The 54939-nt window shown below is 68.9% G+C and carries 66 protein-coding genes and 3 pseudogenes (2 of these 69 only partly in view); 55 read left to right on the top strand and 14 right to left on the bottom strand.

Annotated elements, in window-relative coordinates; all coding sequences use genetic code 11:
- From ACP4J3_RS17055 to ACP4J3_RS17045, 3 genes are all read left to right on the top strand, one after another.
- Positions 1 to 746: the 3' portion of an aconitate hydratase gene (locus ACP4J3_RS17055; protein ID WP_426535125.1), read on the top strand. It extends 1234 nt beyond the left edge of the window; 746 of the gene's 1980 nt are visible here — the last part of the coding sequence; its start codon lies beyond the left edge, outside the window; its stop codon occupies positions 744 to 746.
- A gap of 69 nt (positions 747 to 815) precedes the next feature.
- A complete protein-coding gene (locus tag ACP4J3_RS17050; RefSeq protein WP_426535123.1) occupies positions 816 to 1109 on the top strand; it encodes a DUF6343 family protein in 294 nt (97 codons plus the stop codon).
- A gap of 47 nt (positions 1110 to 1156) precedes the next feature.
- Positions 1157 to 1495 carry a hypothetical protein gene (locus ACP4J3_RS17045; protein ID WP_426535122.1) on the top strand — a complete coding sequence of 113 codons (339 nt, stop codon included), beginning with the start codon at positions 1157 to 1159 and terminating at the stop codon, positions 1493 to 1495.
- Here ACP4J3_RS17045 and ACP4J3_RS17040 read toward each other — a convergent pair.
- The 7 genes from ACP4J3_RS17040 to ACP4J3_RS17010 form a co-directional block, all read right to left on the bottom strand.
- Positions 1479 to 2804 (bottom strand): erythromycin esterase family protein, encoded by a 1326-nt coding sequence (locus tag ACP4J3_RS17040; protein ID WP_426535120.1) that lies wholly within the window; start codon positions 2802 to 2804, stop codon positions 1479 to 1481. The genes ACP4J3_RS17045 and ACP4J3_RS17040 overlap by 17 nt on opposite strands.
- Positions 2805 to 2820: 16 nt before the next feature.
- On the bottom strand, positions 2821 to 3273 hold the full coding sequence (locus ACP4J3_RS17035) for a hypothetical protein (protein ID WP_426535118.1): 453 nt from the start codon (positions 3271 to 3273) through the stop codon (positions 2821 to 2823).
- A gap of 112 nt (positions 3274 to 3385) precedes the next feature.
- A complete protein-coding gene (locus ACP4J3_RS17030) occupies positions 3386 to 3982 on the bottom strand; it encodes an ROK family protein (protein ID WP_426535116.1) in 597 nt (198 codons plus the stop codon).
- A gap of 164 nt (positions 3983 to 4146) precedes the next feature.
- Positions 4147 to 5370 carry an ROK family protein gene (locus ACP4J3_RS17025; RefSeq protein WP_426535114.1) on the bottom strand — a complete coding sequence of 408 codons (1224 nt, stop codon included), beginning with the start codon at positions 5368 to 5370 and terminating at the stop codon, positions 4147 to 4149.
- Positions 5371 to 5383: 13 nt separating this feature from the next.
- The gene (locus tag ACP4J3_RS17020) at positions 5384 to 6664 is read right to left on the bottom strand and encodes a sugar ABC transporter permease (protein WP_426535112.1); all 1281 of its coding nucleotides are present in this window, start codon (positions 6662 to 6664) and stop codon (positions 5384 to 5386) included.
- Positions 6661 to 7437: an ATP-binding cassette domain-containing protein gene (locus ACP4J3_RS17015; protein ID WP_426535110.1), complete on the bottom strand. Its 777-nt coding sequence runs from the start codon at positions 7435 to 7437 to the stop codon at positions 6661 to 6663. Before ACP4J3_RS17015 ends, ACP4J3_RS17020 begins: the two co-directional genes overlap by 4 nt.
- Positions 7438 to 7561: 124 nt before the next feature.
- The gene (locus tag ACP4J3_RS17010) at positions 7562 to 8650 is read right to left on the bottom strand and encodes a sugar ABC transporter substrate-binding protein (protein ID WP_426535108.1); all 1089 of its coding nucleotides are present in this window, start codon (positions 8648 to 8650) and stop codon (positions 7562 to 7564) included.
- Positions 8651 to 8868: 218 nt separating this feature from the next.
- Here ACP4J3_RS17010 and ACP4J3_RS17005 point away from each other — a divergent pair.
- Positions 8869 to 9225: pseudogene (locus ACP4J3_RS17005) on the top strand (ATP-binding cassette domain-containing protein); the annotation flags it as partial.
- A 241-nt stretch (positions 9226 to 9466) separates the two neighbouring features.
- Here ACP4J3_RS17005 and ACP4J3_RS17000 read toward each other — a convergent pair.
- The gene (locus tag ACP4J3_RS17000) at positions 9467 to 9727 is read right to left on the bottom strand and encodes a hypothetical protein (protein WP_426535223.1); all 261 of its coding nucleotides are present in this window, start codon (positions 9725 to 9727) and stop codon (positions 9467 to 9469) included.
- 653 nt (positions 9728 to 10380) lie between these two features.
- Here ACP4J3_RS17000 and ACP4J3_RS16995 point away from each other — a divergent pair.
- The 7 genes from ACP4J3_RS16995 to ACP4J3_RS16965 all read left to right on the top strand — a co-directional run bounded on the left by ACP4J3_RS16995 (position 10381) and on the right by ACP4J3_RS16965 (position 16338).
- Positions 10381 to 10785: a DUF6416 domain-containing protein gene (locus ACP4J3_RS16995; RefSeq protein ID WP_426535106.1), complete on the top strand. Its 405-nt coding sequence runs from the start codon at positions 10381 to 10383 to the stop codon at positions 10783 to 10785.
- A gap of 908 nt (positions 10786 to 11693) precedes the next feature.
- Complete coding sequence (locus ACP4J3_RS16990) at positions 11694 to 11900, top strand: hypothetical protein (RefSeq protein ID WP_426535104.1); 207 nt, start codon at positions 11694 to 11696, stop codon at positions 11898 to 11900.
- Between the two features lie 145 nt (positions 11901 to 12045).
- Positions 12046 to 12504 (top strand): hypothetical protein, encoded by a 459-nt coding sequence (locus ACP4J3_RS16985; RefSeq protein WP_426535102.1) that lies wholly within the window; start codon positions 12046 to 12048, stop codon positions 12502 to 12504.
- A complete protein-coding gene (locus tag ACP4J3_RS16980; protein ID WP_426535100.1) occupies positions 12501 to 13328 on the top strand; it encodes a non-ribosomal peptide synthetase in 828 nt (275 codons plus the stop codon). Before ACP4J3_RS16985 ends, ACP4J3_RS16980 begins: the two co-directional genes overlap by 4 nt.
- Before the next feature lie 68 nt (positions 13329 to 13396).
- A complete protein-coding gene (locus ACP4J3_RS16975; RefSeq protein WP_426535098.1) occupies positions 13397 to 14278 on the top strand; it encodes an asparagine synthetase B family protein in 882 nt (293 codons plus the stop codon).
- A 38-nt stretch (positions 14279 to 14316) separates the two neighbouring features.
- Entirely contained in the window at positions 14317 to 14958 is a 642-nt protein-coding gene (locus tag ACP4J3_RS16970) for a LysE family translocator (protein ID WP_426535096.1), read from the top strand.
- A gap of 378 nt (positions 14959 to 15336) precedes the next feature.
- Positions 15337 to 16338, top strand: a complete 1002-nt coding sequence (locus ACP4J3_RS16965) for an MFS transporter (RefSeq protein ID WP_426535094.1) — start codon at positions 15337 to 15339, stop codon at positions 16336 to 16338.
- A gap of 63 nt (positions 16339 to 16401) precedes the next feature.
- Here ACP4J3_RS16965 and ACP4J3_RS16960 read toward each other — a convergent pair whose 3' ends face one another.
- Together ACP4J3_RS16960 and ACP4J3_RS16955 are read right to left on the bottom strand one after the other, a co-directional pair.
- Positions 16402 to 17229: a thioesterase II family protein gene (locus tag ACP4J3_RS16960; RefSeq protein WP_426535092.1), complete on the bottom strand. Its 828-nt coding sequence runs from the start codon at positions 17227 to 17229 to the stop codon at positions 16402 to 16404.
- The gene (locus tag ACP4J3_RS16955) at positions 17226 to 17915 is read right to left on the bottom strand and encodes a FadR/GntR family transcriptional regulator (RefSeq protein ID WP_426535090.1); all 690 of its coding nucleotides are present in this window, start codon (positions 17913 to 17915) and stop codon (positions 17226 to 17228) included. The genes ACP4J3_RS16960 and ACP4J3_RS16955 overlap by 4 nt, the downstream gene beginning before the upstream one ends.
- 188 nt (positions 17916 to 18103) lie before the next feature.
- Between ACP4J3_RS16955 and leuA the strand changes: the two genes are divergently transcribed.
- Together leuA and ACP4J3_RS16945 are read left to right on the top strand one after the other, a co-directional pair.
- Positions 18104 to 19903 (top strand): 2-isopropylmalate synthase, encoded by a 1800-nt coding sequence (gene leuA, locus ACP4J3_RS16950; protein WP_426535088.1) that lies wholly within the window; start codon positions 18104 to 18106, stop codon positions 19901 to 19903.
- Positions 19904 to 19923: 20 nt separating this feature from the next.
- Positions 19924 to 20709, top strand: a complete 786-nt coding sequence (locus ACP4J3_RS16945) for an ABC transporter ATP-binding protein (RefSeq protein WP_426535086.1) — start codon at positions 19924 to 19926, stop codon at positions 20707 to 20709.
- Between the two features lie 54 nt (positions 20710 to 20763).
- Here the strand turns inward: ACP4J3_RS16945 and ACP4J3_RS16940 are convergent, their stop codons facing one another.
- Complete coding sequence (locus ACP4J3_RS16940; RefSeq protein WP_426535084.1) at positions 20764 to 21168, bottom strand: hypothetical protein; 405 nt, start codon at positions 21166 to 21168, stop codon at positions 20764 to 20766.
- Here ACP4J3_RS16940 and ACP4J3_RS16935 point away from each other — a divergent pair.
- On the top strand, positions 21112 to 22053 hold the full coding sequence (locus ACP4J3_RS16935; RefSeq protein WP_426535082.1) for an NAD(P)/FAD-dependent oxidoreductase: 942 nt from the start codon (positions 21112 to 21114) through the stop codon (positions 22051 to 22053). The genes ACP4J3_RS16940 and ACP4J3_RS16935 overlap by 57 nt on opposite strands.
- A gap of 1 nt (position 22054) precedes the next feature.
- Positions 22055 to 22981 (top strand): annotated as a pseudogene (locus ACP4J3_RS16930) (2-hydroxy-3-oxopropionate reductase); the annotation flags it as partial.
- A gap of 1344 nt (positions 22982 to 24325) precedes the next feature.
- Here the strand turns inward: ACP4J3_RS16930 and ACP4J3_RS16925 are convergent.
- Positions 24326 to 25903 (bottom strand): site-specific integrase, encoded by a 1578-nt coding sequence (locus ACP4J3_RS16925; RefSeq protein ID WP_426535080.1) that lies wholly within the window; start codon positions 25901 to 25903, stop codon positions 24326 to 24328.
- A gap of 39 nt (positions 25904 to 25942) precedes the next feature.
- Positions 25943 to 26965, bottom strand: a complete 1023-nt coding sequence (locus ACP4J3_RS16920) for a helix-turn-helix domain-containing protein (RefSeq protein WP_426535078.1) — start codon at positions 26963 to 26965, stop codon at positions 25943 to 25945.
- A gap of 196 nt (positions 26966 to 27161) precedes the next feature.
- On the opposite strand from ACP4J3_RS16920, the pseudogene ACP4J3_RS16915 reads away from it, so the two are divergent.
- From ACP4J3_RS16915 to ACP4J3_RS16825, 19 genes and pseudogenes are all read left to right on the top strand, one after another.
- Positions 27162 to 27386, top strand: a pseudogene (locus tag ACP4J3_RS16915) (hypothetical protein); the annotation flags it as partial.
- 134 nt (positions 27387 to 27520) lie between these two features.
- A complete protein-coding gene (locus tag ACP4J3_RS16910) occupies positions 27521 to 28039 on the top strand; it encodes a hypothetical protein (RefSeq protein WP_426535076.1) in 519 nt (172 codons plus the stop codon).
- The gene (locus tag ACP4J3_RS16905) at positions 28036 to 28428 is read left to right on the top strand and encodes a hypothetical protein (protein WP_426535074.1); all 393 of its coding nucleotides are present in this window, start codon (positions 28036 to 28038) and stop codon (positions 28426 to 28428) included. The genes ACP4J3_RS16910 and ACP4J3_RS16905 overlap by 4 nt, the downstream gene beginning before the upstream one ends.
- Positions 28425 to 28661 (top strand): hypothetical protein, encoded by a 237-nt coding sequence (locus ACP4J3_RS16900; protein ID WP_426535072.1) that lies wholly within the window; start codon positions 28425 to 28427, stop codon positions 28659 to 28661. The genes ACP4J3_RS16905 and ACP4J3_RS16900 overlap by 4 nt, the downstream gene beginning before the upstream one ends.
- Complete coding sequence (locus tag ACP4J3_RS16895) at positions 28658 to 31315, top strand: bifunctional DNA primase/polymerase (RefSeq protein WP_426535070.1); 2658 nt, start codon at positions 28658 to 28660, stop codon at positions 31313 to 31315. The genes ACP4J3_RS16900 and ACP4J3_RS16895 overlap by 4 nt, the downstream gene beginning before the upstream one ends.
- A 367-nt stretch (positions 31316 to 31682) precedes the next feature.
- Positions 31683 to 33299, top strand: a complete 1617-nt coding sequence (locus ACP4J3_RS16890; protein WP_426535068.1) for a DEAD/DEAH box helicase — start codon at positions 31683 to 31685, stop codon at positions 33297 to 33299.
- Between the two features lie 63 nt (positions 33300 to 33362).
- Positions 33363 to 33878 carry a single-stranded DNA-binding protein gene (locus ACP4J3_RS16885; protein ID WP_426535066.1) on the top strand — a complete coding sequence of 172 codons (516 nt, stop codon included), beginning with the start codon at positions 33363 to 33365 and terminating at the stop codon, positions 33876 to 33878.
- A gap of 15 nt (positions 33879 to 33893) precedes the next feature.
- Positions 33894 to 34199 (top strand): hypothetical protein, encoded by a 306-nt coding sequence (locus ACP4J3_RS16880; protein WP_426535064.1) that lies wholly within the window; start codon positions 33894 to 33896, stop codon positions 34197 to 34199.
- On the top strand, positions 34196 to 34819 hold the full coding sequence (locus tag ACP4J3_RS16875) for a hypothetical protein (protein ID WP_426535062.1): 624 nt from the start codon (positions 34196 to 34198) through the stop codon (positions 34817 to 34819). The genes ACP4J3_RS16880 and ACP4J3_RS16875 overlap by 4 nt, the downstream gene beginning before the upstream one ends.
- 71 nt (positions 34820 to 34890) lie before the next feature.
- Positions 34891 to 35100, top strand: a complete 210-nt coding sequence (locus ACP4J3_RS16870; RefSeq protein ID WP_426535060.1) for a hypothetical protein — start codon at positions 34891 to 34893, stop codon at positions 35098 to 35100.
- Between the two features lie 95 nt (positions 35101 to 35195).
- Positions 35196 to 35678 (top strand): hypothetical protein, encoded by a 483-nt coding sequence (locus ACP4J3_RS16865; RefSeq protein ID WP_426535058.1) that lies wholly within the window; start codon positions 35196 to 35198, stop codon positions 35676 to 35678.
- Positions 35675 to 36040: a DUF6907 domain-containing protein gene (locus ACP4J3_RS16860; RefSeq protein ID WP_426535056.1), complete on the top strand. Its 366-nt coding sequence runs from the start codon at positions 35675 to 35677 to the stop codon at positions 36038 to 36040. Before ACP4J3_RS16865 ends, ACP4J3_RS16860 begins: the two co-directional genes overlap by 4 nt.
- Entirely contained in the window at positions 36037 to 36876 is an 840-nt protein-coding gene (locus ACP4J3_RS16855) for a helix-turn-helix domain-containing protein (protein ID WP_426535054.1), read from the top strand. Before ACP4J3_RS16860 ends, ACP4J3_RS16855 begins: the two co-directional genes overlap by 4 nt.
- Positions 36873 to 37037 carry a hypothetical protein gene (locus ACP4J3_RS16850; RefSeq protein WP_426535052.1) on the top strand — a complete coding sequence of 55 codons (165 nt, stop codon included), beginning with the start codon at positions 36873 to 36875 and terminating at the stop codon, positions 37035 to 37037. Before ACP4J3_RS16855 ends, ACP4J3_RS16850 begins: the two co-directional genes overlap by 4 nt.
- Positions 37034 to 37348: a hypothetical protein gene (locus ACP4J3_RS16845; RefSeq protein ID WP_426535050.1), complete on the top strand. Its 315-nt coding sequence runs from the start codon at positions 37034 to 37036 to the stop codon at positions 37346 to 37348. The genes ACP4J3_RS16850 and ACP4J3_RS16845 overlap by 4 nt, the downstream gene beginning before the upstream one ends.
- A 3-nt stretch (positions 37349 to 37351) precedes the next feature.
- The gene (locus ACP4J3_RS16840; protein ID WP_426535048.1) at positions 37352 to 37513 is read left to right on the top strand and encodes a DUF6257 family protein; all 162 of its coding nucleotides are present in this window, start codon (positions 37352 to 37354) and stop codon (positions 37511 to 37513) included.
- Between the two features lie 87 nt (positions 37514 to 37600).
- Positions 37601 to 39673, top strand: coding sequence for an ATP-binding protein (locus tag ACP4J3_RS16835; RefSeq protein ID WP_426535046.1), 2073 nt, complete (start codon positions 37601 to 37603; stop codon positions 39671 to 39673).
- 267 nt (positions 39674 to 39940) lie between these two features.
- Positions 39941 to 40105 (top strand): hypothetical protein, encoded by a 165-nt coding sequence (locus ACP4J3_RS16830; RefSeq protein ID WP_426535044.1) that lies wholly within the window; start codon positions 39941 to 39943, stop codon positions 40103 to 40105.
- A gap of 34 nt (positions 40106 to 40139) precedes the next feature.
- Complete coding sequence (locus ACP4J3_RS16825; RefSeq protein WP_426535042.1) at positions 40140 to 40340, top strand: hypothetical protein; 201 nt, start codon at positions 40140 to 40142, stop codon at positions 40338 to 40340.
- A 124-nt stretch (positions 40341 to 40464) separates the two neighbouring features.
- Here ACP4J3_RS16825 and ACP4J3_RS16820 read toward each other — a convergent pair whose 3' ends face one another.
- Complete coding sequence (locus tag ACP4J3_RS16820) at positions 40465 to 41007, bottom strand: PH domain-containing protein (RefSeq protein WP_426535040.1); 543 nt, start codon at positions 41005 to 41007, stop codon at positions 40465 to 40467.
- 65 nt (positions 41008 to 41072) lie between these two features.
- On the opposite strand from ACP4J3_RS16820, the gene ACP4J3_RS16815 reads away from it, so the two are divergent.
- From ACP4J3_RS16815 to ACP4J3_RS16715, 21 genes are all read left to right on the top strand, one after another.
- The gene (locus ACP4J3_RS16815; protein WP_426535038.1) at positions 41073 to 41366 is read left to right on the top strand and encodes an HNH endonuclease; all 294 of its coding nucleotides are present in this window, start codon (positions 41073 to 41075) and stop codon (positions 41364 to 41366) included.
- 10 nt (positions 41367 to 41376) lie between these two features.
- Positions 41377 to 41961 carry a hypothetical protein gene (locus ACP4J3_RS16810; protein ID WP_426535036.1) on the top strand — a complete coding sequence of 195 codons (585 nt, stop codon included), beginning with the start codon at positions 41377 to 41379 and terminating at the stop codon, positions 41959 to 41961.
- A gap of 27 nt (positions 41962 to 41988) precedes the next feature.
- Positions 41989 to 42318 (top strand): hypothetical protein, encoded by a 330-nt coding sequence (locus ACP4J3_RS16805; RefSeq protein WP_426535034.1) that lies wholly within the window; start codon positions 41989 to 41991, stop codon positions 42316 to 42318.
- Positions 42311 to 42604, top strand: a complete 294-nt coding sequence (locus ACP4J3_RS16800; RefSeq protein WP_426535032.1) for a hypothetical protein — start codon at positions 42311 to 42313, stop codon at positions 42602 to 42604. Before ACP4J3_RS16805 ends, ACP4J3_RS16800 begins: the two co-directional genes overlap by 8 nt.
- A 122-nt stretch (positions 42605 to 42726) precedes the next feature.
- Entirely contained in the window at positions 42727 to 43002 is a 276-nt protein-coding gene (locus ACP4J3_RS16795) for a hypothetical protein (protein WP_426535030.1), read from the top strand.
- Positions 42965 to 44527 carry a terminase large subunit domain-containing protein gene (locus tag ACP4J3_RS16790; RefSeq protein WP_426535028.1) on the top strand — a complete coding sequence of 521 codons (1563 nt, stop codon included), beginning with the start codon at positions 42965 to 42967 and terminating at the stop codon, positions 44525 to 44527. Before ACP4J3_RS16795 ends, ACP4J3_RS16790 begins: the two co-directional genes overlap by 38 nt.
- 13 nt (positions 44528 to 44540) lie before the next feature.
- Positions 44541 to 44714 carry a hypothetical protein gene (locus ACP4J3_RS16785; protein ID WP_426535026.1) on the top strand — a complete coding sequence of 58 codons (174 nt, stop codon included), beginning with the start codon at positions 44541 to 44543 and terminating at the stop codon, positions 44712 to 44714.
- Positions 44711 to 45886 (top strand): phage portal protein, encoded by a 1176-nt coding sequence (locus tag ACP4J3_RS16780; RefSeq protein WP_426535024.1) that lies wholly within the window; start codon positions 44711 to 44713, stop codon positions 45884 to 45886. Before ACP4J3_RS16785 ends, ACP4J3_RS16780 begins: the two co-directional genes overlap by 4 nt.
- On the top strand, positions 45883 to 46689 hold the full coding sequence (locus tag ACP4J3_RS16775) for an HK97 family phage prohead protease (protein ID WP_426535022.1): 807 nt from the start codon (positions 45883 to 45885) through the stop codon (positions 46687 to 46689). Before ACP4J3_RS16780 ends, ACP4J3_RS16775 begins: the two co-directional genes overlap by 4 nt.
- Positions 46690 to 46824: 135 nt before the next feature.
- Positions 46825 to 48246, top strand: coding sequence for a hypothetical protein (locus ACP4J3_RS16770; RefSeq protein ID WP_426535020.1), 1422 nt, complete (start codon positions 46825 to 46827; stop codon positions 48244 to 48246).
- 61 nt (positions 48247 to 48307) lie between these two features.
- On the top strand, positions 48308 to 48655 hold the full coding sequence (locus ACP4J3_RS16765; protein WP_426535018.1) for a hypothetical protein: 348 nt from the start codon (positions 48308 to 48310) through the stop codon (positions 48653 to 48655).
- An 8-nt stretch (positions 48656 to 48663) separates the two neighbouring features.
- Entirely contained in the window at positions 48664 to 49050 is a 387-nt protein-coding gene (locus tag ACP4J3_RS16760; RefSeq protein WP_426535016.1) for a hypothetical protein, read from the top strand.
- Positions 49051 to 49065: 15 nt separating this feature from the next.
- Positions 49066 to 49365 (top strand): hypothetical protein, encoded by a 300-nt coding sequence (locus ACP4J3_RS16755; RefSeq protein ID WP_426535014.1) that lies wholly within the window; start codon positions 49066 to 49068, stop codon positions 49363 to 49365.
- Positions 49366 to 49371: 6 nt separating this feature from the next.
- Positions 49372 to 49980, top strand: coding sequence for a phage head-tail connector protein (locus ACP4J3_RS16750; RefSeq protein ID WP_426535012.1), 609 nt, complete (start codon positions 49372 to 49374; stop codon positions 49978 to 49980).
- A gap of 10 nt (positions 49981 to 49990) precedes the next feature.
- A complete protein-coding gene (locus tag ACP4J3_RS16745) occupies positions 49991 to 50440 on the top strand; it encodes a hypothetical protein (RefSeq protein ID WP_426535010.1) in 450 nt (149 codons plus the stop codon).
- Positions 50440 to 50640 (top strand): hypothetical protein, encoded by a 201-nt coding sequence (locus ACP4J3_RS16740; RefSeq protein ID WP_426535008.1) that lies wholly within the window; start codon positions 50440 to 50442, stop codon positions 50638 to 50640. Before ACP4J3_RS16745 ends, ACP4J3_RS16740 begins: the two co-directional genes overlap by 1 nt.
- Positions 50633 to 51370, top strand: coding sequence for a hypothetical protein (locus tag ACP4J3_RS16735; RefSeq protein ID WP_426535006.1), 738 nt, complete (start codon positions 50633 to 50635; stop codon positions 51368 to 51370). Before ACP4J3_RS16740 ends, ACP4J3_RS16735 begins: the two co-directional genes overlap by 8 nt.
- A gap of 62 nt (positions 51371 to 51432) precedes the next feature.
- Positions 51433 to 51843 (top strand): hypothetical protein, encoded by a 411-nt coding sequence (locus ACP4J3_RS16730; RefSeq protein WP_426535004.1) that lies wholly within the window; start codon positions 51433 to 51435, stop codon positions 51841 to 51843.
- Positions 51844 to 51890: 47 nt separating this feature from the next.
- Entirely contained in the window at positions 51891 to 52355 is a 465-nt protein-coding gene (locus tag ACP4J3_RS16725) for a hypothetical protein (protein WP_426535002.1), read from the top strand.
- 12 nt (positions 52356 to 52367) lie between these two features.
- A complete protein-coding gene (locus tag ACP4J3_RS16720) occupies positions 52368 to 52778 on the top strand; it encodes a hypothetical protein (RefSeq protein WP_426535000.1) in 411 nt (136 codons plus the stop codon).
- Positions 52779 to 52956: 178 nt separating this feature from the next.
- Positions 52957 to 54939 carry the 5' portion of a phage tail tape measure protein gene (locus ACP4J3_RS16715; protein WP_426534998.1) on the top strand. Its footprint extends 216 nt past the window's final position, so only the first 1983 of its 2199 coding nucleotides appear in the window; the start codon lies at positions 52957 to 52959; the stop codon falls past the right edge of the window.

Here is a 54939-nt window from a genome sequence, read left to right as displayed (position 1 = left end):
TCACCGACCCGCGCGCGTGGGCCGCCGAGGAGAACGTGCCCTACCCTCAGCCGCGGCCGCCCGAGCACGCCTCGGTCAACCGCGCCATGTTCGAGCAGCCGCTGCCGCCCGAGGAGGCGGCCGGGGCCGAGCTGGAACGCGGCCCCAACATCTCCGCGCTGCCCGACCTCGACCCGCTGCCCGACGTGCTGGCGGGCCCGGTGCTGCTCAAGTGCGGCGACAACGTCTCCACGGACGAGATCTCCCCGGCCGGCGCGAAGGCGCTGCCGTACCGCTCGAACATCCCCAGGCTCGCCGAGTTCACCTTCACCCGGCTCGACCCCGACTACCCCCGGCGCGCCGCCGACCTGGCCACCGACGGCCGACCGGGCCGTCACTTCGTCGTCGGCGGGGAGAACTACGGCCAGGGCTCCTCCCGCGAGCACGCCGCCATCACCCCGCGCCACCTGGGGCTGCGCGCCGTCGTCGCCAAGTCCTACGCCCGCATCCACTGGCAGAACCTGACCAACTTCGGCGTCCTGCCGCTGGAGTTCGACGACCCGGCCGACTACGACCGCGTCGAGCCCGGCGACCGGCTGCGGCTCGAGAACCTGCACACCGCGCTGGCCCCCGGCGCCGAGCCCCGCCTGCGGCTGCGCAACACCACCAGGAACGAGACGTACACGGTCCGCCACCACCTCTCCGACGGCCGCCGGCGCACCGTACTCGCCGGAGGCACGATCGCGGCCCTCGCCCGCGACGGCTGACCGCGGATTGCCGCGGGCCAATGGTGGAACTCGGCAGTCATGCCACTCCCGCACCGAAACCGGTCCCCGGTGCCGCGCTCACGCTCCGGCTTCATCGGCCGGCGCTGGGAGCGCACGGGCACCGAGCCCATCACCGCCCGTAGCGCTCTGGGGCTGCGGCTGTTGCTGGCCGTGTGCTTCACGCCGCTCTTCGTGGCCGCGACGGTGCTGTTCGCCCTGTGGTCGGCGCGCGCAGGGCCGGACAGCAGCCCGACGGCCTCACAACTGGCGGTCGTCACCGGACTGTGCGCGGTCTTCGCCGTCTTCTCGGCGGTGGACCTGGCCGTGGTCCTGCGCCGCCGACGCAGGGAACGCCCTCGCTAGGCCCTGTACGCAGGCGGGATGGGCGCCGTGGATCTACGGTGGTCGAAGTGGCGCCGAGCAGCCGAACCGCCGTAGCGGAGGAGACCACGATGGAGGAGCGCTTCGTCTGGGTGACGACCCGTCGCATCAAGCCGGGCACGCTGGAGGACGTCGAGAGGGCCTGGCGGCCGGTCACCCATCCGCAGGGTATGCGCCGTGCCTTCGCGTACTGGTCCGAGGACGGACAGGAGATCACCGGGGTGTCGTTCTGGGACTCCAAGGAGGCCTGCGACTCCTGGCGGACGTCCGACCTGGAGGCACAGCGGCGCACCGGCCTGGCCCCGTACGTCGTGGAGGAACGGGAAGGCTTCTACCACGGCCGCGAGCTGGTCATCCCTTCGCGGTGACCGTGGCTGAGCGGCCCACGTGGGCCAGGGGGTTCAGCGGGGTGACGGCGTGGGTCCGGTCGAGGTGGCAGAAGGCGTCGTACCGCTGGGCCAGGACCGTCGGCACGTAGTTGGTCACATGCTCGTACGACGGCCGGTACACCACGCCGATCGCACGGTGGCCGTGCTCCTGGTGGAACCAGGCCGGGCTGACGGTGGCGGGCCGCTGGAGCTGCACGTGCGGGAAGACGAACGACGCCCGCGCACCGGGCAGCGCGCGGTGCAGCAGATCCTCCAGGCTGCCGGTGCGGGCGGGCGGGACCTCCATGGTCCGGGGTGCGTCGCCCCACGCGTCGGCGGCGAGCACCGTACCCGTGAAGGAGCCGAAGCCGACCAGCACCACGCCCTGCCCCATGTGGCGCTCCCGGACGAGCTGGCCGAGGTTCACCATGCCGGTGTCGGCCATGTCGGTGGCGCGGGCGTCGCCGATGTGGGTGTTGTGCGCCCACACCACGGTCTTGGCCCCGGGTCCGTGGTGTGCCATGAGCCGGTCCAGGGTGTCGGCCATGTGGTGGTCGCGAATGTTCCAGGACTCGGGTCCGCTGTCGAGCATCGTCCGGTAGTAGGCCTCGGCTCCGGCCAGGATCTCCGCGTTCTGCCGGGCGGCGAACTCCGTGAGGGATCCGGCGGAGGCGTCCGTCCGGGCCGCCCGCCGCCGCAGTTCGGTGAGCAGGGACAGTACCTGCGACTCGCAGCCCTCGGGGACGATCCGGGTGGCGAGGGCGTAGGAGTGCGGGTCCCCGGCGTACGGTTCGAGGCAGCGGTAGGCCTCCAGGGCGGGCCCGACCTGATCGGGGTCGTGCTCGCGGAGGTGGCCGAGGACGGCGTGCAGCGACTCCCAGAGGCTGTAGACGTCCAGGCCGAAGAAGCCGACGCGCAGGTCGGGCGGCCGGTGTTCGTTGTGCCGGCGCAGTCGGCGGGCGAACTCGGCGACATCGGTGTTCCCCCACATCCATGCGGGCCACCGCCGGAGGCCGGCCAGGACCTGGCCGGGGTCCTCGGGTGCGCCCGGCGCGGCGACGAGCGAGCGGTGCACCGCCTGGCAGTCGGGCCAGTCGCCCTCCACGGCCACGAACGAGAAGCCCTTCTCCTCGATCAGGCGGCGGGTGAGCAGATCCCGGACCTGGTAGTAGTCGGCCGTGCCGTGCGAGGCCTCGCCCAGCAGCACATAGTGGGCGTCACCGATGCGGTCGAGGAGCGGGTCCAGCGCGTCGGGGCCGGTCAGGGGCACGGCTTCGTCCCGGATGCGGGACTCGTGGGTGTCGGGCACGGCGCCCTCCCGGTTGTCAGAGTGTTGCGTTCACGGCCAGCTCTTTCCAGGTCGTCTCCGTCTCCTCGGCGACGGGAAGGGGCTGCCGGCAGGGCGTGGACTCGTCGATGTCCGGTGCGCGGCGGCGCAGCCGGTCGGCCGTGGCCTGCGCGTCGTCCCGCCTCGAGACGGCCAGGAGCCGGAAGGGAGCCGTGGGCCGCAGCTCGACGCACACCACGGGCCTGCCGGGGTGTATCGCCACGAAGTCCTGTCCGCCGGGGTGGCTCCGCGTGCCGACGCACAGCACGTCGGGGGTCCAGACCCCGTGCGAGGGCTCTCCGCGCAGGGCACGCCACCAGGCGGGCTCCACGGTCACCCGGCACACGGCCGACAGCGGCACGCGCACGCGTCCGCGATGGCGCCCGGCAGCCCGCTCACGCCAGGACAGCCGCACCACGAGGTCGTCGTCCCGCACGAGAATCCGCGCCACGCCGGCTCCCTCCCTCCTGCTCCGCCCTCACTCCGCTCCGGTTCGCCGGGTTCCCCGTTGGGGCGGTCTCATGTGCCGCCGCCGGCCCGCAGCCCGGCATCGGCCTGGCGCGTCACCCGATCAGCCGAGCCACCTCGGCCGCCGGCTGTGACCGGGTCCGGGCGGGGCTGGACAGGCCGAGGCGGGTGAGGAACCGCTCCAGGGTGAAGGCCGCCATGCCCAGGGACACGGCGTTGCCGGGGATCCGGGACAGCTCGACGGTGAGGCCGGGCAAGGAGCCCGGGAGCACATGGCGGGGGAGCTCGTCCCGCATGGCGGGGACGAGCCACCGGGCCAGTGCCTTGGGCACCCAGCCGGTGAGGGTCACCTTCGGGACGTTGAGCAGATTGACGAGGTCGCCGAGAGCCGCGGCGAGACAGCGGCCGGTGCGCCGGACGAATTCCCACAGCACCGGGTCCCCCGCGGCCAGGCCGAAGGCCAGGGTCTCGGCGAAGTCCCGCTGCCCGGGCTGTCCCAGCGCCGGATGGGACGGGTCGACCTCGGCCAGGGTCGCCCGCAGGCCGGGCGCCCCGACGTACGCCTCCACACAGCCGCGCCGGCCGCAGCGGCACAGGCGGCCGTCCAGCACCAGCAGGGTGTGTCCCCATTCGCCGGCGTTGTTGGTGTTGCCCCGGACCTCATGCTGTTCCGTCGGTCTGCGCCGGCTCATGAGGCCCTGAGTCGCGACGGCCACTCCCAGGAGCACGGCGCGAGCGTGGACTCGGCGTTCACATCGGCCGCGTACGGCACGGTGTACGGCCGCAGGTTCCAGGCCTGGACCGTGTCGCCAAGACTTGCCTCGCCTCCGGCGCGGCCTCGATCCGCCAGGGCCCCTCACTGTGTCGTGTCGGCGGAACCGGTACGGGCCAACGTGTCCAGCGGGCCCGCGAGGAAGGTCGAGAAGGCGAGTTCGGCGGCGCCGATGAGCACGGCGTCCTCGCCGAGTTCGCCGACCCGGAGCCGCAGGCCCTCGCGGGAGGCGGGAAGGGCATGGCTGTTGATGCGGCTGCGGATCTGGGCGGCCGATCCGAGGAACACCTCGCGGAGCGTTCCGCCGAAGACGACGGTGCGCGGATTGAGGATGTTGACCAGGTTGGCGACGCCGATGCCGAGCCAGTCGCCGACGTCGTGCAGAGCCGCGCGGGCGCTGATGTCGCCCCGGTCGGCCGCTTCGACCACGGCGCGTACGGCCTCCCGGCCGGTGGCCGACGGGTCGCGCCGTGCGGCCTCCAGCAGGGCGCGCTCGCCGGCCTCGGCCTCGAGGCAGCCTCGCGCACCGCACCCACAGGGTCTGCCGCCACGGGGGTTTACGAGCATGTGCCCGATCTCCCCGCTGTATCCGCAGTCACCGCCGAGCAGTTGGCCGCCGGAGACGACGCCGCCGCCTATGCCGATGTCGCCGTGCAGGTACACGAGGTCCTGGCAGCCGGACCCGGCACCACGCAGGTGCTCGGCGAGGGCGGCGAGGCTGGCTTCATTGCCGACCGCCGCAGGAAGGCCGAGCCCCAGCCGACGCGTGAGGTCCTCGCCGAACTCCTCGTCCTTCCAGTCGATGTAGTGGGCGGCGCGGACGACGCCGTCGGGTTGACGGACCATTCCGCGGACCGCGGCGCCCACGCCGACGCAGGAGGTTCCGCGCCGTGCGGTGCCCGTCATCTGCCGGGCGAAGTCGGCGAGGACTTCGGCCACCTCGCCGGCGCCGCGCCGGCCGGGGGGCATGGGGGTCTCCTCCCTCCGGTCGAGGAAGACCCCGCCCAGGCCGATGCGCGCGGCGGCCAGCCGGTCCACACCGACGTCGAAGGCCAGGACGTACACCTGGTCGGACTCCGGCCGTACGACCAGGGAGGGCCGGCCCGCCCTGCCGGTGTCGCCGGGCAGTTCCTCGCGGACCAGGCCGGCCGAGGCCAGCTCGCTGACCAGGCCCAGGATGGTGCTGCGGTTGAGGCCCATGCGGTCGGCCAGGACGGCCCGCGACATGGAGCCGTCGATGTGCACATGACGGAGCAGGGTGCCGAGATTGTGCCGGCGAATCTCCTCCTGCGAGGGACCGGCTTTCATGGCGCCCCAGACCTCATCGTTGTGCGGCCCGGCGACGAGACAGCGCATCGACGCCCGCGGCCACCAGCAGAACCGAACCCGTGACAGCGTACTTGACCCCCGAGCTGTAACCCATCAGGCCCATTCCGTTCTGGATGACGGCGACGACCATGCCGCCCAGCACGGCGTCGACGACCCTGCCGCGACCGCCGAACAGACTGGTTCCGCCGATCACCGCGGCGCCGACCGCCAGCAACAGCACGTTGCTGCCACCGGTGTTGGGGTCGACCGAGTTGCCCCGGGACGCGGCGATGATGCCGCCGACCGCGGCCAGGGACGAGCAGATGACGAACGCGGAGATACGGATGGTGGCCACGTTGATGCCGGCCCGCCGGGCCGCCTCGGCGTTGCCGCCCACCGCGTAGATGTGCAGGCCGAACGACGTGCGCTGGAGTACGAACGTCCCGGCGACGAGCAGGACGGCGATGACCGGCACCACGATCGGCACGCCCTTGAGCGAGTCGACGATGACGTTGCGGCTGCGCTCCTGGTTGAGCAGGTGGACGGCGACCGCGCCGAGCACCGCCAGGCCGCCGATCCTGACCGCGAGCAGGGCGGGCGGAGCGGTGGCGAGTCCGCGCCGGCCGCGGTTGCGGTTCTGCCGGAACTGTATGGCCGCGTAGGCCGCGACGCTGACGGCGAGCAGCACCCAACCGAGCGCGGGAGAGAGGTTGTCGTTCGCGACGGCCAGGATCGTCTCGTCCCGGATCGAGATGTTGGTGCCCTCCTTGAGGAGCATCAGCACGATGCCCTGGAAGCCGAGGAAGGCGGCCAGGGTGACCACGAAGGAGGGGATGCCGACCTTCGCCACCAGGACGCCGAGCAGCAGGCCGATGACCGTGCCGGTGAGGATGGCCGCGCCGACGGCGCCGTACCAGGGCCACCCGTGGTCGGTGAGCAGGATGGCCAGAACGGCGGCGCAGACCCCGCTGGCGTACCCGGCCGACAGGTCGATCTCGCCGAGGAGGAGGACGAAGACCAGGCCCATGGCGATGGCGATGCTGCCGGCGCCCTGGGTGAGCAGGTTGGCGAAGTTCAGCTCGGACAGGAAGACCGGGCGCAGCACGGCGAAGAAGACGCAGAGGACGATCAGGCCGAGAACGGCGGGGAGGGCGCCCAACTCGCCGCCGCGTACCCGCTCGACGTAGCTGCGGGCGACCGAGCGCAGACTCGCGGTACCGGTCGCCGCGTTCTTGCTCGGCGTGCCGGAGTCGTCCGGCATCTCTGGCTTCTCGGGGGCGACGGCGGCGGTCATGCGGTGGCTCCGTTGGTGGTGGCGAGGCCGAGGTCTCCGCTGCGGCCCGAGGTGATGAGTTCGACGACCTGCGCGTGCGTCACGTCCGACGCCTTGACCTGGGCGGCCATCCGTCCCAGGTAGAGGGCGGCGATCCGGTCGGACACCGCGAAGACGTCGTTCATGTTGTGCGAGATGAGGACCACGGCGAGGCCGTTGTCGGCCAGCCTCCGGACGAGTTCCAGGACCTGCGCCGTCTGTGCGACACCGAGCGCGGCGGTCGGCTCGTCGAGGATGACCACCTTGCTGTTCCACAGCACGGCCTTGGCGATGGCCACGGTCTGGCGCTGGCCGCCGGAGAGGCTGGAGACCTGCTGGCGGATGGACTTGACGGTGCGGACCGAAAGACTCTCCAGGGTCTTGGCGGCCATCTCCTCCATCGTCGAGTTGTCCAGGACGAGTCCCCGGCGCTTCTCGCGGCCGAGGAACATGTTCTGCACGATGTCGAGGTTGTCGCAGAGCGCCAGGTCCTGGTACACGATCTCGACGCCGAGGGCCGCCGCGTCGCGCGGGCTGTGCACCTGGACCTGCTCGCCCTCGAACCGGTACTCGCCGCCGTCGATCGGGTGAATCCCGCCGATGCACTTGACCAGCGTGGACTTGCCGGCGCCGTTGTCGCCGACGAGGGCGGTCACCTCGCCCGGGTGGATGTCGAAGGACACGTCGTGCAGTACCTGCACGGGGCCGAAGCTCTTGTCGATCCCGCGCAGTTGAAGGATCGGGGTCGCTGTCATGGAAGACGGCTCCTTACGGTCGTGAGGTCGCGGGCCCCAGGGGTGTCAGGCATCCCCCGGGGCCCGCGGTCGGCTGGTCGCTCCGGCGCCTGAGGTGCCCGGTCGGACCAGCCGGTTCGGAGAGCTAGTTGATGCCGGCCTCGGTGCACAGGGCGGCGTACTTGCCCGTGCACAGCTCTTCCTTGGTGACGAAGCCGTCGGCCACGACGTCCTTGACGTTGTCCTTGTAGATGGCCACCGGCGTCTCCAGCACGGCTTCCACGTCGCGCTTGCCCTCGGGGTCGTGGACGGTCGCGTTCGTCTCGCCCTTCTCTCCCTTGGCCAGCGAGATGGCGAGCTTGGCGGTGGCGTCCGCCTCCTTCTTGACCGCCTTGTAGACGGTCATGCACTGGTCGCCCGCCAGGATGTTCTGCAGGCCCTGCACGGTGGCGTCCTGGCCGGTGACCGGGACCTCGCCGTTGCGGTTCTGCTTGCGCAGGACGGCGATGGCCGCGTTGCCGAGACCGTCGTTGGCGGCGAGCACACCGCCGATCTTGGGCTCGCCGGTGAGCATCTGCTCGAAGATGGTGCCGGCCTGGGCGTTGTCCCAGTCCGGGACGGACTGGTCCGGCCCCTTGACGTACTCGCCCGACTTGTACTTCGGGTCGAGGACGCCGTTGTAGCCCTCGGCGAAGAGGGTGGCGTTGTTGTCGGTCGGGGAACCGTTGAGCGTGGCGACGATCGGCTTCTTCGCCTTCATGTCGCTCAGGCACTTGCTGAGGCCCTCGCCCTGCAGCTTGCCGACCGCGGTGTTGTCGAAGCTCACGTAGTACTGGGCGGATCCGCCGAGGGTGAGCCGGTCGTAGTCGATCGTGGCGACGCCCTGCGCCTTGGCCTTGTCGAGTACGGCCTTGCCGGTGCCGCTGTCGAGGTTCACGATCACCAGGACGTTGACGCCACTGGTGATCATCTGGTCGGCGATGGTCTGGAACTGCTGCTTGTCGCCCTGCGCGTTCTGGATGTCGTAGTCGACGCCCGCCGCCTTGAACGCCTCCGAGAGGTACTTGCGGTCCGCGGTCTCCCAGCGCGCCGACGACTTGCTGTCCGGGAGGATCACGCCGATCTTCGGCTTCTTGCCGTCGGAGCTGTCCGCACCGGACGAGGAGCCGCCGCAGGCGGTGAGCGAGCTGACCAGAGCCACCGAGGCAGCGCTGATGAGGAGTCCCTTGCGCATGGGCAGGGTCCTTTCTGGTGTTACGGCCGGACGACCGGACGCACGAGGGTGAGGAGCGAGACGAGAAAGGTGCTCTCGGGGGGATTTGCCGGGTCTTGGATGATCCGCCCCGACTGAATGTTGTGAGCGGGAACTTACGACTCCCCGGAGGTTGTGCGCCAGGTCCGCGGCAGGCAAATTTGTCATCCGCCATAACAATCAGGTGACGTCGCCGAAACGTGGTGCTCACGACCTGGGTCTTGTCCGCTCTCGGGTCCGAGGCCTGGGGGCGTGTGCGGTTTCAGCGGGCGCCTGGCCGCCACAGATCACTTGCTGCGGCTCGTCCACCGGCGTATCGCGATGACCGAGGGACGGCACGACACGGGCCCCCTGGCCCACGACCCGCCCACCGACTCAGCGACGTGGGCGTGCTCGGTGCCGCACCCAGGAGAGCGCCCTGTTCAGCGGGTCGATATGGTCCAACATCGCGCTCAGCCTTCGTCTCCGAGGGCGGGAGCGCCCTGTCCCGCGGTCAGCGACAGCGACTGGCCCTCGCACGAGCGATCGCCCACAACCCGGCGATCCTCCTGCTCGACGAGGCCACGAGTCACCTGGACGTCGAGACCGAGCAGAAAGTCACGGCGAACCTGCGCACCCTGGCCTGTACCCAGGTCATCATCGCGCACCGCCTGAGCACGATCCGCGACGCCGACACCCTCCTGGTACTCGACCAGGCTGTACCTTGGTGGTCACGAGTGTGTCCGATCTGTCTGTCTGGCGATGGATGTTGGCGTGCTCGGCAGACGCCCCCGGTTGGACCGCGGGGGCGTCGTCGTCTCAGGCGGCAGCACGCACGGAGGCCTCGGCCAGAGCCGCCCTGTCACCGATCACCCGCACAGAGGCATCGCTCTCCCACAGCGCCTTGCCGTGCTGCTCGAAGACCTCGGCCAGCAGCTTCCGGACGGTCTCCTCCCTGAGTTCGGGAGACAGGCCGGAGGGCACGCACACCCAGATCCTGCCGTCCGGGCCGCTGTCCCCGAGGGCGTGGCCCCTGGAGCGTGGGGCGAGGCGCTGGTCCTCGACGACCTTCGCCTTCATGCCCGCGGCGACCTCATCAAGGGGAGGCAGGACATGCGGGGTCGCGCATTCCTCCGCCCTTGCGATCAGTTCGCCCTGGCAGGGGGTGTCGGTTCAGGTTCTGTTCAATGGTCTCGGTGGCTTCTTTCTCCGCGCGGAGGCGAGCAACCGGCTCGACCACGGTCAGGACATCGGTCTGCTGCTGCCGCTGGGGTATGCCTCCCTCGTCGTAGCGGTCGTGCTGGTCTCCTGCGCCGCCCTGGCGCCGAAGCGGTACGGCTGGGTGCGAACCGTCGTGTCGTTTTCGAGGCGCTTGCAGTGGTGGGCGCGTTGGCCGGGATGTTCAGCACGGGCACCCTCTCCGTCCTCCTCGGCCTGGCACTCGCCGTAGCGATCGCTGACGGGCTCACCGGCGAGAGGCGGGAGTGGTTCGATCGCTGACCCGCCGCCGTGCGCGTATCAACAAAGGGCCCCAAACAGCCGGCCAGAGGCCGAAGGGGGCAAGTCGGCGCCGGCAAGCGCCTGACCGACGTTGTTCCACGACTCCTGCCGCTCGCCTCGCCGCATGTGGTATGTGAACCGACCACACGAGCCAGTCAGAGAATCCAGCGGTCTCGTGGCGTGCCTGGTTCGGGGCAAAATGTAACGCTCAACGACGCTACGACAAGGGGAATGTGACGGTGTATCTGACCGAGGCTGATCCACGCTGGGCTTCACACTCTGGTGGAGAGGGACACCACGACGCCGCAGACTGGGGACCCGAGGACTTGGAGCGCGCTGCGGTGTTCCTGGCTGAACTCGCGCCGCAGGCCCTGCAGGTGTTCAAGCACCTGCTGCGCAATCCCGGCCGGGAGATCCACTGCACGGAGCTGGTGGACAAGGCGCTGGGTGGGCCGAACGACGTCGATCCGGCGCGCCGCGTGGCAGGCGTGCTGTCCGGGATGAGCAAGGCACGTAGCAACAGTGGGCGGTGCTATCCGTTCTATTGGTGGGAGGCCGCTGAGGGGAGCGCGGGCGCAACGTACGCGGTCCGTCCCTCAGTGGCGGCCGTGTTCCTGGCCGCTCAGCTTGGGCAGTGACCCGGTGCGACCGAGACCGAATCACCACGTGGACGTTCGCCACCGCGCTGTGACCAACGGTGCGCCGCCCACGGTGGCCCGGACCGCGCCGTAACGGCGATGCCCCCGGCGGTGGCAGCGTCGGCGCCCTGACCTCCTCCTACCTTCGGGTGTTGGTGCCTTCGGCAGGGTGGGCAGTGGTCACGTAGGTCATCGCGCTTGTGGAGGACAGGCCGAACAGCCGCATGATGAAACAGGGTCGACGGTCTCGCGGGCTTCGTCCAGGACGCGGTCGACGCGCGGTTTGGTGGCGTGCACGCCACCAAACCGCTGCAGAAGGCAGTAACAGGTGGCCCTCGGTGATCGGCGGCTTGGGGCAGTCGGCAGGTCTGCCGGCTGAGCAGAAGGTGAGGGCTCGTCCCAGGGCTTCTTCCACGGAACGGGCCCGCCGCCGACTACAGCGATAGCGCGGTTGCGCAAGGAAATCATCGCAGGCGCCACACCGGGCCACGCTCCGGCCATGCAGATCCGCACGGACGTGTCCTGCAGCACGAGGCCGGAGAGCTGGACGTGACGGGCCTATTCATTGCGATCAGCCGCGTCCGGCAGAAGCCCAGCGCCCGGCAGGTACGGTCGATGTTGAACATCACCTGGTACGGCCCGCCTCCGCGCCGCATGGCCACCACGCACGGGTGGCACACTTTTCGATGCGCGGCACGCCCTGCTCCGGAGTCCCCCTCAGCTCGTTCAGCGCCCTCGTGCACACCGACGCCCCTCCCGGCTGCGCCACGGACTCTCTCCGGTCAACACCCTTGATGGGAAAAGACTTTCCTTGCTCCGCGGTACTGGTTAAGCTAACACCTCAGAGGACCTGAGCACCTGAGCAGTTCTGCACGCAGCCAAAGCAAGCGAACAGGACAGATGTTTCGATGAAAAACGGGCAACTCGGCTCCCTGGCCGACGTACATGCAGTCGATGAGACGTTCAACGCGACACCTGCGGTCCGGCTCGGCACTCGCACCGACGCAGCATCGACGCAGTTGCAGCGAAAATCCATGGCGCTGACGGAAAGCCAGCCGCAGGACCTACAGCGCGCTGACGGTCCCAGGAAACTGGCGCAGGTCGCGGTCGCGTGAACTCCGTGAATGGACAACATGGATTTTGAGAACGTCAAGGGACAAGGCTCTCTGCCTCTCCGCCCTTGGGCCGTCGTCACACATTCTCACGACGATTGAGCATGATCAAACTCATCCCGAAACCGCCGAGCTTCGGAGGACAGACATGTCTGCAGCACGGGCCCTGCTGTTCCAGCCGCAGAAGGCCGAGCTTCTCGACGCGACGCTGCGCGATGGTTCCTACGCCGTCGATTTTCAACTCGCCGAGAATTTCGTCATCGAACTCCTCGGCCGACTCAACGAGACACCGATCGGGAAGGTCGAGGTCGGGCACGGTCTCGGCTTCGAGGCGGAACGATCCGGCTTCAAGGCCTGCAACATCGATCTCAAGCACTGGTGCAGGATCGCGCAGTCGGAGCTGACGGCCACCTCGTGGGGCATGTTCGCGCAGCCTGAGTTCAGTCGGCTCTCCACCCTCGCCGAACTCTGCGACCAGGGCATGTCCTTCGTGCGCATCGGTATGGAGCCCGAGCGGGTCCCGGACCACCTTGACTACATCGAGCGCGCCACCGCGATTTGCGGACCACGGAAACCACCATCTGCAACTTTCTCAGCGACGCGTTGACCCCGGACGACTGCACCGACTCCGTGCCGCTCGGCTCAGTGGTGGGCGACTGCGGATGCGGCATCCTCCCGTTGCCGACGACGGGCGGGGACGATCTGAACGGAACGCAGGCAACACGTGGCGAGCTCGTCATCACCGGCGAAAGCGTCGGGCTCGGTTACCTGACCCCGCAAGGTCTGCAGCCCTTCGTCGACAGCGACGCGAACCGGTTCTACCGGACCGGCGACATCGTCGAGCGCCGCGACGGACAGCTGTTCTTCGTCGAGCGGTTGGACCGGCAGCTGAAAGTCCGCGGCTATCGCCTCGATCCGGGTGAAATCGAGAACGCGGCCTGTCGGCTCGACGGCGTCGTGGAGGCGGTGGTGACCGCCGAGTCGTACGAGAATGCGGACGACTCCGCCGCCGACGCTCTGGTCTGCTACTACCAGGGCGCCGTCACCTCTCGGGCCTTGCGGGCGCACCTGGAGGCGGTCCTCGACTCCTACAAGGTCCCCTCCGTGATCCAGCGGGTCGAGGCACTGCCCTACACGCGAAACGGCAAGGTCGATCGTGACGCCCTCCGGGCAAGCCGTCATTACGCACCGGACGCGGGCGAAACCGCCGTACCGGAAGAGCAGATCCTCGCCCTGGTGCGTCGGCTCACCGGTGTCAACGACGTCGGCCTCGACGACAACTTCTTCGACATCGGCGGCGATTCGGGCTCCACGGTGATCCTCGTCAACAAGCTGAAGGAACTCGGATGGATGGACGCCGGCGTCCGGGACGTACTCCGAGCGGAGAACCTGAGGGGCCTTGTCGACGAACTGCGTGACCGGGGTGTGTGATCGCGATGTGTGGCGTGTGCGGGACCTTTTCCCCGAACGGTGGGATTGATCGCAGCGTTGCCGCTGCCATGCACTTCCGGCTCGTCCACCGCGGGCCCGACGAGACCTACTCTCTGAACACCGAGACGATCTCCGTGAAGCTCGGTCGCCTCGGCTTCACGGGACTGGTCGACGACTGGCAGCCGGCGGAGGATCACACCGGTCGCTACGTGGCCATGACGAACGGCGAGGTGTTCAACGCCAGGGCCCTTCGCGACACGGTGGGCGCTGACCGGCAGAACAACGGCGTCGACGTATCCGTTGTCCCGGAACTCGTCGCGCAGTACGGGATCGAAGGGCTCCGCCTCATGGACGGGCAGTTCGCCACCGTGGTCTTCGATCGTGCCGAGAATTCACTGTTCCTGGCCCGGGACCGGTTCGGCATCTGCCCGATGTACTACACCGTGACGGGCTCGGACGTTCACTTCTGCTCCGAGATCAAGCCTCTGGTGCAGTGCGTCGATCGGTCCTGGAAGGTAGATATCGGTGCGGTCGACCAGTACTTCTCGATGGGCAACATCGTCGCACCGCGTACGCTCGTGAAGGAAGTCCAGGCCGTTCCTCCGGGCTGCGCCGTCAAGTTCGATGCCAACGACCAGGAAACTTTGCGCTATTGGCGTTACGGCGAGTTCTCGCCGACCACGGAACCCGTGTCCGACGAGATGCTTCGAGAAAATCTGAAGCAGTCGATCCGTGACCGCCTGCACGCCGATGTGGAGATCGGCGCCTACCTGAGCGGAAGCTTCGACTCGACCGCAATTCTGGTGGAAGCAACGGCTCTCACCGGCCGGCCCTTCCGGACGTTCTCGGTCGTCTTCGACGATCCGGGCCTGACGAGGGACGCTTCCAGCGTGAAGTGCCTGCTGCATTCCTCTGAATTCGCCTCGTGGTTGCACGAGGTACGAGGCTGAGTGCCAGCAATGCGCCACTTGAGGCATCGGGAGGCACCATGAGGTCCGACATCCTCTCGGCGTGCGTCGCCTTCACGGCGACCGCCGCTTTGATCACCATCACCCCTGGGCCGGACAGCGCCCTCGTGCTGCGCTCCGCGCTGCGCTGGGGGCGCCGCACTGCGTTCATGACCGGGCTCGGAGTGTCCGTGGGGCTCTTGGTCTGGGGACTCACCAGCGCGGTGGGCGTGGCAGCGCTGCTGGCCGCTTCCCCCACGGGCTTCAGGGTTCTGCAGACCGCCGGAGCGCTCTGGCTCGTCTGGCTCGGTGTGCGCGCCTTGGCCACCGCGCGCTCCCAAGCCACGTTGCAGGACGAAGAACAGACCGGGGCGGCGGAGGCGTCAACCCGCCGGAGCTTCGCCACGGGGCTGTCGACGAACCTGCTCAATCCCAAGGCCCTCATCTTCTACGTCAGCCTGCTGCCCCAGTTCATCCCGCCGCACGCCCCTGTCTTCCCCCTGACGCTGCTGTACGCCCTGGTGCACGCCGTGCTGAACATCGCGTGGTTCGGGCTGCTGTCGTGGTGGATCCCGGCCGCGCGCGGGCTGATGCGCCGCGGCTCCCTGCAGGCGTGGATCGAGCGGGTGACGGGCCTCGTCCTGGTGGGTTTCGGTCTGAAGCTCGCCTCCGTCGTCATATGACCGTGCCTCCGGCCGCCGGACACACAAAAGGGGATCAGATGCCGTCCAGGCACGAAACGTCGGTCCAGGGAACGGGCTCCGCGACTCCCCTTCCTGGTGAGGAGCCGGGTGGATCCCGGCTGATGCGACGCGTCGCCGTGGCGAGCTTCATCGGCACCGCCATCGAGTTCTACGACTTCTATATCTACGGCACCGCCGCCGCGCTCGTCATCGACGAGGCCTTCTTCCCCAACCTCTCCCGGTTCAACGGGGTACTAGCCGCCTTCTCCACGTACGCCGTGGCCTTCGTGGCCCGGCCCCTGGGTTCGGTCCTGTTCGGCCATTTCGGAGACAGGGTGGGCCGCAAGGCCGTCCTCGTGACCTCTCTGCTGCTCATGGGTGTCGACGGCGGCGGTCGGTTTTCTGCCGACGTACGGCACGTGGGGAGCCTGGGCTCCGGCGCTGCTGGTGCTGCTGCGCTTCCTGCAGGGCATCGGCCTCGGCGGGGAGTGGGGCGGCGCGGCCCTGCTGGCGGTGGAGCACGCACCGTCCGGCCGCAGAGGGCGGTACGCGGCCTACCCGCAGCTCGGACCGTCCGTCGGCTTCTTCGGTGCGACCGGTGTCTTTCTCGTGCTGTCCACCGCGGTGAGTGACAACGCCTTCCAGGGCTGGGCATGGCGGGTTCCGTTCCTGTTGTCCCTCGTCCTGGTTGCCGTGGGCCTGTTCGTCCGGCTTCAGATCAGCGAGACCCCGGCCTTCCGGAAGGTCATAGTGGACAAGCGGGCCAGTCGGGCCCCGTTCGCCGACGTCGTACGCCGCTGTCCCCGGGAGCTGCTGCTCGGCTCCGGCGCCATGATCGTGGCGTACGGCTTGTTCTACACGGCCACCACGTACTGCCTGTCGTACGGAACCAAGACGCTCGGTGTCGGCCGTACCACCATGTTGCTGGCCTCCATGGCCGCCGTTGTCTTCCTCGCTGCCGGAACATGGGTCGCTGCGACGAGGTCCGACCGGCTTGGCCGACGGCGCATGGCGCTGTCCGGCACGATCGCGGCAATTGTGTGGGGCCTGCTGCTCTTCCCGCTCCTGGACACTGCCTATCTGCCGCTGATCGTTCTCGGCCTCGGCGGCACTCTGCTGCTCATGGGTGTGATCTACGGGCCCATGGGGGCGTTCCTGCCGGAGTTGTTCCCGGCGGAACTGCGTTACTCCGGAGCCGGTCTCGCGTACAGCCTCGGCGGCGTGGCGGGAGGAGCCGTCGCGCCGCTGGTGGCGACACGCCTACAGGCCGAGTTCGGATCGGCGTCGGTCGGCTGGTACGTGAGCTTCATGGCCGTGCTGTCGCTCGTCTGCTTGCTGCGACTGCCGGAAACCCGCGACCGCGAGCTGGTGGAAGGCTGAGCCCAACCGTTTCGGATCGAGAATCAGTTGGCGGGAGCCCCGACGATGGGCTCCCGCCAACTGTCAGATCCCGGAGGCGTGAACTCCCAGCGCATCCCGATCAGTTGTCATGATGCGACGCAGGATGTCCACCACCTCGTCGATGTGCTGGTTCGTGAAGAAGTGGCCCCCTGGAAGCACATGAACTCGCAAGCTCGAGGACGTGTGCTGCTCCCATGCCTGTACGTCGGGGGCGTTGGTGAGGGGATCCGTGGCCCCCATGAGGGCGATGACGGGACAGTTGACCGCCGAGCCGGCTTCGGGGCGGTAGCGGCGGTGCGCCATCAGGTCACTGCGTATGACAGGCAGGAACATTCGGCGCAGCACCGGATGGTCCAGAAGGTCGGCGTCGGCGCCTCCCAGTGATTTGATCAGCTCGATCAGCGGCTCGTCGCTGTCCTCTGAATCATCGCTGACAGAGTCCAGGGCAGACAGCTCGAGGCGAGATGGGGCAGGATGCCCGGAGGCCACGAGAACGATGTGCCGCTGGTCCGGCGTGCGCCGGACGACCTCGTAGGCCACAGCCGCCCCCAGGCTGTGGCCGAAGAAGATCACCGGCGCGTTCTCGCGTGCCGCAGGGAGCGCTTCGGCCACCTGATCCGCCAGGACGTGGACATCGGTGAAGAGCGGCTCTCCCCCGCGTTCCGCGCGTCCCGGGTACTGGACGCAGGCCGTCCGTGCCATACCGGCCACCTGCGCCGCGAGATGCTGGTAGGAGCCTGCGGAACCGCCGGAGTGCGGGAAGAAGAGGACCGTCCAGGGTGTGGCGGGCGTTGTAGCGACGGGGAAGCGCCGTATCCACAGTTCGACATCGAGCATGGCTGCCAGTCTCTGAGAAGACGACAAGGTCATAGGGAGCGGAGCAGGGCGAGCGTCTGCGTGAGTTCGTCCCGCAGCGCGCGTCCGGCCGCCTCCGCGTCTGACCGCACGACGGCGTTCACCAGTACGGCGTGCCCTTCGTCGCCGTGGTTCGGGTTGTCGGAGCGCAGGTTGAGCAGCTCGACCAGATCGAGCAGCCGCTGTTTCAGCACCGGTACGAACTCGGTGAACAAGCCGGTGAGTACCGGGTTGTGCGCCGCGGCGACCACGGCCTCGTGCAGGGCGATGTCGGCCTCGACGAACTCTGCGTTGCCGGCGTTCGCGGCGTCACGGCGCCTGGCCAGGGCCCCATGGAGGGCGGCGATGTCGTCGTCGGTTCGGCGCTGCGCGGCCAACTGCGCGGCCTCGACTTCGACGAGCATGCGGACCTCGTAGACGTCGGTGATGGCCGCTTGGCGGAGCTGGGTGGACCAGTCCTCCTTGGGTTTGGTCGCAATGACGAAGACGCCGGACCCTTGGCGTGCCTGCACGAGCCCGGCGCCGGCCAGTGCGCGCAGGGCCTCACGGACGGTCGAGCGCCCCACACCGAGGGACTTGGCCAGAGCGGTCTCGCCGGGGAGCTTCATCCCCACGGCCCACTCACCGCCGGTGATCTGCTCACGCAGGCGCACAGTGGCCTGCTCGACCAAGGGGGACGGCCGCAAGGCACCTAGTGACATGTGACGTTCACCTTCCCACACCTCTCGGGTTGTCTGAGGAGCTGAGTTGTCGTTACTGTACCCCGCATGCTGCTGCACGAGCTTCTTCTCCTCGGCTGCCGCTGCGGGGCCTGACACGACCGGCACCCCGCAGCGGAGTATCGGGCTGCGCCGGTCACCGGATGGCCGACTGAAAGAAGTTCTGCACGATGGCTTCCCCCTTCCAGAGCACGGTGTTTCCCACCCTGCGCACTCCCTCCGGCGACATCCCGGCGGATGCGCCGCGCTGGAACCCTCAGCGCCCGAGCGCGATGCCGCATCACCGCTACCGGTCGGCGCACGAGCGGGTCCCCCTTCCCCTGACCGACCGCACCTGGCCCTCGCGCCGGATCGAGCAGGCCCCCCTGTGGGTGCCGGTCGACCTGCGCGACGGCAACCAGGCGCTGGCCGAGCCGATGGACACCGAGCGCAAGCGCCGGATGTTCGACCTCCTGGTCGCCATGGGCTTCAAGGAGATCGAGGTAGGTTACCCCTCCGCCAGCGAGACCGACTTCGACTTCGTGCGCCACCTGGCCGAGAGCGGCGCCGTCCCTGACGACGTGACCATCTCCGTGTTCACCGCCGCCCGACGGGACCTGATCGACCGGACCATCGCCTCCGTCGAGGGGCTTCCACGAACCCTCGTGCACCTCTACACCGCGACCGCGCCCACGTGGCGGGACGTGGTCCTGGGCCGCTCCCGTGCCGAGGTCCACGAGCTGATCCGAGACGCCGCCACCTACCTGATGCGCCGTGCCGAAGACCGGTCGGGTGCCGACATCCGGTTCGAGTTCTCCCCGGAGGTCTTCAACCTGACGGAGCCGGAATTCGTCCTGGAGGTGTGCAACGGCCTGACCGATCTGTGGGAGGCGAGCCCCGACCGGCCGGTCATCCACAATCTGCCGGCCACGGTGGAGATCGCCACTCCCAACGTGTACGCGGACCAGATCGAGTACATGGACCGCCACCTGGCGCGCCGCGAGTCCGTGATCCTGTCGGTCCACCCGCACAACGACCGTGGCACCGGCGTCGCCTGCGCCGAACTCGCCGTCCTGGCAGGGGCGCAGCGCGTGGAGGGCTGCCTGTTCGGCAACGGGGAGCGCACCGGGAACGTCGACCTGGTGACCCTGGCCCTGAACCTGTACGCGCAGGGCGTGAACCCGATGATCGACTTCTCCGACATCGACGCGGTACGCGAGGTGGTGGAGTACTGCAACCGGCTGCCGGTCCACCCCCGCCACCCCTACGGCGGCGACCTCGTGCACACGGCCTTTTCCGGCACCCATCAGGACGCCATCGCCAAGGGCATGGCCCACCACGCCAAGCAGGCCGCCGAGAAGGGCGTCCCCCTCGAAGAGGCTCCGTGGGCGGTGCCGTATCTGCCCATCGACCCGGGCGACATCGGCCGCACGTACGAGGAAGTCATCCGCATCAATTCCCAGTCCGGCAAGGGAGGCATTGCCCACCTCCTCCACACCCACCACGGCCTGGACCTCCCCCAGGCCATGCGCCCCGACTTCTCCCGTGCGGTGCAGCAGGTCACCGACGCCACCGGGCGGGAGCTGTCCCACAAGGAGCTGTGGGAGCTGTTCCGCACCACCTACATCACCCCCGCACTGGACGGCCCACTCACCCTGGCCTCCTGGAACACCACGGAACCCGCCCCCGGCGAACACCGGTTCACCTGCAAGCTGCACACCGACGGGCAGGAGCGCTCCTGCCAAGGCATCGGCAACGGACCGCTGTCCGCCCTCGCCGACGCCCTCCGTACCATCGGCATCACCGTCGACATCCTCAGCTACACCGAGCACTCCACCACCACCGGGCCGGGCAGCCCTGCCGTCGCCTACGCCGAGTGCCGCGTCAACGGCGTCGCTTGCTGGGGCGCGGGCTGGGACACATCTGTCCTGACCGCCTCGGTCCACGCGGTCGTGGCCGCCGTCAACCGCTCCGGGCGGACCTCCTCGTGAACGCAACCCCGGTACTCCGCGTGAAAGACGTGGATGTCGTCCGCGACGGCAACCCCATCCTGCGCGAGGTGTCGCTGACCGTACACGCCGGCGAGCACTGGGCGCTGCTCGGGGCCAACGGGGCGGGCAAGAGCACCCTGCTCAGTCTTCTCGGAGCACTCGCACACCCCACCCGGGGCACGGTCGAGGTGCTGGGCCACCAGCTGGGGCGGGTCGACATGCGGCAGTTGCGCTCCTACGTCGGTCATGTCAACCCGCGGCACGATCTGCGCTCCCCCCTGAAGGTCCAGGACGTCGTGCTGACCGGACTGACCAACACCATCGAGCGCGTTCCCCGATGGGAGCCCACGCCCGAGCAGGTCGCCATGGCCGGCCGTCTCATCGGCCTACTCGGCCTCAACGATCGTCTCGAGGCACGGTGGTCGACCCTGTCCCAGGGAGAACGGGGCCGTGCACTGATCGCCCGGGCGCTGATGCCCAGTCCGCGGCTGCTACTGCTCGACGAGCCCGCGACCGGTCTGGACGTCGCCGGCCGAGAGCAGCTCATCGAGCGGATCGACACGCTGCAGCACACCTACTCGGATCTCGCGTCCGTCCTGGTCACCCACCATCTGGAGGAACTTCCTCCTGGGACGACCCACGTGATGCTGCTGCGTGACGGTCGCTGTCTGGCCTCCGGTCCTGTCGACGAGGTCCTGACCAGCGACCAGGTCAGCAAGTGCTTCGACCATCCCATTCGCCTCACCCGCGTGGACGGACGTTGGAGCGTGCGGGCCAGCCGCCCGGTCGGACCACGAGTCGGCTGAGGTGGTGGTCGCGGTGGTGCGCCCCCACCGGCACGCACCACCGCGACCAGTCCCTCAGGCCAGCGACTTCTCGGCCTTCTCGACGGCGCCCTGGACCTGGTCCCAGTCCCCGCCGAAGTGATCCGCCAGGGCGTGCAGCCACCGTTCGATGCCGAAGCCGACGCAGCTGGTGGAAACCGGGCCGCCACTGGACAGCGAGATGGCGCACCGCTCGCCGAAGAAGGTGTGGTGGGTGTTCACGGAGGCGATCGCGATGCCCTTGTAGACGTACTCGTGCTTGACCGGGACGATCTGCTGGAAGGTGGCGCGCTCTCCGGACTGGTCGTAGAAGGGGTCGGAGGCCGCGCGGCGTGCCAGCGGCAGACCGATCTCGCCGGACAGAGCGTCCAGGAAGCGCGCCGAGTGATCGAGGTGGGCCGTGACCTGTTCCGGTGTTCCCAGCGCCACGACCTCGCGCATCCGGAACGCCTTGAGGCGACGGAGTCCGTCGGTTCCCGGCCGCGATCTGACCGGCTGCTGCGTGTACCGCACTTCGACGACCTCGATGCCCTACGCGCTGCCGCGCGTCCCGGGCGTCCAGGCGTCGTCATCGGAGGCGGACTTCTCGGCCTGGAGGCGGCGAACGCCCTGCGTCTTCTTGGCATGCGCCCCCACATCGTGGAAACCGGCCCTCACTTGATGCCGACGCAGCTGGATGCGGGCGCCGCGCGCGTGCTACTTCGCCATGTCACGGGGCTTGGCCTGCGTGTGCACTGCGGCACGGCCACGGCTTCGATCGGCGCCGGGACCGACGGCGAGGTGCGTGCTGTCACACTCTCGGACGGGACGATTCTGGAGGCCGACGTGGTGGTCTTCGCCGCAGGCATCCGACCACGGGACGAGCTGGCCGACGCCATGAACCTTGAGTGCGGAGAGCGCGGTGGCATCGTCGTCGACGATCTCTGCCGCACCGCTGATGAGCGGGTATGGGCCATCGGTGAATGCGCTGCCGTGAACGGACGCTGTTACGGCCTGGTCGCTCCCGGATACCGCATGGCCGACAGTGTGGCACGCCAGCTGATGGGGCATACCCCCGAGCCGTTCGACGGCACCGACGCCTCGACCACCCTGAAGCTTCTCGGCGTGAAGATCGCCACCTTCGGCGCTACCCGTCCCGACGACGGCCACGCGATCGAAGCTGTCTTCGCCGAAGGATCCGACCGCTACGCCAAGATCCTTCTGAGTCAGCACGGCGGTCACCTGCTGGGAGGAATCCTCGCAGGCGACACCGGCCACTGGACGACATTCCGCTCACTGGTCGGCCGCCGACCACCCGCAGACCTGGAGCAACTGCTCCTGCCCTGAATCCTCCCCTCCATCGCCACCGCAAAGGAACTTCGCGTTGAAGACGATCGGTTTCCTCGGCCTCGGCACCATGGGCAGCCCGATGGCTGTCAACCTGCGCAAAGCCGGATACACCGTGTACGGCTGGAACCGCAGCGACGGCAAGACCGGGCCTCTACTTGCAGCAGGCGGACGAGCCGCTGCCTCGATACGCGCAGCGGTCCGCGACGCCGAAGTGGTGATCACCATGCTTCCGGACGCACCCCAGGTCGAGGAGGTCGCCTACGGCCCTGCGGGAATTCTGGCCAACGCCCGGACAGGGTCGCTGCTCATCGACATGTCCACCATCGCTCCGCAGAGTTCGATCGAACTTGCCCGCAACGCCGGCGCACACGGAATCCGCGTCCTGGACGCTCCGGTCGCCGGCGGTGAGGCCGGTGCCATCGAAGGCATCCTGTCGATCATGGTCGGCGGTGAAGCCGACGACTTCGAGGAGGCAAGGCCCGTCTTCGAAGCCCTCGGCAAGACCATCACGCACTGCGATACCCATGGTCTCGGCCAGACGGTGAAAGCCGCCAACCAGTTGGTTCTCGCGATCAACACTCAGGCGTGCGCGGAAGCCGTGGTCTTCCTCGAAAAGTCAGGCGTGGATCTCGAAGCCGCCCTCGACGTACTGAGCAGCGGCCTCGCCGGCTCGAACGTCCTCACCCGCAAGAAGACCAACTTCCTGAATCGCGACTACACGTCCAGCTTCAGGATGGGCCTTCACCACAAAGACATGGGCATCGTCACCGACACCGCACGGGCCATCGGCGCCGCCATCCCCCTCGGCAGCGTCGCCGCGCAGCTCGTGGCGTCCGCCGTGGCCCGTGGAGACGCAGGGCTCGACCACTCCGCCCTGCTCCACGGCGTCGAGCTCCTCAGCGGATACGGCCGACCACAGGAGTAGCGACCTGCCGCCCCGGCTCGTCCACGGATCACTGCCCTGGCCCCGGCCGTCAGCTCTACAGGGGCCAGGGAAGCCGAGCACTGGCTGGCCCGGCGCGCGGACTTGCTGCGTGGCCGACATCCGGCCATTGACAGGCCCCTCGCTCCAGGTACCGCTCACTCGACGTCGAAGCCCTGACCATCCTCCACTTGGCGGATCGCCTTCGACACCCTGCGGGTGACCTCCTGGACATGCCAGGCAGTTCCCGCAAGACACCGCGGTCCCCGCTCCTGAGGCGGTGGCCGTGAAGCAGCCATAGACCGCCTCATCCGCCCGAGGACACCGACACGAGTTCATGACCGGTGTGGCGCGCTTGGCACTCGTCGCTGCGCAGGTCAGGCCCTGTCTCGCAGGACGACCTTGACCGGTACGCCGTAGGAAAGGCCATGCGCGGATCCGTCTACCGGCGCTGCGGCTGTCGCGGCCCCGGCACGAAGAAGCAGCTGGGCGCGGCTTGTCCCAAGCTCAAGCAGCGCAAGCACGGCGTCTGGTACTTGCGCCAGGAGCTGCCCCGGCACCGCGGACGGCGAACGCCGCGGCCAAGGGCAGTGGCGAAACAGACGTGCGCCGAGCAACGGACTTTCCGGGGCGCATTTCATCCCGGTATCAACTAGGTCGAGAATCGAACATAACGTAAAGTAGCGCGAAAGTCTGCAGGCCAGGCCCATGCCGACCACCAGTGACGCCTGACGGTCAGCCACGTACGCTTCGGACTCACATTCCGCGATCCGAGCAGCTTCGACCTCGCGGCGAAGCCTCCCGATCTCACAAAAGACCAGGTCAGACCCCATACGGTCGAGAACCGACACTGATCGAGCTCACTCGGGCAAAGTCCGCTGCTCAGCGGTCTCGCAGGTAAATTCGCAGGCCCGGCAGAATGAACGTTTCCGCAGGTCAGATGGCATTTCTTACCTGCGCCTGGTGGGGCGGGTGGGACTCGAACCCACGGCCGACGGATTATGAGTCTCCGGCAGTATGCATACGCTTGATTCCGCCTTGTGTTGCTCTCTATCGGGGCAGTTCGGATCGTGCAGGTCGAGGCCAGGATCCGACTCACCATCGACGCTCCGCCATGCCGCCTTCTATCGCCTTCTGTCGGGTACTTCCGGGGCGTTCGGTTGAGCACTGGCTGAGCAGAAAGGCCCCTGACCCGCAGGTCAGAGGCCTTGTCTCGTCCCTCAACGGTACGCCTTCACCGCCCCGTTGTCAGCGCCCGGCCGTACCGTAGGAGGCGTCCACATCCGCGTTGCTGGCTGCACGCTGCTGCTCGGACACGGAGGCCGGACCCGTCGACTCGGGCCGGCCTCATTCCGTCGGAGCGGGCTTCTTCAGCTTCCTGGCCCGCGGCACGATCGCCGCCGCCTTCTCGGCGATCTCCAAGTCGACTTCCTTCAGCAGACTCGTATAGGTGTTGCTCGTCAGCCGGATGTCGTCGTGCCGCAGCGTCTCCTTGATCGCATGCAGGTCTCCCCCGCCCGCATGGATCAGCGTCGCCGCACAGTGCCTGAGGTCCCGCAGGTTGATCGGGGGCAGTTCCGCCGCCCGGCAGATCCGGCGGAACTCGTCCGACACCTTCTCCGGGTGCAGCCACTTGCCGTCGGTGTCGACGAACACCTTGCCCATGTCGGCCCAGTCCGCGACGTCCTTGCCCTTGGCCCGTTCCTCCTGCGCGTGTCGGTTCCAGGCCTCCCGCTCCTCCGCCTGCCGCACCTTGTGCGCCCGCAGCACGGCCACGTTGAGGCTGTCGAGGGCGATGGTGGCAGCGCTGCTGTCCGTCTTCGGGACGCCCTCCTCCGGCGTCCACTGGCGGACGACGATGGACTTGGCGATCGTGATGGAGTGCCCATCGAGGTCGACCTCCCGCCAGTCCTGGCCGACGGCCTCACCGCGACGCAGGCCCCGGAAGGCGATCAGGTGGAAGAGGGCGTAGAGGCGGTTCTCCTCGGCCTCGTCGAGGAACGCGCCGATCTGCGCGGGCGTCCACACCATCACGGCTGACGGCTTCTCCCCCGTCTTCCGCCAGTGCTCGACATGCTGTGCGGTCCATAGCACAGCCTTGGGCCGCTTACCGGAGTCCAGTTCCACCCAGGACGCCGGGTTGAAGGTGATCAGCTGCCTGCGTATCGCCGCGTTGAGGGCCGAGCGGAGCGTCGCCCGTATCCGCTGCTTCGTCGCCGGGCCGGTGATGAGCCGGTACGGGGGCATCGCGGCGAGCTTCTCCCGCTCCACCGCCAGGCGCGCGGACTCGGCGGCCGGAGGCCGGGAGTTCTTGCCCCACTTGGCACGCGCCTCCTGCTCGCGGCGGGCGGCGTTCTCGGCGGCGATCGTCTCGTTGTCGTCGTCGATCCGGTCGAAGAACTCCTGGACGTGGGCGACGTTCAGCTTGTCGAGCCGCAGGTGGCCGAGGCCTGGCTTCAGGTGCACGCGGATGTGGGACTTGTAGCCGTCGGTGGTGGTGCCTTTGGTCTTCTTCGAGGCGACCCAGGTGTCGAGCCACTCAGCGACGGTCATCCGGCCGTCCAACGGCACGCCGACGCCCAACTTCCTGCTCACTTCGGTCGGCTCGGGGATGGGGTCACGCGTCTTCTGAAGCTCGGCGAGGAGGTCGCCGACCCGGCGTAGGCCGTCCTCGTCGTCGCCCGCCAGGTCGAGGATGGCGCGGATGCGGTCGAGGTCTTTCTGCGCTTCCTTGACGTCGGTGTAGCCGGTGCGCTGGAAGCGCCGGCGGCCGCCTTCGGCGTCCTCGGGCAGTTCCTGGCTGACGCGCGGCTTGCCGTGTGAGCGCTTCGACAGCTGCGGGCACTTCGACCCGAGCCGCTTCGCGTCGGGGCCGCGGCACTCACACCTCTTGCTGATGCCGCCGGCGCGGCGAGAAACTGGCATCAGAGACTCCTTTCGCCTCTACGCGACACATCTCACTACTCATCCGGCATCGGACTCCGATTCTCTCTCAGTCTCTTCTTTGAACTTCTCAATAAAGCTCTTCTTCAGGTCTCTCATAACCTCATCGGCAAGCCTGGAAAACTCTTCTGCACTTACCGTGTAAACAACCTTCTGCTCGGGCGTCTCTACCGATAGGCGACGCACCGTTTCCTTAGGACGTGGAGACGCCGGGACTGTCGGAAGGGTCTTCCTCTCATTCTCCTCGGATTCCCCAGCCCTGGCCCCGGATTCCGTGACGAAGGCAATATCATTTGGAAGAGCGGGCGGACGCAGGCCGCGCTCGCGCATGGCGTTACGGAAACTCGCGAGCCTCTCCCTGGCATCCGCAAGAGCCGCAGAACTTTCATGTGCCCGCGCCTCGGCTGCATCGAGCATCCTGGCCCTATGTCGAATCTCTTTATGCAGACGGTCTAGCGCGTTCCGTTCCTCCGCGAGGCGGGCCAATTCTTCAGAATCGACACCCTCAACCCTCGATGCCGAATCATATTTAGCGCTCGCAATATGGAATCGGGCTTCTACTTCATCAAGCGAAACTCGCCCCTCAGCAAGATGATGCCTATCGCGAATTACCCTCTCGAAAGAGATTTCCCTTTCACGCATTGCGGCACGCACGAGTGTGACAATATCGTCATGCTCGCGAACAAGACCGAGAGGAGAGTCAATCACCGCCCGCGATTCATCTTGGCTGAATGACACAATTCCCGCCAGCCAGTCCAAGCCGACAGTCGGCTCCTGCCATGCACCCGGCAGCACTTCGAACTCGTCCACATAACCGACAGGGAAAATCAGGACGCCCGGTGGCACACCCAATGCGCGGGCCAGAATGAGCACCTCAGCGACAGTCACGTTCTGTCGCTTTCCGTTCTCCAAGTTGGAGAGGACGACCCTCGGGATCGGCGCCCCGAGGTCTGCACAGCGGTCCGAGAGTTGCTGCGCACTCAGCCCTTGCTCCTGTCGATGACGTCGGATCTCGCCAGCGATGGACCTGCTGATCGCCGACATCCAGTCCCGTTGCTCCATAACCATCCAACATACGGAGCCACTTGAACTGTGTCGACCCGTGCCGTAGAGTCCCGGCCAATCGAACCGATGCGGTGCAATCAATGGCACCCACTGCACTGAAACGGTACAGCCTGACATTGATCGGCATCCGATGACATGAGCGCTGGTCAGTGGGTGTACCGCGAGAGACGGAGTCATGACCGCAACACCAATCGAGACTGCCGCGAGGCGCGGCATGCAGTACGAGGACGTCGTGGCCTTGCCGGTCGCGTTCGACCTCGAAACCGCGAACCGAGCCCTCGGCATCGGCCGGACCAAGGGCTTCGAGCTCGCCAAGCGCGGCGAGTACCCGGTCCCCGTCCGGAGGGACGGCCGCACCTACCGGGTCAACCGCGCGGACCTCCTCCGCGAACTCGGCATCGACCCCATGGGCGACGGCGCCGGGCCTGCCAGCCCGGCGCCGTCTGAGAACGCCCCTGTCACCACCAGCGATCACTAGTGAAAGAGCGGCGTCGGGGCTGCCACCCCGACGCCGCCCGGAAAGAGAACGTCCTCATGGCCATTATCACCACGGCCGGGGTGTCAACGTCGACGCCCGCCGCCCAGGACCAGCGCGACGACGCCGAGATCCTCGCCGCCATCACCCGCGAGTGCGAGCGCCACGGCCTCGCCCTCCAGACCGTCGACACCACGGACGACGGCCTCGCCGAGATGCAGGTCATCAACGGCCGCCGCACCCTCGTGGTGCCGCAGTCCGACGACCTGGCCGAGACCCTCGACGACTTCCTCCTCATCGGCCGCTGCGTCGACTGCCGCAAACCGGCGGACGACACCACGACCCCGTACTACCCCGGCTACGACCACATCGACGGCAGCCCGATCATGATCTGCCAGTCCTGCCGGGACAAACGGACCGCACGCGCCAACGCCCCGGACCGCCTGGCGGTCAGCCGGTGCTGGGACGCGATCGAGGCCGTGTTCCGGACGTCGGCGAACACCGAGATGACGCGGAAGGCGCTGCGGGAGTTCGTCGACATGACCGCCGACCAGGCGAAGCCGGGGGTGACGGCATGACGACCACCAGCACCCCGGTCCGTAAGCGGCTCACCGTCGAGCAAGCCGAACTCTCCCCCGGCATCGGAGTGATGTTCCGCGAGTTCGCGGACAGCATCCGCATGGCCTACGACCCGGCCCAGATGCCGCCCGTCGTCTACGACCGCGAGCAGGCCCGCAGCATGGCCGCCCGGCAGTTCCTCGGCATCTACGCCACGTACACCGAGGGCCCGGAGCTGGACGCCCTGCGGGAGACCTACAACAACGAGCCGGTGGGCAGCCCGCTGCGGGACGCGATCGGGCTCATGTTCGACGACATCGACCGCACCCTGGATCCGGCCGGCGTCGCCGAGCAGTACGTCGAACTCCTCGGCCAGGTCCATGCGGAGAAGGCGGGAGCGTCCTCGTGACGGACGCGACCACGACCGTGGCGGCCGGAGGCGAAACCTCCGGCCGCCCGGCCCGCACGACCGTCGAAGGCGTCCTGTTCGTCGACCTCGTCAAGATCCGCGCCCGCTACGACTGCTTCCGGCCCGGCTGCCCCCAACCCGTCGAAAGCCCAGCGCGCGGCGACGACCTCGAGGACTTCATCGGCGGCATCAAGACCGACCACCTGGCCCGTTTCCATGGGGAGCACCGTTGAACGACGCACAGCCCACCCCCGACCTCCGGGCTTCCGCCCGCGAGCTGCACGACTCCGGCCTGTGCGTCCTCCCCATCAAGGCGGACGGCAGTAAGGCGCCGGACGTCCGGTCCTGGACTCCGTACAAGGTCAACCGGAGCACCCCCGCCGATCACGACCAGTGGTTCGGCGGGGGCCGCCCCCACGGCATCGCCGTCGTCTACGGCGCCGTGTCCGGGGCCGTCGAGATGCTGGAGTTCGAGGGCCTCGCCATCCGCGAGGGCCTGCTCGACGAGGTCACCGAGATCATGCAGGCGTCCGGGCTCGGCGACGCCTGGGACGCCATCCTCAACGGCTGGGTGACCGAGTCGCCGAGCGGCGGCCGGCACTTCCGCGTCCGCCTCGACGGCGGCGCCGTCCCCCCGAACCGCAAGCTGGCCTCCCGGCCCGCCCGGGAAGACGAGTACACCCCCGAGGAACGGCAGCGCCTCGCCGAGAAGCCGAACACCAAGGTCGTCCGCGTCCTCATCGAGACGCGCGGAGAGGGGGGTTACGGCCTGGTCGAGCCGTCCGGCGGCTCGGTCCACGACACCGGGCTCCCCTACGTCCGCATCGCGGGCGGTCCCGACAGCATCCCCGTCCTCGACGCCGACACGATGGACGCCGTGCGGGACGTCTGCCGCATGGTCGACCAGATGCCCGCCCCGGAGGCGCCCAAGACCGCGCCCCGGGCCGCCCCGCCGCTCCCCGGCGGAGGCCTGCGCCCGGGCGAGGACTACAACCACCGAGCCGACTGGGCGGAGATCCTCTCCGGCATCTTCCGACCGATCATCACGCGCGGCCACACCACCTACTGGGGGTGGGCCGACGGCGCGAAGGGTGTGAAGGCGACCACCGGCCGGGACCCCGAGGCCGACCGGCTGTGGGTGTTCACAACGAGCTCCGAGTTCCAAGACGGCGTCCCGTACAGCAAGTTCGGCGCCTATGCGCACCTGCGCCACGGCGGGGACTTCAAGGCGGCCGCCGCCGACCTGCGCCGCCAGGGGTACGGCTCGGAGCCGCCCCGTCGGCGCCTGAACCTCGTCTCGTCGCAGCACTTCAGCGACGGCTCATCCGCGCTCGACCCCGATAACGCCCCGGGCGCGCAGGAGGATTCCGAGGCGGGCCCGGACCTGCGGGTCGTCGCCTCGAAGCCCGAGCTGGACGTCACCAACGAGGCCGACGCCATCGACGGCATCCTGCGCCTGATGGGACGCGGCGAACTGCCCGACCTCTACACGCGATCCGGTGGCCCCTGCTGGGTGTACCGCGACGACAACGACGACCCGGCCGTGCAGCAGCTCGGCGCCGACAACCTGCGCGCGTACCTCAACGACCACGTCACCACGTACACCGTGAAGAGGGACCAGGACGGCGTCCTCAACGAGGAACGCGAGCTGGTCATGCCGAAGACGTGCGCGACCATCCTCGGCCGGAAGGACTGGCCCCTGCCCCCGCTGCGAGGAATCGTCACGTCGCCCGTCATCCGGCCCGACGGGACCCTGCTCGACTCGGTCGGCTACGACCCGGCAACCGGCCTGTACTTGGAGCCGCGCGTGCCGCTGCGTCGCCTTCAGGCGCAGGTTACGCAGGAGAGCCTCGCCCGGGCCAAGGACATCGTCCTGGACCAGGTGCTGGCTGACTTCCCCTGGGTGGCGGCCAGCGACCGGGCGCACTATCTGGGAGCGCTGCTGACCCCGGTTCTGCGCCCGTACTTCCACGGTCCCACACCGATGATCGTGATCACGGCGACGGCCGCTGGATCCGGCAAGTCGCTGCTGAAGGACATCTTCAAGGCCGCCTATGGCATCGCGGGAACGGCGTGGCCCGAGAACGACACCGAGCTGCGCAAGAGCATCACGACGCAGCTCTACTCCACCGGAGCGCCGGTCGTCGTCCTCGACAATCTGCCGAACGGCTACGTGATCAAGTCGCCCGTCCTGTCCGCGCTGCTCACCGATGAGCACTGGGGCGACCGCATCCTGGGTGCCACCAACAAGGTCACGATGCCCAACGACCGGCTCTGGATCGTCACCGGCAACGCCCTGCGCACCGGCGGGGACAACGGGCGCCGCGCCATGTGGGTGCGGCTCGACCCCAACTGCCCGGACCCCGACCAGCGTGACGGGTTCAGGGTCGGCGACCTGCGGCCGTGGCTGCGCGCCAAGGCGTCCACCCTCGTCGCCGCGCTCGTCACCCTCGTCCGCTCGTGGTTCGCCGCCGGCGCCCCGCTCGTGCGGGTCCGTAAGGGCGACTACAGCGAGTGGGCCAGCATCATCGCGGGCGTCCTCGGCTTCCTTGGCGTCGACGGCTGGATGGCCGACCGCGACGAAGTCCGGGACCAGGACGACGAGCTGCTGGAGTGGTCGGCCTTCCTGGAGATGTGGCGCGAGAGGTTCGGCGCCCAGACCGTCCCGACTGGCACGGTCATCGCGGCCCTCCCTGAACACGTCCCGCGTCACCCGAAGACTGGCGAGCTCCCGACGCCGAACCTGCTCGGCGGGTGGCTCAAGACCCGGGCGGGCCGCTACTACGGCACCCACAAGCTGGTCCGCGTCTACGACAGCCACCGCCGCCAGAACGTGTGGCGCGTCGACGTCCACGCGGACCGCGGCACCGGGCGGCACGAGCCGTGACCGCCACCCGCACGGATGCAGGGAGCGCAGGGACCTGGCAGGGACCTGTGCGGGGACTCCCGCGGCTCCCTGCACGCCACCTGACCAGCACTGAAGCAGGGACGCAGGGAGTTGCGGGGGCCTGCCTCCACTCCTCCTATTGCACGCGCGTCCTACACGCACCGCGCATCACACATGCGATGCGCAGTCACGACAAGCCCGGCGACTCCCTCACTGCGAAGACCTGAGGCCAACTCCCTGCAGCTCCCTGCCTCCCTGCAAAACCGCAGATCAACGCCGCATCGGACAGCCGCGGGAGTCCCTGCAGATCTCCCGCCAGGTCCCTGCACTCCCTGCAAAGCCGCAGCACCCGGAATCGAGGTGACCCATGACCGCATCCTTTGCACCGCGCCCGTACCAGGCGGACGCCATCAAGGCTCTGACCGCTGGCTGGGCCGCGGGCCCGAACAACCGGCTCGCCGTCGTTCTGCCGACCGGCGCCGGGAAGACCGTCGTCTTCGCCAACCTCGTCCACCAGCTCCTCGACAGCCTCGACGGCCGCGCCCTGGTCGTCGCCCACCGCGAGGAGTTGATCGAGCAGGCCGCCGCCAAGCTCCGCGCGGTCGACCCCACCCTGCGGGTCGGCATCGTCAAGGCCGAGCGCGACGAGCACCACGACGTGGACGTCGTCGTCGCCAGCATCCAGACCTTGGCCGTCGAGAAGCGCCGTCAGGCCATCCGCGACATCGGGCTGATCATCGTGGACGAGTGCCACCACGCCGCCGCGAGGACGTACATGGAGGTACTCGACCACTTCGGCGCCTGGCGCGGCGTCCCGACGGCGGGCTTCACCGCGACGATGACCCGCACTGACGGAGGTCTCGCCGACGTCTGGCAGGACGTCGTGTTCACCCTCGACATCCTCGACATGATCACCGATGGCTACCTGTGCGACGTCCGCGGCAAGCGGATCACCGTCGACAGTCTCGACCTCGACAGCGTCCGTACCCGCAACGGTGACCTCGTCGAGGGACAGCTCGGTCAGGCCCTCGAGGACTCCGGTGCCCTGGACGCCATCGCCAAGGCCTACCGCGACCACGCACCGGACCGGCCGGGTGTCGTCTTCACACCGACCGTGGACACCGCCCAGCAGGCCGCCGAAGCGCTGTGTGCGGCCGGTATCACCGCGGCGCCCGTCTGGGGCGAGATGAGCCGCGACGACCGGCGCGCCACCCTCGCCCGTTATGAGGCCGGAGAGGTGCAGGTGCTCACCAACTGCATGGTTTTGACGGAAGGTTTCGACGCCCCGCACACCAGTTGCATCGTCATCGCCCGCCCGACCAAGAGCCCCGGCCTGTACGTGCAGATGGCCGGCCGAGGCCTGCGCCCCGCGCCAGGGAAGGCGGACGCCCTGCTGCTCGACGTCATGGGCGCCTCGACCCGCCACAAGCTCGCGTCGATGGTCGACCTGACCGCGCGAGACATCGGCCAGGCCGAGGACGGCAAGACGCTCCGGCAGGTCGCCGAGGAGGTCGAGGCCGCCGAGAAGCGCCGGATCCTGGCTGCGCGGGTCGAGGCCGAGGAGATCAACCTGTTCGGCCAGTCCGCGATCCGGTGGCTGCGCACGCCCTCGGGCATCTGGTTCATCCGTCTGACGTCCGAGATGTTCTTGTTCCTCGTCCGGGATCCAGGGACGCGCCTGTACCGGATGCGTCGCTGGATGGCCTACGAGGGCGTGCAGCCTCCCCGCGATGACGTTGCGCGGCCTCTGCCGGACGCGTTGGCGTGGCTGGAGCAGCAGGCCCGAGTCCTGGCCCCGGGCGCGTTCGTGAGCCGTCAGGCCCGGTGGCGCAACCAGGCACCGAGCGCGAAGCAGTTGGGCCTGTGCCGACGCCTCGGCGTCAAGGTGCCCAAGGGCAGCACCGCGGGGGAGGTCGCCGACCTGATCGACACGAACCGCGTCGGCTCGGTGCTCAGCTCTCTGATCCTCCCCGCCGCCGCGTAACGGGCCGGGCCTGTCCCTATCAGGCCCGGCCCCTCACCCAGCACACCACAGAAGGAGCCCTCCATGGCAGGCGAGACCGTGATCACCATCGTCGGCAACCTCGTCGACGACCCCGAACTCCGCTTCACTCCGTCCGGCGCTGCCGTCGCCAAGTTCCGCGTCGCCTCGACGCCGCGCATCTACGACAAGCAGACCAACGAGTGGAAGGACGGCGACAGCCTGTTCCTCACCTGCTCGGTGTGGCGGCAGGCCGCCGAGAACGTCGCCGAGTCCCTCGCCAAGGGCGTGCGTGTCATCGTCCAGGGCCGCCTCAAGCAGCGCTCCTACGAGGACCGGGAGGGCGTGAAGCGGACCGTGTACGAGCTGGACGTCGACGAGGTCGGGCCGAGCCTCGCCCGGGCCACGGCCAAGGTCGAGAAGAACCGGCCGAACGGCGGAAACCGTGGGGGATCGCCCACGGACGACCCGTGGTCCACCAGCACGCCCGCCAACGGCCAGCCCCAGGGCGGCGGCTGGGGCGGCAGCCAGCAGCCCGCCGCGCAGGGCCGCGGCGGTTACTCCGACGAACCCCCCTTCTAGGCCTGGGAGATCGCCATGACCGACCACGAGATCCAACTGCTCGCCCTCGGCGGCGCGCTCGGCTCATACCTCACACTGCTCGGCCACATGCTCGTCATCGCCGTCACCGAAGGCCGCCGCCTCTCGCGGAACCTCGCCCGGGCGGAACGCGCCCTCGCCAAGAACAAGGCCACCAACGACTGGCGCCAGGCCCTCGCCGGCCGCCGCGCCGAGCCGCACCCGGCCGAGTTGCTCGAAGCGTCCGTCCGCGGCTTCGAGCTGAACCTGTACGACGCCATCGACCACGTGGAGGACGCCATGCGCAAGGACGGCCTGCTGTGACCGCGTTCTGCGGCCTGTGCGAGCGCGACCTCGAGCACGGCTACCTCTGCCCCGGCTGCACGCTCGGCACTGCCAGGCGCCTCGACCGCATGCCCCGGCTGTACGAGGCCCTCGCCGCGTTCCTCCATCCGTCCGGCCGTCGCCCCGAGTTGGGCCGCTCCCGGCCCGCCGAGGCGCCCCTGCCGCTCGCCGAGCCCGCATTCAACCTGCGCGGGCCCGGCGGCATCGTCGGCGTCCTGGAGGACTGGCGGTCCGCCATGCAGGCCGACCGCGGCTGGGGCCAGCCGGCCACCGCGGGGGACGTCGAGCGACGCATCACCGTCGCCGCCCGCGCCTTGTCGATCAACTTGGAGTGGATCTCGGCGGAGTGGCCGATGGCGGGCGCGTTCGCCGAGGAGATCCGCGGCCTGGAGCGCGACGTGGCGTCGATCGTGAACCCGGCCGAGCCGACGCTGCGGCTCGGCACCTGCCCGGCGGAGTTCGAGGACGGTCAGGTGTGCGGGGCGGTGCTGCGGGTGCCGGCGGGCACAGCGGAGGTCGTCTGCCGCTGGTGCGGGTGCGAGTACCCGCCCGACACGTGGCTGGCGCTCAGGTCGCTGCAGGCCGAGAGTGCGGCGTGAACACCTTGACGGGGATAAGCACCCCTGCTTATGTTTGTGGTCAGGCAGTCGCCTCCGGTACGAGGAGGGACGTGACTACATGGAGAGCACGGCACGACGAAGCCGTCCGTAAGCAGGCAGCCGCCCTCAAGGCCTACCAAGACGCCACCGATGAACGGGCCCTCGCCCTCATTGACGGCGTCGAAGAACTCGGAAGCCAGGCCGCCGTCGCCAGAGAACTCGGCGTCAAGACTCCCAGCGTCAACCAGGCCATCCGCGCCTACCAGAAGAAGACCGAGTAGCTCCCACAACTGAAGCGGCCCAAGGCCGGCGCGCCAACGCCAGCCAAGGGCCTGACCGAAACGCCTTCCTGACTAGACCAGGAGGAGATCCGGCTATGGCCGATCTTTCCATGCCCGCATGCACGGGCAACACCACCATCCCGGCTGCTGAGCCCAGCGACCTCGCTGTCGCCATCAGCGTCGCCCAACAGCTCATCGACAGCGACCAGGTCCTCTCCTTGCGGGAGCCCCTCCGCCTCCTGCTGCGCGCCCTCGACGCCGAGCCGACGAACACGCCGCCCAAGTCTGTCCCCGAGCCCGTCCGCGACCTGCTCACCGCGATCAGCGAGGTCCTCACCCTGCCCAACCCGGGCGGCGACCGCATGGACATGGTCCGCTACGAGTCCTGCGTCTCCGAGCGCATCCACCTCGTCCAGCTCGCCATCCGCGACACCATCGCGGGCAAGGCCAAGAACGGCCTGGAGTGGGAGGCCGCGTACCTGCGCCAGCAGATCGAGCGGCGCCCGCCCCGCTACCGCACCTCCGAGCAGGAGATCGCTGACCTTCGCCGGATCGCCAGCGGGGGTGAGGGCCAGTGAGCACCGAGCCCCGCACCGCGGTCGTGAACATCTTCGTTCACAAGCCCCTGGAGATCGACGAACCCGACTGGTGCACCGGCACCCACGACCCGCGCGCCCAGTACAAGGTCGACATCTCCCACGACGGGCCCGAACACGTCATCGCCCCCGGCGGGCAGGAGCTGTTCCGGGCGTTCCTGACGCAGGCCCCGTTCTCCAGCGTCGACCGTACGATCGGCCTGTACATCGAGCCCAGCATCGAGCCGCACACCTGCACCCCGGACGAGGTCGAGCAGCTCGCCGCCGACCTCGAAGCCGCCGCCGATCGCCTGCGCGAGCTCGGCCGCGAACTCGCTGCGGTCCTCGCCGGAGGTGGCCGGTGAACACCCGCCGTCTCCTCAACCGCTTGTTCCGCCGCACTCCACCCACGAGCCGCCGTCCGGCTGCCCCGCTGTGGGTGCGCGGCCTCACCGCCGGCGGGCGGCCCGTCGTCCTCGGCGTCGCCCTGCTCATGTGCGCCCCGGGCGAGTACCACCTTGCCCGCAACGCAGGCTGGCGCGACCCCTTCACCTACGGCATGCCGGTCGTCCTGTCCGCCTATGCGGGCATCGCCGCGGCCGTCGCCTCCACACGGCGTCCCGGCGACCGAGGCCGCTGGTCCGCCATCATCGGCGCCTGCCTCGCCCTCGGCCTCGCCATGGCCGCCCAGGTCGTCTCCCACCTCATCGACACCGGGCACGTCATCGCGAACCAGCCGTTCCTGATCGCAGTCACCTCGCTGGTACCCCCGGCCGTCGTCGGACACCTCCTGCACCTCGCGGCCACCCCGCCAGACACCCAGGACGCCGAGGACGCCCCCGCGTCCGTGACCGTCCCCAGCGTCCGGCCCGCCTCCGAAGTGGTGCCCGCCGGAACCCGGCTCCTGCCGATCGTCGCCCGCCCCGCGCCCACCGTGACCCTCGAACGCGAGGACACCCAGGACGCCGAACGGCCGCGCGAGTTGGAGCCCGGGACAGGCGAGGACACCGAGGAGGGGCCGCCGCCTGAGCCGCCCCTGATGACGTCCGCACAGGTCGCCGACCACTACGGCATCCAGCCGTCCACCGTCCGCAACTGGGTGGCCGCCGGACGCATCCCCGTCCACTCCAAGGACGCCTCGGGACGCAACCTGTTCCACCCGGACGAGCTGCCCAACTTCCACGTGGGGGTGCCGGTATGAAGGCACTCCTGTTCGGCGCCGTCCTCGGGATCCTGCTGCTCTGGCCGACCGCGCTGTCGCTCACCGCCGACCTGGCCAGACAGCCCACCGTCATCACCTTCGCCCTCGGCGTTCTGGCCCGCCCGGCCATCACCCGCCGCATCGGGAGGTGGACGGCATGAGCGACGCCCTCGACAAGGCCGAGGCCGCCGCCCGGGAGGCCGCAGTGGACACGGCGGCCGTGCAGATCGCGCTCGCCGCCGTCGAGCTGGCCAAGGCGGCACAGGCGCAGCCTGCCCCGCAGCCGCATCAGTGCGACCACCACAAGCAGCGCCGCGGCGTGGGCGAGTGGCTCGGCGTCGCCTGCGCCGTGTGCGTGGGCGGTGTCGGGATCGCGTTCGCATCGCTCGCGCTGGCCATCCTCGGCGGCGTCGCCGCGATCGTCGTCCTCGTCCTGCGCTCCATGTGGCGCGACTACCAGAACGGGAAGTGACCCATGGCCGACGACCTCAACTTCTCCGACTTCACGCCCGGCGAGAAGGTGCGCATCGCCGCCCTGACCGCCCGCATGACCACCCCGCGCGCCGACCTCGGCAAGCTCCGCCGCAAGGTCGAGCGCATCGAGCAGGACGCCCTCCGCCGCAAGAACGGCAAGTAGCAACGCCCCGGGGACGGGCGTCCACGGCCAGGCTTCGAGCCGTCCCCGGGCCCAACCGTTCCATTTGGAACAGTAGGAGCCCTCAGCATGACCGTCGCCCTGATCAAGACGCCAGAGGACGCACCCGAGCAGGCGGCGTCCGTCACCCGTCCCGAGCGCCGCCGCGCCCGCTACCGGCGCATCGCCAAGGCCGCGCTCGCCGACGAACGCGTCCGCACCACAGGACGCCTCGCCGTCCGCCACGCCTCCTACATCGCAGGCGGCACCAAAGTCATCGGACGCCGCGTCTGGGACAGCCGCAGCAGCTCCCGATACGAACGCATGATCCGCGCCGCCGAAGCCGCCGGACTCCTCGAAGAGGTCAAGGAATGGGAGGCCCGCGCGCAGTCGTACCGGGCCGCCCGGCACCGCCGCCGCCTCGACATGCTCCAACTGATGATCCAGGCCCCCAAGGCCATCGCCTTCGCCACCACAGGCGCCGCCGGCCTCCTCCTCATGGTCGGCATCCTGCTCGCCTGGGGAAGCGGCAACGTCCGCGACGTCCTCACCCCCATCGAGACCGTCATCGACCTGGTACAGATGCTCGCCTTCCTCGGCGGTGTCATCTGGGACCCGTTCCTGTTCGCCGCCCCCTGGATCGGCCTCGCCGCCATGTGGGCCGTCGGCCGCCACCAGCACACCGCACCCCAGTGGGCCCTACCCGCCAGCGCCCGCACCTACGGCGACGCCATCACCCCGCACATCGTGGTCGTCGCCTTCCGCGACCTGGGCATCTCACCCCTGCGCAAGGCCATCGAGAACATGGGCGACATCGGCGCCGCCATGCTCTCCCCCATCAAGATCGCAGGCTGCGGGGTCGAGGTCGACGTCACCCTGCCCTCCGGCGTGAGCACCGAGGAGATCCAGCAGCGCCGCCGCAAACTCGCCGAGAACCTCAACCGCCACGAACACGAGGTGTTCATCACCATCCCCCCGCAGCCGCGCACCGTGCGCCTGTGGATCGCCGACAGCGGCGCCCTCGACGAGCCCATCGGCCCCTCGCCACTGGAGACCGACCCCGACATCCGCGCCCACTACAAGGACGCCCGCGCCCCGTGGGGCGAGTCCCTGCGCGGCGACGCCGTCTCCCTCAGCGTCTACCAGCGCCACCTGCTCATCACCGGCCTGTCCAACCAGGGCAAGACCGCCTCGCTGCGCGCCATCGCCCTCTGGCTCGCCTTCGACAAGTCCGTCGAGTTCTGGATCGGCGACCTCAAGGGCGTAGGCGACTGGGGCATGTTCGAGGGCATCGCCCGCATCCTCATCCAGGGCCCCACCGACGAACACGCCTGCGCCGTCACCGAGATGGTCGAGGCCGGCGTCACCGAGATGGAACGCCGCCTCCAGGCCCCGCCCGGTACCGTCCACGACCCGCTCGTCATCATCGTCGACGAGGCCCAGGTCGCCTTCATGAACCCGCTCAAGAGCGACGACGGACGCCCCTACGGCGGCAAGAAAGCCACCAGCCGCTACTTCATGGCATGCCGCCGCATCCACAACCAGGGCCGCGCCGTCTCCGTCACCCTGTGGCAGGGCACGCAGGACCCCACCGACGAGAACCTTCCCAAGCTCGTCCGCGAGGGCGCCCACATCCGGGCCTCCCTTGTCGTCGGCACCGAATCGCAGGCAAAGATGGCGCTCGGCGACAAGGCCGTCAACGGCGGAGCCGCCCCTCACCTGCTGCGCCAGGGCCTCGACAAGGGCACCGTCGTCGTCGCCGGGGACGGCATCAAGGTCCCGGCCGGGGAGCCGTCCATCACCGTGCGCACGCACTTCATCGACACCGACCCGGCCAAGGAGATCGCCGACCGGGCCCGCGCACTCCGCGACGGCGTCGCCACCGTCCACCAACTGGAGATCGCACAGACCGTCGACCACCTGGCCGACCTCGACCGCGTCGTCGGCAGGACCGAGCAGCGGGTCAAGACCGTCGAGGTGATCCACCGGCTCAAGGAGCTCAACCACGCCGTCTACGAGCACTGGACCCCCCAGCGCCTGAAGGCGTTCCTGGCCGAGTACGACGAGGAACCGGGGACGTACAACGGCTACCCCGTGGTGCGCCGCGACAGCGTCGACAGGGCCCTCGGGAGGCGGGCCGAGGAACCGGTGGAGGCTCAGTGACCTTGCGGTGGGCAGTGACTTCCCACTGAACGGGTCACTAGATCATCCCACCAGTGTTGATCAGTAGAAACGGCGATCTAGTGACTCAGTGAGGCCGTTTGTGAGGGTCAGCTTGACCCCCGCAAACGGCCTCACCAACGACCACCACAAGGTCACTCACTGCGTGGCGGAACTACGGGGCCGATGTCAGACCCCCTCCGTACTCTTGAGTGGAAGCCGCGAGGGCGCGGCCGACAACTGAAAAACAACTGAAGATCGGATGTGGCCATGACTGAGCCCGTCGAGCAGAAGCGCACCATCGCCAAGGCAGGCAAGTGGGTCGCCCGCACAGTCCTCCGCGCCGCCGTAAAGCGCGCCGTGGAATACGTCACAAGCGGGCAGAACATGGACCTCGTTAAGGAGGTCCTGCGTGGGTTCGGCATCGACCTGTGAGCGGCACCGTCGTCGCCTGCGGCACGATGGGCCAGTGGAATCTCAGATGATCCGCCCCGGCCACCTCACCGCCCACCAGACCGCCCGCATGCTCGGCATCGGCCTCGACGGCGTCCGCAAGCTCGTCCAACGCGGCCAGCTCCAGCGGTCTGGAGGAAGCCCCCGACAGCCCTGGTACGCCGTCCGAGACGTCGCCGCCCTCGCCGCCCACCGCGCCGAGCGCAACGCCGCTTGACCGCAGGTCAGCGCCGTGTCACGATCCGGGTGTACAACTGTGCCCTCAACCGGCACCACAGACACACGACGAAGCCCCGGCCCGGTCCCCCCGGCTGGGGCTTCGTCGTGCAAGAGGTCGCCCTCTACAGGCTGTCGAGGATCTTCGTCCGGCGGTCCCGGTACTCCTCGTCCGTGATCGCGCCAGCCGCACGCAGCTGGTCCAGCGTCTGCAGCCGCGATGCAACGTCCTGAGCCGCCGGCGCCGCCTGGGCTGCTGGAGCCGGGGCGGCAGGCGCACCACCAACGACGATCTTCTGACGCAGCAGATCCGCCAAGGTCTTCCCCTGGTCCTTCGGCACCTGCTTGATCTCGGCCTTGTTGCCCGACGCGAACACCGTGAGCGTCCCCATCAGCATGCCGCCAGACCACTGCACCGAGCTGATCCGGTTGTACGGGAAGTCCTCGACCTTCTGGGACATCACCCCGTGGAAGTAGAACACCAGCCGCTGGTTCGTCATCGCCAGTAGGCCGTTGCCCTTGCCGTACACGCCAGTGGCGAGCATCTCGACCGTCTCGCCCTCCCACAGCACCTCGGGCAGCTTCTGGATCTCGCGCTTCGCCCCGAACGAACTGGACAGCTTCTCTGCTGCAGTGTCGATGTCCGGCCGCACGTTGAACGCCACCATGGCGGTCCCCCCATCTCGATGGTGCTCGGATCGTACCGAGCACGATGAGGCTGGAGGAGGTGAATGTGGCCACCGACCGGGGCGAACTCACCAGCTACGAGTACCGGCAGCTACGCGCCCGCATCCTCGCCGCATCCGACGTGTGCATCGTCTGCGGCCACGGCGCATCCGACGCCACCGACCACGTCATCCCCGTCAGCAAGGGCGGCGCACGCCTCGACCCCGACAACCTCGCACCCATCCACGGCGTCAAGGGCTGCCCCACCTGCCTCCGCAGGTGCAACTCGGAGAAGGGCGACCGGCCGCTGTCCGACGTGGTGCAGCTGGTGACGAGCGTCGACTGGTTCGCCGGACCGTAGAGAGGACGCCATGCACGAACCGCTCACCGTTGCGTTCGAGATCCGCCGCCCTTGGCCCAAGCCGGACAAGTGGAAGACCGAGCATTCTGCCCGGACCAAGTCCCGCTGGCAGTTCAACGGTGCCTTCTGGGTGGTCGCAGGACGCGGCCTCTACTGGCCCTGCCTGATCACCGTCTGGCACCGCGACCCATCCGGCTACGACGACACCACTTGCCGTGGCATGCGGTGGCAGTGGCACGTCCACCACTGGAAGATCCAGGTCGCCCCGCTCCAACATCTGCGCCGACGACTCCTCACCCGCTGCACCTGGTGCGGAGGGCACTCACGTAAGGGCGACGCAGTCAACATCTCCCATCAGTGGGACGGCCCACGCGGGCGATGGTGGCAGGGCGAGAAGGGGCTGTTCCATCGCGACTGCTCGTTGATCAAGACTGCGCACACCACCTGCGTGTGCGAACTGCCAGTGTTGGACCACGACAGCTACGGGACGTGCGCCCGCTGCACGCGGCACCGATCCTTCGGCCAGAGCGCGGAGTGGCTCACCCGGGCACGCGAGTTGACCGCTATTCCGCAGGGCGAGCGAGCCACGAAGTAGCCAGCCCCGGACCGTAGAGAGGAAGCCATGACCCAGCAGGAAGCAGAGAGCCCACATGCCGCCTGGCTGCCCGAAGCGCACCGCACCGCGCAGACCAGCGCCATGGTGTGGGCACAGCGCGCTGATGAGGCATACGAGCTGGCGCAGCGCTACGAGGACCGCGCACAGTCCTGGACTCCGAACGCTGCTCACGCCGAGGTGATCGCCAGCGAGCGTGCTACATCCCGTGAGCACGCCACCCGCTACGCCGACGCACGGCAGTTGGCCGAGATGTGGGCGCGGGTCGCGGCCGTCCTGGTGCCCGCGCCCGAACCGCTGGAGCTGATCACCGCCGAGGTGGCGACGACCGATGACTGAGCAGCAGGGGAACGAGGACGTCGCGACCCCCTACGGCCCGCGCGAGGCCGTGGCCGACTGGCTGCGAGCCAACGCCGTCGACCCGAACGACGTGCCGATCAACGGGCCGATCACCATCGAACGTGACCCGCTGGAGGGGCGGAGCATCCGCTACGCGTCCATGGTGCGCAGCGACGACGGAGACATCCTGCGCGACCCGCGAGTCGACGGGCCGAAGACCGAAGAGCGCACGGCACCGCTGAAGGTCGAGCCGCCCACAAACGTGCAGGTCATGGACTGGAAGTGAGCTGATCGGCTCGGGATCTCGGGGGATTTTTTAGAAATCGGACATATCGCAACCCCGCGCCCAGCTTTTATTTTTCTCCCCCCGGGCCGATGACAGCCGGATGATCATGGAAGGGGGGCGACATGGGCCCCGTCGAGGACGCCGTGCGCAGCGACATCGAGCAGCTCGGCGACCTGGTCGGAGTCGAGCCGTCTCTGTCCGAGCTGGCGTACACGCTGGCCGGCCGGATCGACGCTGCGGCGACTGCCCAGTGCGAGACGTGCGGAGAGCCGGTGAGCCAGGAGGACCGGCTGCTTCCCCAGTTGATCCGCGAGCTCCGACAGACGCTCGCCCAGCTGTTGGAGGGGCGGGCCGCTGACGATGACGACGACCTCGGAGACCTGGGCTCCCCCGAGTAGCTTCGCCGAGGATCTCTACGAGCGGTACGGGCTCACGTGCCCGCCGCGCTGGGGGACGCCGCGCCACCCTGACCGGCCGTCGCTCGGGCCGAAGCTGTGGAAGGTCATGGCCAAGCTCGGCGCCCCGCCGATGCCCTGGCAGAAGTACGTGTCCGACGTCGCCCTGGAGATCGACCCGGACACTGGTCTGTTCGTCCACCGTGAGGTCGGCACCAGCGTCTCCCGGCAGCAGGGCAAGACCGAACTGTGTCTCGGCGCGCAGGTGCACCGTGCACTGGCGTGGCCGCGGCAGAACATCGTATACGCGGCGCAGACCCGAGGTATGGCGCGGCAGCGCTGGGAAGACGAGTTCTGGGAGAAGATCGTCGCCTCCGCGATGGCGCGACTGGCCCGCATCCGGAAGTCGAACGGCAACGAGGCGATCCTGTGGGGGCGCACCCGCTCGCGCATGGGCATCACCGCGAACACGGAGAAGGCCGGCCACGGTCCGCCGCTCGACCTCGGGTTCATCGACGAGGCGTTCGCGCACGAAGACGACCGGCTGGAGCAGGCGTTCAGCCCGGCCATGACGACGCGGCCCATGGCTCAGTTGTGGTGGGCGTCGGCCGGCGGCACGACCAAGTCGGCGTGGCTGAACAAGAAGCGAGACCGCGGACGCGCGCTGATCGAGGCACTGTTCGCCGCGCTCGCCGAGGACCCTGCGGCGCCCCGGCCGCGCGTGGCGTACTTCGAGTGGTTCGCCCCCGAGGACATGGACCGCTCCGACCCGGCGACCTGGCGGGCGACGCTGCCCGCGCTGGGGCACACGGTGACCGAGGCCATCATTCAGGCCGAGCTGGAGAAGATGGACCCGGCGGAGTTCGACCGGGCGTACCTGAACCGGACGCGGAAGCCGACCCCGCCGAGCGACCCGAACGTGCCGAAGGCGGTGTGGGCCGGGCTGGTCGACAAGGCCAGCAAGCCCGTGGCGTCGAGCGTCGCCCTGGCGCTTGATGTGTCGCAGGACCGGAAGCGGGCGGCGATCGCCGCGGCGTCGCTGCGCGAGGACGGCAAGGTGCACCTGGAGGTCGTGGCGCACCGTCCCGGTACCGACTGGGTGGTTCCCGCCATGGCAAGGCTGCACGGACTGTGGAAGCCCGTAGCCGTGGCGGTTGCGTCCGCGGGTGCCCCGGCCGGATCGCTGATCGACGACCTGATCGCGGCGGGCATCGATGTGCCCAAGGACAAGGAGCACCCCGAGCGCGGCGACCTGGCCGTTATGCGGTCCGGGGACATCACCGAGGCGTGCGGCCAGATGGCCGATGCCATGAACCAAGGCACCGTGCAGCACCTGGACCAGGGCCCACTGACGGGCGCCGTGAACGGGGCGCGCACGCGCCGCAACGGTGACGCGTGGACGCTGGACCGCACGTCGTCGCTGGTGGACATCTCCCCGCTGTGTGCGGCGACGTTCGCACGGTGGGCGCTGCTCATCCGCGGTCCCCACGTCCTCGAGGACTACGACCCACTTGACTCGATCTACTGAAGGAGGGGGCGTAGTGCGCGAGCGGATGACGACCGCGCTCGACACCGTCGGCCTGCTGCTCGTCGCGGCCGGTGCGGGCGCCGGGGCGCACCGGTGGCTGGGGTGGGCGTCGCTCGCCGTAAGCGGCGTGGTGATCCTCGCCGGTTCCCTGCTGGCCGCGGGCGGCGGGAAGGGCGGCAAGACGTGAGCCTGTTCCGACGCCGTGACTATCCGGGTCAGACTGCCGACCAGTTGATCCCGCCGCGCCCGCAGCAGCCCGCAGGGTCCGCCGTGGTCACGAATGAGACAGCGCTGCGGCACAGCGCGGTGTGGGCGTGCCTGAGACTGCGCGCCAACCTCATCTCGACGATGCCGGTGGACGTGTACCGGAAGGTCGGAGGGATCCAGGTCGAGGTGCCCAAGCCGCCTGTCCTGGTCACTCCCGGGGGCGGTGAGGTGGAGATGCCGGAGTGGATGTACTCCAGCCAGTTCGACCTCGACCGGGCGGGCAACGCGGTGGGTCTGATCACCGCCCGCGACGGGCTCGGCCTCCCCGCTCGCATCGAGCTGCAGCCAACCAGCGAAGTCACTGTGCGGATGCGCAAGGGCAAGCTGACCTACAAGATCGCGGGCACCGTGTACGAGCCGCACGAGGTGTGGCACGAGAAGCAGTACACCGTGTCCGGTCTGCACGTCGGGCTGTCGCCGGTGGCGTATGCGGCGTGGTCGATCGGCGAGTACCTGTCGATCCAGCAGTTCGCCTTGGACTGGTTCTCCAACGGGGCTGTGCCGTCGGCGCACTTGAAGAACACGGCGAAGACGATCACTCCGGACAAGGCCGACGAGGCGAAGCAGCGCTTCAAAGCAGCGGTCGCGAACCGGGATCTGTTCGTCACCGGCCTGGACTGGGACTACAACATGATCCAGGCCGAGCAGGCGGGCGCCGACTGGATCGCAGCGAAGAACTTCGGGATTGGCGACATCGCCCGATTCTTCGACTGCCCGTCCGACCTCATCGACGCCGCCGTGTCGGGCAGCTCGATCACCTACGCCAACATGACGCAGCGCAACCTGCAGTTCCTGGTCATGAGCCTTGGGCCGGCCGTGAAGCGGCGGGAGGACGCGCTGAGCCGCCTCACCTCCAGGCCCAGGTTCGTGAAGCTGAACACCGACGCCCTGCTGCGGATGGACCCGCACACCCGCGCCCAGGTCATCAAGACGCGCATCGACTCGCGCACCCTCGCACCGTCGGAGGCACGGGCCCTCGACGACCTGCCGCCGTTCACCGACGCCCAGCTCGCCGAGTTCGACCGGCTGTTCGGCAAGGGCGCCCAGGCCCAGCCCACGACCGCGACCCCGCAAGGAGGGGCTCCCTCATGACCGACATCGCGACCCTGCGGCAGCAGGCTGCCCAGGCCCGCGCCGGCGCCGCTGGCTCCACACCGATGGCTGTCCCCCGCGACCGGCCCGAGTCACCGGAAATCCGGTTCACGTCGCAGCTGCGTGCGAAGAAGGTCACGCGCGACGACGGCATGGACTGGTACGAAGTCGAGGGCTACGCGTCGGCGTTCGAGGCCGGCTACGAGATGTGGGACATGTTCGGGCCCTACACGGAGATCGTCTCCAAGGGTGCGGCGGACAAGACACTCGGCGCTGACCCCGAGGTGGTGTTCCGCTTCAACCACGCGGGCACGCCGATGGCCAGCACCAGGAACGACCGGCTGAAGCTGTGGGCCGACGACCACGGCCTCGGCCAACGTGCGTGGCTGAACCCGAAGCGGTCGGACGTGCAGCTGCTCGTCCAGGCCATCGAGGACGAGGACGTCAGGGAACAGAGCTTCATGTTCCGCATCACCTCGGGCCAGTGGTCCCCGGACTACACCGAGTACCGCATCCAGGAGTTCGACCTGGAGCGCGGCGACGTCGGTCCCGTCACCTACGGCGCCAACCCGCACACCTCCATCGCCGCCCGCTCTGGCGAGTTCCTCGACCTCATCCCCAACCTTCCAGCGCTGGTGGCCCGTGAGGCCTACTCCCGGCTCGCCCAGCGCTCCGACCTGACCACCGCCCCGGTGCCCGCGCCGCAGACGCCGGCGCCAGCACGCGCGGCGGCCCCCGCCGCCAAGGGGCGGTCCATCTCCATGCTCCGCACTCAGCTGCTCGTCGAGGCCGACGAGGACTGAGCACACCAGACACAGCCCGCTCTCCGGCAGACGCCCGGAGGCAGGCCCTGTGCCGCCCGGCAGATGACCCGGGTGGGCCGTGGCCCCGCTGTTGCTGCACCCACCTCGATCCATCTGTACGGAGGGAACACACTCATGCCCGGAACCATCGACGACCTGATCGCATCGATCGAGGTCGAGCTCGAGGCCGCACACAAGCGGCAGAAGAAGTGCGGCGCCGAAATCCAGCTCATCCTGGACAAGGCCCAGCAGGACGGCCGCTCGAACCTGAGCGCCGAGGAAGACCAGCGGGTGGCCGAGCTGTTCGCCACGCGCGACCAGGCCAAGAACGACATCACCGGCATCGAGAACAAGCTGGCGAACGCCAACAAGATCAAGGCCGAGGAGATGGAGCGGGAGGCGAAGCAGAAGGAGTCCCGGGCGACCGAGACCCGCAAGCCCGCCTACGACAAGGTCGCCCGCGTCGGGCAGGAGGAGCGCACCTACCGCAAGGACACCGACCGGCACGGCAAGCAGTTCCTGATGGACGTCTCCCGGCAGTTCCTGTTCCAGGACGTCGAGGCCTCCGCGCGACTGGCCCGGCACATGGCCGAGGAGCGTGTCGAGCGGGCCGAGTACATGCAGCGCGCGGTCGGTACGGGCGCGTTCGCGGGCCTGACGGTGCCGCAATACCTGACCGACATGTACGCCCCGGCCACCGCGGCCCTGAGGCCGTTCGCGGACGTCTGCAACCGGCACCCGCTGCCGGAGTCGGGTATGTCGGTGGAGATCTCCCGGATCACCACCTCGTCGAGTGCGGACATCCAGGCATCGCAGAACACCCCGGTGGCCGAGCAGAACATGGACGACACGCTGCTGACGGTGCCGGTGCAGACTGCGGCGGGCCAGCAGACGGTGTCCCGCCAGGCGATCGACCGGGGCAGCGGCATCGAGGACGTCACGATGCAGGACCTGTTCAACCGGGTCGCGACCCGGATCGACAACACGCTGATCAACCAGGCCACCACCGGCCTGACCAACGTGGCGCAGGCCACCACCTACACCGACGCCTCCCCGTCCGGCGCGGAGCTGTACCCGAAGATCCTCGGGGCGGCGGCCGGGGTGGAGGCGAACCTGCTGGCGATGGGCCGGCCGACGCACGCGGTGATGCACTCGCGGCGCTGGTACTGGCTGTCCAGCCAGATGTCCTCTACCTGGCCGATGATCAACTGGACGGGCCAGCCGGTACAGGCGGCCGGCACCGCGGACTCCTCCAGCATGTACGCCTCGGGCCCGCGCGGTGTGCTGCCCTGCGGCCTGGAGGTCATCGTCGACAACAACATCGCCACGAACCTGGGTGCGGGCACCGATGAGGACGAGCTGTACGTCGTTCCCGCGAGCGAGTGCCATCTGTGGGAGGACGACAACGCGCCGCTGTTCATCCGTGCCGAGCAGCCGCACGCGGCCAGCCTCGGTGTGCTGCTGGTGGCGTACTCGTACTTCGCCTACACCTTCGGTCGCTACACCAACGGCACGCAGAAGGTCTCCGGCACCGGCCTGGTCCAGCCGACGTTCTGACCCAGCCGCGCGCAGCCCCGGGCAATGCTCCGGGGCTGCGCGTCCGAACCAGGAGATCACTGTGAACCTGAAGCCTGTCCTCGGCGGCACCGCGCTGCCCTCCGTCGCGAGAGGTGGCGGCACCTTCACCAGCGGGCCGGCAGCGGCCGCAGGGGTGGCGTCCGAGGTGCTGATGGCGGTGCACTGCACGGCCATCTCCGGGACCACCCCGACGCTGGATGCGTCGTTGGAGCAGTCCGACGACGGCGAGTCCTGGTCGGCGGTGGCCGCGAGCGCCATCACCCAGTTGACCGCCGCGGGCGCCCGGACGGTGGCGGCCGCCGTCACCGCGAACTATGTCCGCGTCACATCGACAGTCGGTGGGACGTCGCCGAGCGCGACGTACTCCGTCGGCCTGTGGATCCGGTGAGGTGAGTCATGCCCACGATCCAGGCGCTGGGCGGCGACCGGCTGCCCAACCTCGCCGCGCTGTCGGACGCGCAGGCCGGCAACGGGGCCTCCACGAACATCGTCGACCGGGGCGCGGCCACCGAACGTCCGGCGCTGCTGACCATCACCACCACGGTCGGCGCCACCCCCACCTGTACCTATGCGATCGAGGGCTCGGCCGACGGCGTCGCCTGGTTCCCCGTCGCGTATGCCGAGACGGCCAGCCCGGACATCCCGACCGTGGCCACCTTCGACATCACCACGGCCGGGACCACCCACAAGATCGTGCGTGCGAATGAGCCGTGGCGGTACCTGCGGCTGACCTATTCGGCCAACACCAACGTCACCAACACCGCCGACATCTGGATCTTCTGAGAAGGGATCACATCGATGGCACCCGACGACCACATGATTGCCGCACTGAAGCGGGAGCGCGCCGGCTACGTGGCGCGCGGCGACAAGGACCGGGTCGCCCAGGTCGACGAGCAGCTGCGCATCCACGGCCACACCGAGGGCGAAGCCGCCGAGGGCACCGAGCCCAAGGGCCGCACCGCTGCGCCGCAGCAGACGGCGGACGCTGACCCGGGCCCCGGCACCGGCACCGGCACCGGAGACGGAACGGCGAAGCAGACCACCCCGGCGAAGAAGACGGCCGCGAAGAAGACCGCGACCACGCCCCCGGCTGAGTGATGTTCGGTGGCCAACGAGTACGCCGATCTGCCCACGCTGAAGGAACAGCTCGGCATCGAGGCAGACGACACCAGCCGCGACACGCTGCTGAACAAGGCGCTGGCGTCCGCCTCCCGAAGTATCGACAAGACCACCGGCCGCCGGTTCTGGCTCGACCCCGCGCCCGTAGCCCGCACCTACAACCCACGCGGCCGAGTGGTGTGCGACGACGACGGCGAAACGCTGCTCGTCGACGACATCGGCAGCACCGCCGGGCTCGTCGTCGAGACCGGGCCGGCCGCGGGTCCGTGGACGGCCGTCACCGGCTACGAGACGACACCGGACAACGCCATCGCCGACGGCCGCGCCATCACCGGGCTGCTGCGCCCGAACAGCACCTGGGCATGGCAGCGCGGCGCCACCACACGCGTGCGGGTGACTGCCCAGTTCGGCTGGCCCGCGGTCCCGGACGACATCGCCGAGGCCGCGCTGATCCAGGCCTCGCGCCTGTACAAGCGCAAGGACTCCCCTGAGGGCATCATCGGCAGCGCGGAGTGGGGCGTGCGGAACCTGTCCCGCCGGGACCCGGACGTGTGGAACCTGATCGAGCCATTCATCCTGCCGGGCTTCGGATAGGGGGCTCGCTGTGCAGATCTCTCCGATTCGCGATGCCATCGCGGACGCGGCCCGCACGGTCGTCCTGCCTGCCGGCATCGGCAAGCTGACATGCACCGGGTACGTACCTGACTCTGTGGTTGCCCCGTGTTTCTTCGTCGGCGAGGTCGACGTCAGCTACGACCGGGCCATGGGCCGCGGCATGGACGAGCTGATGTTCACCTGCCGCGTGCTGGCCGGCCGCGCCGACGACCGGTCCTCTCAGCGCATCCTCGACGCGATGCTGTCCGGTGCGGGCACGGCATCTCTGAAGCAGGCCATCGAGGCGGCCCGCGGCGCCCCGGGCGAGATGGCCCTGGGCGGCCTGGCCGATGACCTGCGCATCGAACGCGTGCAGGGCTACCGCTGGTACGAGCACCAGGGATCCAGCTTCGTCGGCGCCGAGCTCGCCATCAAGGTCATCGGAAGTGGGAGCACCTGATGAGACTGCGCATCCTGCAACGGGCCCCCGAAGGCGCCCTCCTGTGCGGGCAGCCGTGGCCTGCCGAGGGCGAAGAGATCGACCTGCCGACGGCGCAGGCCGCTCATCTGGTTGCCTCCGGCGTCGCCCAGGAAGTCGTCGACGAGCCACCCAGGCGTGGCCGCAAGACCCGGCAGCCGAGGGGAGGCGACGATGGCTAAGACCGTCCTGACCAACGTGCGCTGCTTCGCCGTCGGAGTCGACCTCACCGGCAACAGCAACAAGATCGAGCTGTCCTCCGAGGCCGATGCCAAGGACACCACCAACTACGGCTCGGAAGGCTGGAAGGAGGTCGTGGGCGGACTCGCGTCCGCAGAGATCTCCGGCGAAGGGCAGTGGGAGGCCGGCGACCCGTCGAAGGTCGACGACGCGTCCTGGTCCCAGCTCGGCGGCGTGGGCCCGTGGTCGGTCAGCGCCAACAACAGTGCCGTAGTTGGTGGTCTGGCGTACTTCACCCGAGCCCTGCGCGCCGACTACAAGCTGTTCGCCGAGGTCGGCGAGGTCGCCCCATGGACCAGCATGGCCAAGAGCAGCTGGCCGCTGGTGCGCGGGCAGTTCGCCCACCCGCCCGGCACCGCGCGCACCGCCTCCGGCACCGGCACGGCGCTCGAGGTCGGCGCCGTCGCCGCGGACAAGCGGCTGTACGCGGCGCTGCATGTGCTGTCGGTGTCCGGCACCACCCCGTCCCTCACCGCGCGTGTGGAGTCCAGCGTGGACGACACGTTCGCCAGCCCAACGACCCGGCTCACGTTCGCGGCCGCCACCGCCGTCGGCGGCGAGGCCCTGCGCACGGACGGCACCCCCATCACCGACACCTGGTGGCGCATCGCCTGGACGATCTCCGGCACGACGCCGTCGTTCATGTTCGCCGCCTCGCTCGGCATCCAGTAGCGCTCGCTCATCACCGGCCCGCCCGCGGGCTCTTCGTCATGCCCTGAAAGGGGGGCCTCGTCATGCCCAAGATGGTTCTGCTCGCCGAGTACCTGAGCATCAACGCCAACGTCCTGAACGAGTACACCAAGAAGGCGGAGCTCGCTATCGAGGTGGAGGCCAAGGACGTCACCAACTACGCCAGCATGGGCTGGAAGGAAGTGACCGGTGGCCTGAAGTCCGGTGAGCTCGGGTGCGAGTTTCTCCAGGATTTCGCCGCCACGGAACTCGACTCGATCATGTGGCCGCTGCTGGGTACGGTCGTGCCGTTCGAGGTGCGCGCCGACCAGGCTGCGGTCGGCGCGTCCAACCCGTCGTACAGCGGGAGCATCCTCATCAAGGGGTGGAACCCGATCACCGGGTCGGTCGGTGACGAGGCCACCGTGTCCCTGACGTTCCCCACCTCGGGGGCGGTTGCGCGGGCGACGGCCTGATGGCCGGCGGACCGCCGTTCTCCCTCGGCGTGGAGACGCACACGGGCATGGCCGCCCTGGTACGCGCCATCCGCGCCGAGGAGGACGGCAAGCAGCTGCGCAAGGATCTCGCGAAGAACATGCGCGAGGCTCTCAAACCGGCGGCTGCCGAGGCGAAGAGCAGCATCATGGCGATGCCGTCGTTGGGGATCATGCCGACCGCGCCCGCGCTGCGCACGGCCATCGCCAGGAAGATCCGGCCCGAGGTGAAGCTGGGCGGCCGCTGGTCTGGCGCCCGCGTGAAGGCGTTCAAGACGAAGAACGTGCGCGGCTTCCCCAACGCCCCCAAGCGCACGAACCGGGCGGGCGGCTGGCGGCACCCCGTATTCGGCAACCGCGAGAACTGGGTCACCCAGCAAGGAAAGATCGACTGGTTCGACGACTCCTTCAAGGGCCGCGAGGGCCTCTACAAGCAGGCCGTTGAACAGGCCATGGAAGACATGGCCCGGCGCATCGCCGACCGGGCCCGATAAGGGGGGACACCCGTGTACCTGGTCTACAAGCCCGGGGGCAGTGAAGAGCCGAAGCGGTGGAAGTACAACCCGCGCAAGCTCATGTCCGCCGAGCGGGAAAAGCTCGAGCGGCTCACCGACCGCAACTACAGCGAGTTCACCAAGGACGTCGTGGCGGGCAACAGCCTGTGCCGCCGCGCCCTGCTGTTCGTCTACCTCAAGCGGGATCACCCCACGACGCGCTTCGAGGATGTCGACTTCGCCTGGGACGAGCTGACCCTGGAGTACTCCAAGGGCGAGCTGGTGGAGATCCGCGCGCAGGTCGCCGAGACCGTCACCGGGGAGAAAGCCGCGACCGTGCTCGCCAAGCTGGACGAGCAGATCGCCGAAGCCTACGAGGACCCGGACGACGAGGGAAAAGCGAAGCTGCCCGTCGCCGACTGAAGCGCCTGGGCGACGCCGCCCACCTCGTGGGCATCCGGCCCTGGGAGTGGGACCTGATGACCGTCGAGCAGGAGGACCGGATCCTCGCGTGGCTCGACGCCTACGAGGAAGCCCAGACCAAGGCCGCAGAGAAGTTGAAGGCGGGGCGCTGAACAGCCCCTGAGTGAAGGGGCTGTTCATGAGCGACACGTCGCTGGTCTTCAACCTGGTCGCCCGGGACAACACCGAGGCCGGCCTGTCCAGCGCGCAGGAGCGGTTCGACACCGCGGCGGCCGGCATCGGCGCCGGTGTGGCGGCCGCACTCGGCGTGGGCGTCGCCGCCAACTTGGACATGGAGGCCGCGAACTCCAAGCTCGCCGCACAGCTCGGGGTTGGGCCGGCCGAGGCGGCCGAGCTGTCGAAGGTGTCCGCCGAGGTCTACACGAACGCGTGGGGCGACTCGGTGCAGACCGTCAACGAGGCGATCCGCGGCGTCTACAACAACATCGGCGACGTCAGCCAGGCTGAGGGCGGCCTGGAGGGCGTCACCACCAAGGCCCTCGCGTTGGCCGAGACGTTCGACCAGGAGGTCGGACCGACCACCGCCGCCGTGGGTCAGCTGATCCGTACCGGCCTTGCAGACGACGCCACCGAGGCGTTCGACATCCTGACCGCCGGATTCCAGTCCGCGGCGAACAAGAGCGACGACTTCCTCGACACGATCAACGAGTACTCCACTCAGTTCCGGCGCATCGGCCTCGACGGGCAGACCGCCACCGCCCTGCTCGCCCAAGGCCTTGAGGCGGGCGCCCGTGACGCCGACCAGATCGCTGACGCCATCGGCCAATTCGGCGAGCTCACCCTGTCCAACAGCACCACCGTCCAGGACGCCTTCAAGTCCATCGGACTGGACGCCGACACGATGGCCGCGAAGATCGGCCAGGGCGGCAAATCCGGGCAGGAAGCACTCCAGATGACCCTGGACGCCCTGCGCGGAACGAAGGACGAGACGGTCAAGCTCAATGCGGCCACCGCCCTGTTCGGCGATCCGGGCACCGTCATGGGCGACGCGCTGTTCGCCCTCGACCCGGCGGGCGCCGCGGCCGCCACCGGCATCGACAAGGCTGCGGGATCCACGGATGAACTCGTGAAGACAGTGGGCGACAACCCGGCGGCGGCACTGGAATCCTTCAAGCGGGACGCAGTGCAGAAGCTGGCCGAGGTCTCCGGCACGTTCATCCAGTTCGCCACCGACAACCAGGCGGTGTTCGAACCACTCGCCTATGTACTGTCGGGCCTCGCCGTCACCGTGCTGATCGTCAAGGGCGCAATGATGGCCTACACGGCCATCGCCTCCATCGTCGCGGGCGCCAACGCGATCATCTCCGCGTCCGCGTGGGGCGTGATCGGCAACTGGCTGCGCATGATGGGCATCGGTCTGATGGCCTACCTGCGTATCGCCGCTGGCGCCATGGCGTCCGCGCTGACGACGGCGGCCGCATGGACCGGCTCAGCGCTGGTCAGCATCGGCACGTGGATCGCCGCAGTCGTGCGCGCGGCGATCGTGTCCAGTGCCCAGTTCCTGCTCATGGCCGGCCGCGCCGTCGTATGGGCGGCGACCATGGCCGCCCAGTGGTTCATCGCCATGGGCCCGATCGGCTGGGTGATCGGCATCATCGTCGGACTGGTCGCGCTGATCATCGCGAACTGGGACACCGTCACGGAGTGGACCGGCATCGCCTGGGACTGGGTGGGGCAGAAGATCCAGTCGGTTGTCGGGTGGATCCTGGAAGCGGTCGGTTGGCTGTCAGACATCCCTGGACGGGTCGGCCGCTGGTTCGGCGATATGAAGGACCGTGCCGTCCGCAAGGCCCTGGATCTGGCGACGTGGATGGGCGGCCTGCCCGGGCGCCTCGTCGGCGCGCTCAGCGGCCAGATGTGGCGCTTGTACAACGTGGGCGTCGACTTCGTCGTGGGCATCTGGGACGGCATCTCTTCGGCCGGTGGCTGGCTGTGGGACAGGGTGTCCGGCTTCGCGAAGGACTTCGTCGTCGACCCGATCAAGGGCTTCCTGAACATTGGATCTCCGTCGAAGACGGCCGCGGACGAGATCGGCCAGTGGATCCCGGCCGGTATCGCCATGGGCGCGGAGGACAACGCCTCCGTCCTCGACAAGGCCATG

Source organism: Streptomyces sp. UG1, from assembly GCF_049974585.1.
Classification (GTDB): Bacteria; Actinomycetota; Actinomycetes; order Streptomycetales; family Streptomycetaceae; genus Streptomyces.
Note: the sequence above shows the minus strand (reverse complement) of the source record. Positions and strands in the feature narration are given on the sequence as shown.

Coding starts and splice junctions, on each gene's coding strand:
- ACP4J3_RS17030 (WP_426535116.1), bottom strand. CDS start 3,982: ATGAGCCGGCGCAGACCGACGGAACAGCATGAGGTCCGGGGCAACACC.
- ACP4J3_RS17025 (WP_426535114.1), bottom strand. CDS start 5,370: ATGAAAGCCGGTCCCTCGCAGGAGGAGATTCGCCGGCACAATCTCGGC.
- ACP4J3_RS17020 (WP_426535112.1), bottom strand. CDS start 6,664: ATGACCGCCGCCGTCGCCCCCGAGAAGCCAGAGATGCCGGACGACTCC.
- ACP4J3_RS17015 (WP_426535110.1), bottom strand. CDS start 7,437: ATGACAGCGACCCCGATCCTTCAACTGCGCGGGATCGACAAGAGCTTC.
- ACP4J3_RS17010 (WP_426535108.1), bottom strand. CDS start 8,650: ATGCGCAAGGGACTCCTCATCAGCGCTGCCTCGGTGGCTCTGGTCAGC.
- ACP4J3_RS17000 (WP_426535223.1), bottom strand. CDS start 9,727: ATGAAGGCGAAGGTCGTCGAGGACCAGCGCCTCGCCCCACGCTCCAGG.
- ACP4J3_RS16990 (WP_426535104.1), top strand. CDS start 11,694: ATGAAAAACGGGCAACTCGGCTCCCTGGCCGACGTACATGCAGTCGAT.
- ACP4J3_RS16985 (WP_426535102.1), top strand. CDS start 12,046: ATGTCTGCAGCACGGGCCCTGCTGTTCCAGCCGCAGAAGGCCGAGCTT.
- ACP4J3_RS16975 (WP_426535098.1), top strand. CDS start 13,397: ATGCACTTCCGGCTCGTCCACCGCGGGCCCGACGAGACCTACTCTCTG.
- ACP4J3_RS16970 (WP_426535096.1), top strand. CDS start 14,317: ATGAGGTCCGACATCCTCTCGGCGTGCGTCGCCTTCACGGCGACCGCC.
- ACP4J3_RS16960 (WP_426535092.1), bottom strand. CDS start 17,229: ATGACCTTGTCGTCTTCTCAGAGACTGGCAGCCATGCTCGATGTCGAA.
- ACP4J3_RS16955 (WP_426535090.1), bottom strand. CDS start 17,915: ATGTCACTAGGTGCCTTGCGGCCGTCCCCCTTGGTCGAGCAGGCCACT.
- leuA (WP_426535088.1), top strand. CDS start 18,104: ATGGCTTCCCCCTTCCAGAGCACGGTGTTTCCCACCCTGCGCACTCCC.
- ACP4J3_RS16940 (WP_426535084.1), bottom strand. CDS start 21,168: ATGCGCGAGGTCGTGGCGCTGGGAACACCGGAACAGGTCACGGCCCAC.
- ACP4J3_RS16925 (WP_426535080.1), bottom strand. CDS start 25,903: ATGCCAGTTTCTCGCCGCGCCGGCGGCATCAGCAAGAGGTGTGAGTGC.
- ACP4J3_RS16920 (WP_426535078.1), bottom strand. CDS start 26,965: ATGTCGGCGATCAGCAGGTCCATCGCTGGCGAGATCCGACGTCATCGA.
- ACP4J3_RS16910 (WP_426535076.1), top strand. CDS start 27,521: ATGGCCATTATCACCACGGCCGGGGTGTCAACGTCGACGCCCGCCGCC.
- ACP4J3_RS16905 (WP_426535074.1), top strand. CDS start 28,036: ATGACGACCACCAGCACCCCGGTCCGTAAGCGGCTCACCGTCGAGCAA.
- ACP4J3_RS16890 (WP_426535068.1), top strand. CDS start 31,683: ATGACCGCATCCTTTGCACCGCGCCCGTACCAGGCGGACGCCATCAAG.
- ACP4J3_RS16885 (WP_426535066.1), top strand. CDS start 33,363: ATGGCAGGCGAGACCGTGATCACCATCGTCGGCAACCTCGTCGACGAC.
- ACP4J3_RS16880 (WP_426535064.1), top strand. CDS start 33,894: ATGACCGACCACGAGATCCAACTGCTCGCCCTCGGCGGCGCGCTCGGC.
- ACP4J3_RS16865 (WP_426535058.1), top strand. CDS start 35,196: ATGGCCGATCTTTCCATGCCCGCATGCACGGGCAACACCACCATCCCG.
- ACP4J3_RS16850 (WP_426535052.1), top strand. CDS start 36,873: ATGAAGGCACTCCTGTTCGGCGCCGTCCTCGGGATCCTGCTGCTCTGG.
- ACP4J3_RS16845 (WP_426535050.1), top strand. CDS start 37,034: ATGAGCGACGCCCTCGACAAGGCCGAGGCCGCCGCCCGGGAGGCCGCA.
- ACP4J3_RS16840 (WP_426535048.1), top strand. CDS start 37,352: ATGGCCGACGACCTCAACTTCTCCGACTTCACGCCCGGCGAGAAGGTG.
- ACP4J3_RS16835 (WP_426535046.1), top strand. CDS start 37,601: ATGACCGTCGCCCTGATCAAGACGCCAGAGGACGCACCCGAGCAGGCG.
- ACP4J3_RS16830 (WP_426535044.1), top strand. CDS start 39,941: ATGACTGAGCCCGTCGAGCAGAAGCGCACCATCGCCAAGGCAGGCAAG.
- ACP4J3_RS16820 (WP_426535040.1), bottom strand. CDS start 41,007: ATGGTGGCGTTCAACGTGCGGCCGGACATCGACACTGCAGCAGAGAAG.
- ACP4J3_RS16810 (WP_426535036.1), top strand. CDS start 41,377: ATGCACGAACCGCTCACCGTTGCGTTCGAGATCCGCCGCCCTTGGCCC.
- ACP4J3_RS16805 (WP_426535034.1), top strand. CDS start 41,989: ATGACCCAGCAGGAAGCAGAGAGCCCACATGCCGCCTGGCTGCCCGAA.
- ACP4J3_RS16800 (WP_426535032.1), top strand. CDS start 42,311: ATGACTGAGCAGCAGGGGAACGAGGACGTCGCGACCCCCTACGGCCCG.
- ACP4J3_RS16795 (WP_426535030.1), top strand. CDS start 42,727: ATGGGCCCCGTCGAGGACGCCGTGCGCAGCGACATCGAGCAGCTCGGC.
- ACP4J3_RS16790 (WP_426535028.1), top strand. CDS start 42,965: ATGACGACGACCTCGGAGACCTGGGCTCCCCCGAGTAGCTTCGCCGAG.
- ACP4J3_RS16775 (WP_426535022.1), top strand. CDS start 45,883: ATGACCGACATCGCGACCCTGCGGCAGCAGGCTGCCCAGGCCCGCGCC.
- ACP4J3_RS16770 (WP_426535020.1), top strand. CDS start 46,825: ATGCCCGGAACCATCGACGACCTGATCGCATCGATCGAGGTCGAGCTC.
- ACP4J3_RS16760 (WP_426535016.1), top strand. CDS start 48,664: ATGCCCACGATCCAGGCGCTGGGCGGCGACCGGCTGCCCAACCTCGCC.
- ACP4J3_RS16755 (WP_426535014.1), top strand. CDS start 49,066: ATGGCACCCGACGACCACATGATTGCCGCACTGAAGCGGGAGCGCGCC.
- ACP4J3_RS16740 (WP_426535008.1), top strand. CDS start 50,440: ATGAGACTGCGCATCCTGCAACGGGCCCCCGAAGGCGCCCTCCTGTGC.
- ACP4J3_RS16735 (WP_426535006.1), top strand. CDS start 50,633: ATGGCTAAGACCGTCCTGACCAACGTGCGCTGCTTCGCCGTCGGAGTC.
- ACP4J3_RS16730 (WP_426535004.1), top strand. CDS start 51,433: ATGCCCAAGATGGTTCTGCTCGCCGAGTACCTGAGCATCAACGCCAAC.
- ACP4J3_RS16725 (WP_426535002.1), top strand. CDS start 51,891: ATGGCCGCCCTGGTACGCGCCATCCGCGCCGAGGAGGACGGCAAGCAG.